The organism is Thiomonas sp., from assembly GCF_054608695.1.
The window spans coordinates 1-41,616 of record NZ_JBTRXV010000033.1 but is presented as its reverse complement, the minus strand read 5'-3'; the positions used below and the strand labels follow the sequence as shown (position 1 = coordinate 41,616).

43 protein-coding genes and 1 tRNA gene are annotated in these 41,616 nt (G+C 65.6%); 23 read left to right on the top strand and 21 right to left on the bottom strand.

The genetic code is table 11. The features are described from left to right. The 8 genes from nuoB to rpsO form a co-directional block, all read right to left on the bottom strand. The coding region (gene nuoB, locus ACYCUK_RS12270) for an NADH-quinone oxidoreductase subunit NuoB (protein WP_461595032.1) at positions 1-293 on the bottom strand (293 nt) is incomplete at its 3' end. A gap of 27 nt (positions 294-320) precedes the next feature. After that, on the bottom strand, positions 321-680 hold the full coding sequence (locus tag ACYCUK_RS12265; protein WP_112486118.1) for an NADH-quinone oxidoreductase subunit A: 360 nt from the start codon (positions 678-680) through the stop codon (positions 321-323). A 145-nt stretch (positions 681-825) separates the two neighbouring features. Next, a tRNA-Leu gene (locus ACYCUK_RS12260) sits at positions 826-910 on the bottom strand. A 181-nt stretch (positions 911-1,091) separates the two neighbouring features. Beyond that, complete coding sequence (secG, locus tag ACYCUK_RS12255; protein ID WP_461595031.1) at positions 1,092-1,535, bottom strand: preprotein translocase subunit SecG; 444 nt, start codon at positions 1,533-1,535, stop codon at positions 1,092-1,094. 30 nt (positions 1,536-1,565) lie between these two features. Continuing rightward, positions 1,566-2,315, bottom strand: coding sequence for a triose-phosphate isomerase (tpiA, locus tag ACYCUK_RS12250; protein ID WP_461595030.1), 750 nt, complete (start codon positions 2,313-2,315; stop codon positions 1,566-1,568). A gap of 32 nt (positions 2,316-2,347) precedes the next feature. Then, positions 2,348-3,328 (bottom strand): NAD(P)H-quinone oxidoreductase, encoded by a 981-nt coding sequence (locus tag ACYCUK_RS12245; protein ID WP_461595038.1) that lies wholly within the window; start codon positions 3,326-3,328, stop codon positions 2,348-2,350. Positions 3,329-3,380: 52 nt separating this feature from the next. After that, positions 3,381-5,516, bottom strand: a complete 2,136-nt coding sequence (pnp, locus tag ACYCUK_RS12240) for a polyribonucleotide nucleotidyltransferase (protein ID WP_461595029.1) — start codon at positions 5,514-5,516, stop codon at positions 3,381-3,383. A 251-nt stretch (positions 5,517-5,767) separates the two neighbouring features. After that, positions 5,768-6,037 carry a 30S ribosomal protein S15 gene (rpsO, locus tag ACYCUK_RS12235; protein WP_112486114.1) on the bottom strand — a complete coding sequence of 90 codons (270 nt, stop codon included), beginning with the start codon at positions 6,035-6,037 and terminating at the stop codon, positions 5,768-5,770. A gap of 325 nt (positions 6,038-6,362) precedes the next feature. On the opposite strand from rpsO, the gene ACYCUK_RS12230 reads away from it, so the two are divergent. Continuing rightward, positions 6,363-7,130 carry a metallophosphoesterase gene (locus tag ACYCUK_RS12230; protein ID WP_461595028.1) on the top strand — a complete coding sequence of 256 codons (768 nt, stop codon included), beginning with the start codon at positions 6,363-6,365 and terminating at the stop codon, positions 7,128-7,130. A gap of 64 nt (positions 7,131-7,194) precedes the next feature. Here ACYCUK_RS12230 and tsaD read toward each other — a convergent pair whose 3' ends face one another. Then, positions 7,195-8,241 carry a tRNA (adenosine(37)-N6)-threonylcarbamoyltransferase complex transferase subunit TsaD gene (gene tsaD, locus ACYCUK_RS12225; RefSeq protein WP_461595037.1) on the bottom strand — a complete coding sequence of 349 codons (1,047 nt, stop codon included), beginning with the start codon at positions 8,239-8,241 and terminating at the stop codon, positions 7,195-7,197. 255 nt (positions 8,242-8,496) lie between these two features. Between tsaD and rpsU the strand changes: the two genes are divergently transcribed. Then, a complete protein-coding gene (gene rpsU / locus ACYCUK_RS12220; RefSeq protein WP_018913976.1) occupies positions 8,497-8,709 on the top strand; it encodes a 30S ribosomal protein S21 in 213 nt (70 codons plus the stop codon). Positions 8,710-8,839: 130 nt separating this feature from the next. Next, the gene (locus ACYCUK_RS12215) at positions 8,840-9,289 is read left to right on the top strand and encodes a GatB/YqeY domain-containing protein (RefSeq protein WP_461595036.1); all 450 of its coding nucleotides are present in this window, start codon (positions 8,840-8,842) and stop codon (positions 9,287-9,289) included. 130 nt (positions 9,290-9,419) lie between these two features. On the opposite strand, the gene folE2 is transcribed toward ACYCUK_RS12215, so the two are convergent. From folE2 to ACYCUK_RS12195, 4 genes are all read right to left on the bottom strand, one after another. Beyond that, the gene (gene folE2, locus ACYCUK_RS12210) at positions 9,420-10,208 is read right to left on the bottom strand and encodes a GTP cyclohydrolase FolE2 (RefSeq protein WP_461595027.1); all 789 of its coding nucleotides are present in this window, start codon (positions 10,206-10,208) and stop codon (positions 9,420-9,422) included. Positions 10,209-10,383: 175 nt separating this feature from the next. Further along, positions 10,384-12,303, bottom strand: coding sequence for a 1-deoxy-D-xylulose-5-phosphate synthase (gene dxs / locus ACYCUK_RS12205; RefSeq protein ID WP_461595026.1), 1,920 nt, complete (start codon positions 12,301-12,303; stop codon positions 10,384-10,386). Next, positions 12,300-13,241, bottom strand: a complete 942-nt coding sequence (locus ACYCUK_RS12200) for a polyprenyl synthetase family protein (RefSeq protein ID WP_461595035.1) — start codon at positions 13,239-13,241, stop codon at positions 12,300-12,302. The genes dxs and ACYCUK_RS12200 overlap by 4 nt, the downstream gene beginning before the upstream one ends. A 76-nt stretch (positions 13,242-13,317) precedes the next feature. Beyond that, positions 13,318-13,578 carry an exodeoxyribonuclease VII small subunit gene (locus ACYCUK_RS12195; RefSeq protein WP_112486109.1) on the bottom strand — a complete coding sequence of 87 codons (261 nt, stop codon included), beginning with the start codon at positions 13,576-13,578 and terminating at the stop codon, positions 13,318-13,320. Positions 13,579-13,782: 204 nt separating this feature from the next. Between ACYCUK_RS12195 and ACYCUK_RS12190 the strand changes: the two genes are divergently transcribed. From ACYCUK_RS12190 to ACYCUK_RS12175, 4 genes are all read left to right on the top strand, one after another. Continuing rightward, positions 13,783-14,907 carry an aromatic ring-hydroxylating oxygenase subunit alpha gene (locus ACYCUK_RS12190; protein ID WP_461595025.1) on the top strand — a complete coding sequence of 375 codons (1,125 nt, stop codon included), beginning with the start codon at positions 13,783-13,785 and terminating at the stop codon, positions 14,905-14,907. Positions 14,908-14,975: 68 nt separating this feature from the next. Further along, complete coding sequence (locus tag ACYCUK_RS12185) at positions 14,976-15,860, top strand: sulfurtransferase (RefSeq protein WP_461595024.1); 885 nt, start codon at positions 14,976-14,978, stop codon at positions 15,858-15,860. A 142-nt stretch (positions 15,861-16,002) separates the two neighbouring features. Continuing rightward, positions 16,003-16,437 carry a universal stress protein gene (locus ACYCUK_RS12180; RefSeq protein ID WP_461595023.1) on the top strand — a complete coding sequence of 145 codons (435 nt, stop codon included), beginning with the start codon at positions 16,003-16,005 and terminating at the stop codon, positions 16,435-16,437. A gap of 56 nt (positions 16,438-16,493) precedes the next feature. After that, entirely contained in the window at positions 16,494-16,928 is a 435-nt protein-coding gene (locus tag ACYCUK_RS12175) for a universal stress protein (protein ID WP_461595022.1), read from the top strand. A gap of 24 nt (positions 16,929-16,952) precedes the next feature. Here the strand turns inward: ACYCUK_RS12175 and ACYCUK_RS12170 are convergent, their stop codons facing one another. After that, a complete protein-coding gene (locus tag ACYCUK_RS12170; RefSeq protein WP_461595021.1) occupies positions 16,953-17,939 on the bottom strand; it encodes a dienelactone hydrolase family protein in 987 nt (328 codons plus the stop codon). Between the two features lie 76 nt (positions 17,940-18,015). Further along, positions 18,016-20,811: a DNA polymerase I gene (gene polA / locus ACYCUK_RS12165; RefSeq protein ID WP_461595020.1), complete on the bottom strand. Its 2,796-nt coding sequence runs from the start codon at positions 20,809-20,811 to the stop codon at positions 18,016-18,018. A gap of 110 nt (positions 20,812-20,921) precedes the next feature. On the opposite strand from polA, the gene ACYCUK_RS12160 reads away from it, so the two are divergent. The 7 genes from ACYCUK_RS12160 to ACYCUK_RS12130 all read left to right on the top strand — a co-directional run bounded on the left by ACYCUK_RS12160 (position 20,922) and on the right by ACYCUK_RS12130 (position 26,831). Beyond that, on the top strand, positions 20,922-21,314 hold the full coding sequence (locus tag ACYCUK_RS12160) for a hypothetical protein (RefSeq protein WP_461595019.1): 393 nt from the start codon (positions 20,922-20,924) through the stop codon (positions 21,312-21,314). Between the two features lie 120 nt (positions 21,315-21,434). Beyond that, positions 21,435-22,400, top strand: a complete 966-nt coding sequence (locus tag ACYCUK_RS12155; protein WP_461595018.1) for a homoserine kinase — start codon at positions 21,435-21,437, stop codon at positions 22,398-22,400. 22 nt (positions 22,401-22,422) lie between these two features. Then, positions 22,423-23,712, top strand: coding sequence for a cytochrome P450 (locus ACYCUK_RS12150; RefSeq protein WP_461595017.1), 1,290 nt, complete (start codon positions 22,423-22,425; stop codon positions 23,710-23,712). Positions 23,713-23,874: 162 nt separating this feature from the next. Continuing rightward, positions 23,875-24,690 carry a BPSS1780 family membrane protein gene (locus ACYCUK_RS12145; protein ID WP_461595016.1) on the top strand — a complete coding sequence of 272 codons (816 nt, stop codon included), beginning with the start codon at positions 23,875-23,877 and terminating at the stop codon, positions 24,688-24,690. Between the two features lie 47 nt (positions 24,691-24,737). Further along, a complete protein-coding gene (locus ACYCUK_RS12140) occupies positions 24,738-25,382 on the top strand; it encodes a LemA family protein (protein WP_461595015.1) in 645 nt (214 codons plus the stop codon). Between the two features lie 19 nt (positions 25,383-25,401). After that, complete coding sequence (locus tag ACYCUK_RS12135; protein WP_461595034.1) at positions 25,402-26,325, top strand: TPM domain-containing protein; 924 nt, start codon at positions 25,402-25,404, stop codon at positions 26,323-26,325. A 2-nt stretch (positions 26,326-26,327) separates the two neighbouring features. Continuing rightward, entirely contained in the window at positions 26,328-26,831 is a 504-nt protein-coding gene (locus tag ACYCUK_RS12130) for a TPM domain-containing protein (RefSeq protein ID WP_461595014.1), read from the top strand. Positions 26,832-26,895: 64 nt separating this feature from the next. Here ACYCUK_RS12130 and rfbD read toward each other — a convergent pair whose 3' ends face one another. Next, positions 26,896-27,843, bottom strand: coding sequence for a dTDP-4-dehydrorhamnose reductase (gene rfbD, locus ACYCUK_RS12125; protein WP_461595013.1), 948 nt, complete (start codon positions 27,841-27,843; stop codon positions 26,896-26,898). Further along, the gene (rfbB, locus tag ACYCUK_RS12120; protein ID WP_461595012.1) at positions 27,840-28,925 is read right to left on the bottom strand and encodes a dTDP-glucose 4,6-dehydratase; all 1,086 of its coding nucleotides are present in this window, start codon (positions 28,923-28,925) and stop codon (positions 27,840-27,842) included. The genes rfbD and rfbB overlap by 4 nt, the downstream gene beginning before the upstream one ends. Positions 28,926-29,088: 163 nt before the next feature. Between rfbB and ACYCUK_RS12115 the strand changes: the two genes are divergently transcribed. Beyond that, a complete protein-coding gene (locus ACYCUK_RS12115; RefSeq protein WP_461595011.1) occupies positions 29,089-30,342 on the top strand; it encodes a DUF4010 domain-containing protein in 1,254 nt (417 codons plus the stop codon). Here ACYCUK_RS12115 and ACYCUK_RS12110 read toward each other — a convergent pair. Further along, positions 30,339-30,557 carry a hypothetical protein gene (locus ACYCUK_RS12110; RefSeq protein WP_461595039.1) on the bottom strand — a complete coding sequence of 73 codons (219 nt, stop codon included), beginning with the start codon at positions 30,555-30,557 and terminating at the stop codon, positions 30,339-30,341. The genes ACYCUK_RS12115 and ACYCUK_RS12110 overlap by 4 nt on opposite strands. Here ACYCUK_RS12110 and ACYCUK_RS12105 point away from each other — a divergent pair. Continuing rightward, on the top strand, positions 30,456-30,764 hold the full coding sequence (locus ACYCUK_RS12105; protein WP_461595033.1) for a transposase family protein: 309 nt from the start codon (positions 30,456-30,458) through the stop codon (positions 30,762-30,764). The two genes, ACYCUK_RS12110 and ACYCUK_RS12105, sit on opposite strands and share 102 nt — an antisense overlap. On the opposite strand, the gene ACYCUK_RS12100 is transcribed toward ACYCUK_RS12105, so the two are convergent. Continuing rightward, entirely contained in the window at positions 30,721-30,909 is a 189-nt protein-coding gene (locus ACYCUK_RS12100) for a type II toxin-antitoxin system RelB/DinJ family antitoxin (RefSeq protein ID WP_461595010.1), read from the bottom strand. The two genes, ACYCUK_RS12105 and ACYCUK_RS12100, sit on opposite strands and share 44 nt — an antisense overlap. Before the next feature lie 519 nt (positions 30,910-31,428). Between ACYCUK_RS12100 and ACYCUK_RS12095 the strand changes: the two genes are divergently transcribed. Genes ACYCUK_RS12095 through ACYCUK_RS12085 form a run of 3 tightly spaced genes read left to right on the top strand, consistent with a single transcriptional unit; the run spans position 31,429 to position 35,259 of the window. Beyond that, complete coding sequence (locus ACYCUK_RS12095) at positions 31,429-32,940, top strand: phosphoheptose isomerase (RefSeq protein ID WP_461595009.1); 1,512 nt, start codon at positions 31,429-31,431, stop codon at positions 32,938-32,940. Next, entirely contained in the window at positions 32,937-34,457 is a 1,521-nt protein-coding gene (gene lysS / locus ACYCUK_RS12090; protein ID WP_461595008.1) for a lysine--tRNA ligase, read from the top strand. The genes ACYCUK_RS12095 and lysS overlap by 4 nt, the downstream gene beginning before the upstream one ends. Positions 34,458-34,479: 22 nt before the next feature. Next, positions 34,480-35,259, top strand: coding sequence for a spermine/spermidine synthase domain-containing protein (locus ACYCUK_RS12085; RefSeq protein WP_461595007.1), 780 nt, complete (start codon positions 34,480-34,482; stop codon positions 35,257-35,259). A 30-nt stretch (positions 35,260-35,289) separates the two neighbouring features. On the opposite strand, the gene ACYCUK_RS12080 is transcribed toward ACYCUK_RS12085, so the two are convergent. Beyond that, positions 35,290-35,529, bottom strand: a complete 240-nt coding sequence (locus tag ACYCUK_RS12080; RefSeq protein ID WP_461595006.1) for a YdcH family protein — start codon at positions 35,527-35,529, stop codon at positions 35,290-35,292. A gap of 220 nt (positions 35,530-35,749) precedes the next feature. Between ACYCUK_RS12080 and ACYCUK_RS12075 the strand changes: the two genes are divergently transcribed. The 3 genes from ACYCUK_RS12075 to ACYCUK_RS12065 all read left to right on the top strand — a co-directional run bounded on the left by ACYCUK_RS12075 (position 35,750) and on the right by ACYCUK_RS12065 (position 38,397). Then, complete coding sequence (locus ACYCUK_RS12075; protein WP_461595005.1) at positions 35,750-36,250, top strand: SixA phosphatase family protein; 501 nt, start codon at positions 35,750-35,752, stop codon at positions 36,248-36,250. A gap of 434 nt (positions 36,251-36,684) precedes the next feature. Next, positions 36,685-37,494, top strand: a complete 810-nt coding sequence (locus ACYCUK_RS12070) for a hypothetical protein (protein ID WP_461595004.1) — start codon at positions 36,685-36,687, stop codon at positions 37,492-37,494. A gap of 57 nt (positions 37,495-37,551) precedes the next feature. Next, positions 37,552-38,397, top strand: coding sequence for a GNAT family N-acetyltransferase (locus ACYCUK_RS12065; protein ID WP_461595003.1), 846 nt, complete (start codon positions 37,552-37,554; stop codon positions 38,395-38,397). 26 nt (positions 38,398-38,423) lie between these two features. Here ACYCUK_RS12065 and ppx read toward each other — a convergent pair whose 3' ends face one another. Then, positions 38,424-39,950 carry an exopolyphosphatase gene (gene ppx, locus ACYCUK_RS12060; protein WP_461595002.1) on the bottom strand — a complete coding sequence of 509 codons (1,527 nt, stop codon included), beginning with the start codon at positions 39,948-39,950 and terminating at the stop codon, positions 38,424-38,426. A 145-nt stretch (positions 39,951-40,095) separates the two neighbouring features. On the opposite strand from ppx, the gene ppk1 reads away from it, so the two are divergent. Beyond that, positions 40,096-41,616 (top strand): polyphosphate kinase 1 (gene ppk1, locus ACYCUK_RS12055; RefSeq protein WP_461595001.1); only part of this gene is annotated, 1,521 nt, incomplete at its 3' end.

The window sequence follows — 41,616 nt, the reverse complement described above, 5'->3', positions numbered from 1 at the left end:
GACAGCACCCAGCGCGGCTCGGCCATCTGGTCGTAAACCTTGCGCAGCGCCGGCGCCATTTTGTTGCACAGCGTTCCGGCGACGATCATCAAGTCGGACTGGCGCGGACTGGGCCGAAAGACGATGCCGAAGCGGTCGAGGTCATAGCGCGCAGCGCCAGCATGCATCATTTCGACCGCGCAGCAGGCCAGACCGAAAGTCATGGGCCAGAGTGAACCGGTGCGGGTCCAGTTGATCAGCTTGTCGGCCGATGTGGTGATGAAGCCTTCGTTCAGAACGCCTTCGATGCTCATGCTTGTTCCTCAAGGTGCAAACCGAGATTACTCCCAGTCCAGCGCCCCCTTTTTCCATTCGTAGATAAAGCCCACCACAAGAATGGACAGGAAAATCATCATGGCCCAGAACCCCGTTGCCCCAACCTGCTTGAGCACCACGGCCCAGGGAAAAAGGAAGGCGATTTCCAGGTCGAACAGGATGAACAGGATGGCAACGAGGTAATAGCGCACATCGAATTTCATGCGTGCGTCCTCGAAGGCCTCGAAGCCGCATTCATAGGGTGCATTCTTGGCGCTGTCGGGACGGCTGGGGCCGAGAAGGCGACCCAAAGCCAATGGCGCGATACCGACGCCGGTGCCGACCAGAATGAAGAGCAAAACAGGCAAATATTGCTCAAGAAACATCAGGCCTCCTCCTTGTGACTTCGTCGATGCAAACCGGAACTTTGCCAGCCAACACGCTGCTTGAGGCAGGCCGACCCGCAGCCCGCCACAGCCGCTAGAGCGTATGTGAAAGCTGCCGTTTATTGTTTGATGTACTGCAACATTTTGGTGCCGACGGCGAGACTCGAACTCGCACAGCTTTCGCCACTACCCCCTCAAGATAGCGTGTCTACCAATTTCACCACGTCGGCAAAACCTCATTCAATGCGCTGTGTTGCAAACCTTGAGGAATGCAACCAAACCGTGCATTTTAGCCACCTCGCGAGCTTCCAAGCAACGCATAACCATGCCTGTTTGCGCAACGACAAGTTTCAAGAGCGGAGCACATTGACAAGCCGCAGGAAATGATGTTGTGCGCTGCAGCAGCCAAGCTTACTTTGCGCCGCTTGTCTTCGGAGCGGGCACTGCCGCAGGCTTGGCCGCAGAAGCAGCCTGCGCCCCAGGACCCGCGCCCGGAATCTGCGCGATGCCAGCGGGCACCGCCGATGCCGCTGGCTTGGCTGCAGCGCTGGCTGCCTGTGCCGCCACAGGTTTCTCGGCGCCTGCAAGCTTGCTCATCAAGCCACCACCCTCACCCGGCTGATTGCCGAAATAGGCCAGTGCCAGGGTGCAGATAAAAAAAAGTGTGGCGGCAACCGCCGTACTGCGACTGAGAAAATTGGCGGAGCCGGTGGCGCCGAACAGGCTGCCGGATGAACCGGAACCGAACGATGCCCCCATGTCGGCGCCTTTGCCGTGCTGCATGAGGATCAGGCCGACCATGGTGAGCGCGGACAGGATTTGAATGACGAGGATGAGGGTCAGGGCGATATGCATGATGAAATCGGGTGAGGTCGGGTTGCGGCTTCAGGCGGAAAACCTGGCTGCGTCAACGATGGCGAGGAAATCGGCAGCCTTGAGCGAAGCCCCGCCGATCAGCCCGCCGTCGATATCCGGCTGGGCAAAGAGTTCGACGGCGTTGTCGGGCTTGACACTGCCGCCGTAAAGCAGGCGGGTGGCAGCGGCACCCGCCTGATGGCGAACGGCGCGCTGGCGTATGAAAGCATGGACCTCCTGCGCTTGCGCCGGGCTTGCGGTGCGTCCGGTGCCGATGGCCCAGACCGGTTCATAGGCCAGGACGATCTGGTGGATGCGTGGGCCCAGCAGTTGCAACACCGCGTCGAGTTGTGCCCCGACGACGGCCTCGGTTTCTCCACGCTCGCGCTGCTCCAGGGTTTCGCCAACGCACACAATGGGTGTCATGCCTGCATCGAGTGCGCGCTGGGCCTTGATGGCCACCGTGCTGTCAGCCTCGGCGTGGTAGGCCCGGCGCTCGGAATGCCCGACGATGACATGGCCGCAGGCGAAATCGCGCAGCATGCCCACCGACACTTCGCCGGTGTATGGGCCTTGTTCATGCGCGGAACAGTCTTGCGCACCCAGCTTGATGGGCGTTCTGGCCAGCAGACCCTGCGCCTGCGCCAGGTAAGGGCTGGGGACGCACACGACCACATCGCAAGCCGGCGCGGGCGCGGCAACCAAAGCGTCCAGCAGGGCCTTGTTGGCGGCCAGCGAGCCGTGCATCTTCCAGTTGCCTGCAACCATCTTGCGACGCATCTTGTGTTGTCTCCTCTTGGAATTTTCCGGAATCAGGGCCAGGTCAGCACGATCTTGCCGATGTGCTGACCACCTTCCATCAGCGCGTGCGCCTGGGCCACCTGCGCGGCTGGCAACACCGCATGCACATGGGGCCGAACCCGGCCGGCTTCAATCAGCGGCCAGACCTTGTCACGCAAGGCCAGCGCCACGCCAGACTTGAAGGCCACGCTGCGGGCCCGCAAGGTGGAGCCCGTGATGGTCAGGCGGCGGCGCATCAGCAGCGAGGCATCGAAGCCGGCCGCAGTACCGCCTTGCACCGCGATGATGACCAGGCGGCCATCTTCCGCCATGCAGCCGAGTTCGCGCGCCACGTAGTCGCCGGCCACCATGTCGAGCAGAACATCGACGCCTCGCCCCTTGGTGTGCTCACGCACCTGCTCGGCAAAGTCCTGCGTGCGGTAGTTGATGGCGCGCTCCGCGCCGAGATCCAGACAAGCCTGACATTTCACGTCCGACCCGGCAGTCGCCCAGACGGTGGCGCCGAACGCATGCGCCAGTTGAATTGCCGTGGTGCCAATGCCGCTCGTGCCACCCTGCACCAGCAGCAACTCGCCGGCCTTGAGTGCGCCGCGTTCGAACACGTTGTGCCAGACCGTGAAAAAAGTCTCGGGTAGCGCGGCGGCCTCGGCATCGCTCAGGATTTCCGGCACGGGAAGGCACTGGCCCACGGGGGCAACGCAGTACTCGGCATAGCCGCCGCCCGTGAGTAAGGCACAAACCCGCTGGCCGATGCGCAGGGTGGACCCCCGCAGATCGCCGCTCAGCACTTCGCCGCAAACTTCCAGCCCGGGAATGTCGGAGGCACCCGGCGGCGGCGGGTACAAGCCCTTGCGTTGCAGCACGTCGGGCCGGTTGATGCCGAAGGCACGAACCCGCAGCAGCACTTCCCCAGGCCCAGGTTCAGGTCGATCGCGACCCACCCAGCGAAGAACCTCCGGTGGGCCGGGTTGACTGATCTCGGCAACGAGCATGGACGTCATGGCAGTTCAGTAGGCAGGAGTGGAAACGCTAGGGAAGGCTGGATCAGGACTGCTGCGGCTCGACCGGCGACGTCTGCTGGGCAACGGCTTCTTCCGCGCCGAGCAGAGCCTTGATCGACAGACGGAAGCGGCCCTTGTCGTCGGTTTCGATGACCTTCACACGCACCTTCTGGCCTTCCTGCATATGGTCGGAAACCTTGTTGATGCGCTCGTTGGCGATTTGCGAAATGTGCAGCAGGCCATCCTTGCCCGGCAGCACGTTGACCAGTGCACCGAAGTCCAGCAGCTTGACCACCGTGCCGTCGTAGATCTGACCGATCTCGACCTCGGCGGTGAGCTCGCCAATGCGGCGCATGGCGTCCTTGGCGCGATCGGCGTCGGTTGCGGCCACCGTGATGGTGCCGTCCTCGGCGATATTGATCTGCGTGCCGGTCTCTTCGGTCAAGGCGCGGATGATGGCACCGCCCTTGCCGATGACGTCGCGAATGCGCTCGGGGTTGATCTTCATGGTGTAGAGGCGCGGTGCGAACTGCGACACCTCGGTGCGCGCCCCACCCACGGCTTGCTGCATCAGCCCCAGAATGTGCATGCGGCCTTCGCGCGCCTGCGCCAGCGCCACCTGCATGATCTCGCGGGTGATGCCCTGGATCTTGATGTCCATCTGCAGCGCCGTGATTCCCGTGGCGGAACCGGCAACCTTGAAGTCCATATCGCCCAGATGGTCCTCATCGCCGAGGATATCGGTCAGCACGGCAAAACGGTTGCCGTCCTTGATCAGGCCCATGGCGATGCCGGCAACATGCGCCTTCAGCGGCACACCGGCGTCCAGCAGGCTCAAGCAACCGCCGCAAACCGAAGCCATGGACGATGAACCGTTGGACTCGGTGACTTCCGACACCAGGCGCGTGGTGTAAGCGAAATCTTCCTTCTTCGGCAGCACGGCCAGCAGCGCGCGCTTGGCCAGGCGGCCATGGCCGATTTCGCGGCGCTTGGGCGAACCCATGCGGCCGGTTTCGCCGGTGGCGAACGGCGGCATGTTGTAGTGCAGCAGGAAACGGTCGCGATACTCGCCGCCCAGGGCGTCGATGATTTGCGAATCCTGATCGGTGCCGAGCGTGGCCACCACCAGCGCCTGGGTTTCGCCACGCGTGAACAAGGCGCTGCCATGGGTGCGCGGCAGCACGCCGGTCCGGATCTCGATGGGGCGCACGGTACGGGTATCGCGACCATCGATGCGCGGATCCCCGCTCAGAATCTGGCCGCGCACGATGCGCGCTTCCATGTCGAACATGATGGACTCGACCTTGGTGCTGTCGACCGCCGCGCCGTCTTGGCTCAGGGCTGCGTGCACTTGGGCGTAGACCTGGCGCAGCGCATCGGTACGCGCCTGCTTCTGGGTGATTTTGTAAGCGGTGCGGAAACCTTCGCCGGCAACCATCTCGATGCGGCTGATGAGGGCCTCGTCGCGCGCTTCCGGCTTCCAGTCCCAGGCCGGCTTGCCGCCTTCGCGCACCAGCTCATGGATGGCGTCGATCGCCGTCTGCATCTGCTTGTGGCCATACATCACGGCCTCGAGCATGACGTCTTCGGACAACTGGTCGGCTTCGGATTCCACCATCAGCACGGCCGACTCGGTGCCGGCGACCACCAAGTCCAGCCGGGAATCGGCCAACTGGGCCTTGCTCGGGTTCAGCATGTACTCGCCGTTGACATAACCTACGCGGGCCGCGCCCACCGGGCCGTCGAACGGAATGCCCGAGATCGACAGCGCTGCACTGGCGGCGATCATGGCTGGAATGTCGGCATCGACTTCCGGGTTCAGCGACATCACATGGATGACGACCTGCACCTCGTTGTAGAACCCTTCCGGAAACAGCGGGCGAATCGGTCGGTCGATCAGGCGCGAGGTCAGGGTCTCGCCTTCACTCAGGCGGCCTTCACGCTTGAAAAAGCCGCCAGGAATCTTGCCTGCGGCATAGGTCTTCTCGATGTAATCGACGGTGAGCGGGAAGAAATCCTGACCCGGCTTGGCCTGCTTGGCCGCCACCACCGTGGCGAGCACCACGGTATCGTCCATATTCAGCAACACGGCCCCGGCGGCTTGGCGTGCGATTTCGCCGGTCTCCATCGTGACGGTGTGTTGGCCCCATTGGAAAGTCTTGGTGATTTTGTTGAACATCGTGAACTCCGGTTCATGGGCGCGGGACAACCCCGGCGCCCCCAATCAGTTGCCAGGCCACGGACCGCGGCCCAACTCGGCGGGAAGCACAATGCCATTCCAGCGCAACTCTGGAAACTGGAAAGTCGCATTGGAATGACACAGCAGCACTTCCCTCATCAACGGACCGCATGCACTCCGCGACCCGCACAACAAAACAAAGCGCCTGCGTCGAAGCTTCAACACAGGCGCCTTGATCGTTCCACAACCTCTTACTTGCGCAGGCTCAGCTTGCTGATCAGCGACTTGTAACGCTCGGCATCCTTGGACTTGAGATAGTCCAGCAGCTTGCGCCGACGGCTCACCATGCGCAGCAAACCGCGGCGACCGTGGTGGTCTTTGGCATGGATCTTGAAATGCCCGGTCAGTTCGTTGATACGGGCGGTCAGCAGTGCAACCTGGACTTCGGGGGACCCGGTATCCTGGGCTGCGCGCGCATTGTCGGCAACGATTTGTGCCGTATTGCTCTTGTCGAGACTCATCTTGAAAGTTTCCTGGAGAGAACTGGCGAACGCAGAAGAAACCGTTCCGCGCCGTGAAAAGACAAAGAGTTTACCTGATCGCATGGCTTGAGCGCCGCATGCCGGCCGCGCCGGGCGCCCGAACATGGGAGACTCGGGTCGAGGCTGGATCCAGCCAACTTGGCTGCGGCGCCATGAAAAATCGAACGTGGCAGCGGAGATCCGTCCGTTTTCGTGAATAACTTCACACGCAGTGGGCATTTCACGCGTTGCCTGCCAAGACATCGCCCGCGACCGTGCCATTGCAGTTACATTGCGCCGATTTGTATTGCATCGAGTGCCCGGCATGCGCCTTCAACTGCTATCCGACCTCCACCTGGAAACTGAAACCTTCGCCCCGCAGCCGGCCCCCGGTGCCGACATTCTGGTGCTGGCTGGCGACATTGACGCTGGGCACGAGGGGCTGGATCTTTTTGCCCGTTGGCCTGTGCCCGTGGTGTTCATCGCCGGCAATCACGAATTCGATCACAAAGATTTCGACGCCACCCTGCAGTCCTTGCGCACCCGCTGTGGGCGCCTGGGCATCACCATGCTGGAGCGTGAAAGCGTCATCCTGCAGTTCGGTGAGCAGCGCGTGCGCTTTCTGGGAACAACGCTCTGGAACGACTTTGACCTGTTCGGCGCGTCAGAGCGTGCCCGCTGCATGCGCGCCGCGCGCTATTTCATCGAGGAAGTGCAGCACTCCACCCGCCACGGCCTGCCGATGGATGCCGAATCCTTGCGCCAGGAAGGCCTGCGCAACAAGGCGTGGCTGAGCGATCAACTCCAAGCCGCCCCCAGCGTCCCGGGGCAATACGACAAGACCGTGGTCATCACCCACTTTGCGCCCAGTTTGCGAAGCACCGACCTGCGTTACCCGGTGAATGGTGCGACGGCAAGTTTCTGCAATGCCTACGACGACCTGATCGAGCGCAGCCACTTCTGGATCCACGGCCACCTGCACTGTCGCCACGACTATGCCGTGGGCATGTCTCGCGTGGTTTGCAATTCACGCGGGCACGCCAGCAGCGGCGAAGACTACGACTTCCAACCCCAGGGTGTCTGGGAAGTTTGAGTCTGCGTGAACGTTGGGGATGCGCGAAAGCCAATGCCGCGTTCAGCCATGTGACGTAGTGCAATCAAGCCATGTCCTGCGCTGTGGCTTCAGCGAGTTCAGCCAGATCCCAACGCGGACGGATGTCGAAGGCGTAGCTGTGACTGGCTTTGGCAAGCCCGGCCTGCAAACGCCGACAAGCGGCATAGGCAATCATCGGTCCGTTGTCCGTGCACCACTGCAGATCGGGATAGCAAACGCGCGCACCGACTTGCCGGCATGCGGCATCGAGCTTCTCGCGCAACCGGCTGTTCGCCCCCACCCCGCCCGCCACGACCAGGGTTCCACGCCCGGTCTGACGCAAGGCCTGCATGGACTTCCTGCACAGCACGTCGGTGATGGCCTCCTGCGTGGATGCGGCCAAGTCGGCGCGGCTTTGCTCGCAGATATTCGTCCCCAGTTGGTTCACCCGGGTCAGGACTGCAGTCTTCAGGCCCGCAAACGAAAAATCGAGGTTCCCGCTGTGCAACTTGGGCCTGGGCAAGGCGAACGCCTCGGGGTTGCCGAATGCGGCAAGCCGCGCCAGCGCAGGCCCACCCGGATACCCCAGGCCCAGCAGTTTCGCCGCCTTGTCGAAAGCCTCGCCGGCGGCGTCATCCACCGTCTCACCCAGCAGCCGGTAGCGGCCTAGATCGGCCACGTCCAGCAACATCGTGTGCCCCCCCGAGACCAGCAAGGCTACGAAAGGAAAAGTCAACGTCGGGTCGGAAAGCAGGGGCGACAGCAAATGACCTTCCAGGTGATGCACGCCAAGGAGCGGCTTGTCCGCGGCCATCGCCAGTGCCGTCGCCAGGCCCGCCCCGACCAGCAGGGCACCGGCCAAGCCGGGGCCGCGCGTGTAGGCGATCGCGTCCATATCGCCCAGGGAACAACCCGCGTCGTGCAAGGTCTGCTGCACCAGGGGCAGTGTTCGCGCAATATGGTCGCGGGAAGCCAGCTCGGGCACCACGCCGCCGTAGGCCTGGTGCATGACCACTTGTGAATGCAAGGCATGCGCCAGCAGGCCATCCCGACTGTCATACACGGCAATGCCGGTTTCATCGCACGAAGTCTCCAGGCCGAGAACGCGGATGGGCTCGGTGGCGAGTTTGGTCACGGCTTCGGGTACTGGTGGATGCATTGATTCACCCATGTGAATGGCATGGGCCAAGGTGGTGTGGTGTTGCGGGCACATTTTCGGCCGATTTTCAACCCCAAGCGCTGGGCGCTGCTCGCATCCAGGAGACTTGTGCCCAACAAATCAGACAGAGCCGTTATACTTTACAAGTTTATTTCGTCCAATCCAGCCGGGCTTAGCTCGGGCTTTGCTGAAAGGTAGTTGTTTGCAATGACCACGATTCGCATCAAAGAAAATGAACCCTTCGATGTTGCACTGCGCCGATTCAAGCGCACGATTGAAAAACTCGGCCTGCTGACGGATCTGCGGGCCCGCCAGTTCTACGAGAAGCCGACCGCCGAGCGCAAGCGCAAGAAGGCTGCTGCCGTGAAGCGCCACTACAAGCGCATTCGCAGCCACATGCTGCCCAAACGTCTGTACTGAACCCTGGGCCGCCTTACTGGCAGCCAGGCTTGCCGGGCTCAGGCATAGGTTCTGGGTTTCGGTTTTTCAGGTGGTAGATGGATTCTGAATTCTGCCCGCCAGACCTCAAGTCTGCGGGCTTTTTGCCATGATGAACCTTAAAACACGCATTCAAGACGACATGAAGGCCGCCATGCGCGCCAAGGAAGCCGATCGCCTCGGCACCATTCGCATGCTGCTGGCTGCGGTCAAGCAAAAAGAAGTGGACGAGCGTGTGGAACTCGACGATGCCGCTGTTGTTGCCATCCTCGACAAGATGATCAAGCAACGCCGCGATTCCATCAGCCAGTTCGAGGCCGGTGGCCGCGAAGACCTGGCGGCGAAGGAACGCCTGGAAATCACCGTCCTCCAACCCTACTTGCCGGCGCGCCTGAGCGGCGACGCACTCGATCAGGAAATCCGTGCCGTGATGACTGAGGTCGGCGCCAGTGCGCCGCAAGACCTGGGCAAGGTGATGGGGCCGCTCAAGGCGCGCCTGGCGGGCCGTGCCGACATGGCCGTCGCCTCCGCACGCGTCAAAGCCTTGCTGAACCCGGCCTGAGTTTGCGCGACGAACCTGCCGCGCTCGGACGAGCGCGGTGCCTGCCACCTCTCTCAAGGAAACGAAGGGCCGCTCCCGAGTTCTCTTGACCCCCTCGGGGGGGAGTCCGCTGGCGGACTGCTGGGGGCGCTCAGACGCGTTCGATCCGGGCGTAAGCCGAGTGGTTGTGGATGGATTCGAAATTCTCGGCCTCCACCACATAGCTGCCGATGCGTGCGTCGCTCTGCACGCGCGCGGCCACATCGCGCACCAGGTCTTCGACGAATTTCGGGTTTTCGTAGGCATGCTCGGTGACGAATTTCTCGTCGGGCCGCTTCAGCAGGCCCCAGATTTCACAAGACGCTTCTTCCTCTGCCATGCGGATGAGCTGTTCGAAGGCGACCGGCGCCTTGAGTTGGGCCGTGATGGTGATGTGCGAGCGCTGGTTGTGCGCGCCGTAATCGGATATTTCCTTGGAGCAAGGGCACAGCGCCTTGACCGGCACCTGCACTCGCGCCGTGACCTGCGTGTGCCCCCCCCGCACCTGCACGATCCACGCGGCCTCGTAGTCCATCAGGCTTTGCACGCCGCTGACGGGAGCCGTCTTGCGCACGAACAAGGGGAAGCGGAATTCGAGCCGACCCGCATCGGCCTGGAGGCGCAGCCGCATGGTCTGGGTCAGTGCGATGAGCCCGGCATAGTCCAGCGGTGCGTCGATGGCTTCGAGGATTTCAACGAAGCGCGACATGTGCGTGCCCTTCTTCTCGGCGGACAGTGCAACATCGGCGTCGACCATGGCCACGGTGGACTGGTTGCTGCCATCGGCCATGCACACGTTCAAGGGATAGCGCAGGCTCTTGATGCCGACGCGCTGGATCGGAATACGGCGGGTATCGGTCGTGCTTTGAATGTCTGGGATGGCTTCGAATGGTTTGTTCATGGTCGGGGCTGGTCTTTTGGGGTCAGGCCTGGACGTGAGATTTGTTGACTTATTCATTCAGAATTATCGTGGCTTCGGCATATCCTTTGCCTGAGCAGGAATCACGGCTGGACATGCCTGCCACACGGCATTCGATGCTGATCGGCCGGCAAACACAGGCCGCGACGGCACCGTGTCAATCGTTGGCTGCGCGTCGCCGCGGCTCCGGCTCCTCGCCACCAGCCTCCGGAAAGCGTGCGCGGATGCTGCGCAACAAGCCGGTTGCGTCCAGGCCGCAGGCGGCCATGATCTGCGCCGGGTCGCCATGCTCCAGCCACGCGTCCGGCAAGCCGAGGTTGAGCACGGGGATCTGCAGCCCCAAGCCCTGCAAGGCTTCCAGACAAGCGGCGCCGGCCCCACCCTGCACCACGCCCTCCTCCACCGTCACCAGGGCATCGTGACCCAATGCCATGCGGCGCAGCATGTCCACGTCCAGCGGCTTGATGAAGCGCATATTGATGACGCTCGCATCCAACGCCTCCGCCGCCTGCAAGGCCGCATGCAACACCGGGCCAAACGTCAGAATGGCGATGCGGTGGCCTGCTCTGGCCTGCGATTCGCGCCGCAGCTGGGCACGCCCCAGAGGCAGGGCATTGAGCGTGGAACGGTCGACATGCGCCCCAGTCCCGGCTCCGCGCGGGTAGCGCACGGCAGCGGGTCCGTCCAGTGCGAAACCGGTGGACAACATTTGCCGGCACTCCAACTCATCGGCAGGCGCCATCACGGTGAACCCGGGCAGGCAGCGCAGGGCAGGAATATCGAAAGCGCCGGTATGCGTCGCGCCATCGGCGCCGACCACGCCGGCACGGTCGATGGCGAACAGCACGGGCAGATGCTGAATCGCCACGTCGTGAATGACCTGGTCGTAAGCCCGCTGCAGGAAAGTGGAATAGATGGCGACCACGGGCTTCAAACCTTCACACGCCAGGCCGGCGGCGAAGGTCACGGCGTGCTGCTCGGCGATACCCACGTCGTGATAGCGCTCGGGGAACTGCTTGGTGAATTCCACCAGGCCCGAGCCCTCGCACATGGCCGGGGTGATGGCCACGAGGCGCTCGTCACGCCTTGCCATATCGCACAGCCACTGGCCGAAGACTTGAGCGTAGGTCGGCTTGGGTGCAACAGCCGGCGGCTTGATGCCTTCGGCGGGGTTGAAGCGGCCTGGGCCGTGGTAGGTGATCGGGTCGGCCTCGGCCAGCTTGTAGCCGTAGCCTTTTTTCGTGACCACGTGCAGCAGTCGCGGCCCGGTGCGTTCGCGCAGATTTTCCAGCGTCGGAATCAGGGCGTGCAGGTCGTGACCGTCGATCGGGCCGACATAGTCGAAACCGAATTCCTCGAACAAGGTGCCAGGTGCGACCAGGCCCTTGGCATGTTCTTCCAGCCGCCGTGCGAGTTCGAACAAAGGTGGCGGTGCGACCTTCAACACCTGCTTGGCGGCGTCGCGCGCATTGGCGTAGAAGCGGCCGGACAGCAGACGTGCCAGATAGCGATTGAGCGCACCGACGGGGGCGGATATCGACATGTCGTTGTCGTTGAGCACGACCAAGAGGTCGGCCTCGGGATGCACGCCGGCGTTGTTCAGCGCCTCGAAGGCCATGCCGCCGGTCATGGCGCCGTCGCCGATCACGGCCACCACCTTGCGTCGCTCGCCTTTGTGCTGTGCGGCCAGAGCCATGCCCAGCGCGGCCGAAATGGACGTGGAGGAATGCGCGGTGCCGAAACTGTCGTACGGAGATTCCTCGCGGCGCGGAAAACCGGACAAGCCGTTGAGTTGGCGCAATGTGCCCATCTGCTCGCGCCGCCCGGTGAGAATCTTGTGGGCGTAGGTCTGGTGGCCCACGTCCCACACCAGGCGGTCGTGCGGGGTGTCGAAAACGTAGTGCAAGGCCACGGTGAGTTCGACCGTGCCGAGGTTGGACGAGAGATGCCCGCCGGTGCGCGACACCGTGTCCAGGATGAACTGGCGCAGTTGCTGCGCGAGTTGCGGCAATTGCTCGGGTTGGAGCCGGCGCAGGTCGTGCGGATCTTGAATGCGTTCGAGCAGGTTCATGCTCAATGGCTCCGGATGACGATGCGCCGCGCCAGTTCGGCCAGCGGCTCGGCGCGCAGCCGACGTGCGGGCGGCAAGGCGTCGAGCGCCTGCAGCGCCTGGCCCAGCAGTTGCCGCGCCAGATCTTGCGCCGCTTGCAGCCCGAGCAAGGTGACGAAGGTGGCCTTGTGCTGCGCCGCATCCTTGCCAGCGGTCTTGCCCAACGTGGCGGAGTCGGCGCTGGCGTCGAGCACATCGTCCACCACCTGGAAGGCCAGGCCAATGGCGTCGGCATAGTGGCCGAGCATTGTCGCCGCACGGCTGTGCTCGTCGATCTGCAAATGGCCGGGCTCGACGCAGGCCAGGCCCATCAGCAGGCTGGCCTTGAGCAAGGCTCCGGTCTTGCGACGGTGCATATCGCTCAGGGCTTCCACATCCAGATGCCGGCCCGTTGCCGCGAGGTCGAGCGCCTGCCCGCCCGCCATGCCACTGACGCCTGCGGCGGTGGCAAGCAGGGCGCACAGCCTGGCCTGGATGCTGGTGGGAATCTGCGGGTTGGAGGTCAACACCTCGAATGCCCGCGCCTGCAGGGCGTCACCGGCCAGCAGAGCCGCGGCTTCGCCGAACTTTATATGCGCCGTGGGTTGCCCGCGCCGCAACACATCGTTGTCCATGCAGGGCAGATCGTCATGCACCAGGGAATAGGCATGCACCAGTTCCACGGCGCAAGCGGCTGCGTCCATGGCTTGGGTGTCGGCATCGAAACATTCGCCAGCAGCCCAGACCAGCATGGGCCTGATGCGCTTGCCGCCCAAGGCGGCGGCGTAGTGCATCGCCTCGGCCAGAGCCGGGCTGGCGGCAGCTTGCAGTGGAAGATGGGCATCGATCAGGACCTGGATCCGGCGCATGCGCAAGTCGGCCCAGGCCTGAAACGCGCTGTCAGAGCTCATGACCTCGCGTGGCATGGCCGAGCGCGCGGCCGCGCCCTGCCCTCGCATGAGCGTGTCCGCAGCCTGCATGGTGGATGATCCGAGCATGCCATCAATTCCCGGCCGAGCGGTCGCTTGCATAGGGCTTGAGTTCGGCCCCGTCCAGAATCTGGATCTGCTGCTCGACCGACTCCAGTTTCTCGCGGCAGTAACGCAGCAGGGTCGATCCGCGCTGATAGGACTTGAGCATGTCGTCCAGGCTCATCTGTCCGGATTCGAGCTGTTGCACGAGCCGCTCCAGTTCCACCACGGCCTGCTCATAGCTTTCAGGGGGACTGTCGGCTTGGGTTGATTTGCGCGGGCTGGCATTCATGCGTGTGGGAGCTTCGCCGCAGGCCTGGCTCCGGGCCTGGCGGCTCGGCAAAAGGCCGCGGGTCGTGATGAGGTTTCAGGGGTATCCATTTTATGGGCAGCGGCGAAACACATGGCCCGCAGGCTCCTCAACCCCCTCTGCGGGTCCGGTCTAGAATCGCCCGGCTGTTATTTGTTTGACTTTTCAGGAGATGACAAGCCCATCATGTCGGATTTGAGTGCGCATCTGGCCCCGAGCAAAACCCAACTGCCGGTCACGGCATATTTTGACGTCGAGCTGTATGCGAAGGAGAAACAACTCATCTTCGATGCCGGACCACGCTATCTCGGGCACGAACTGGCCTTGCCCAACGCGGGCGACTATTTCGCCCTGCTCCAGGAAGGTGAAGGCCGCGCCTTGGTGCGCAATGCCCAGGGCGATGTGGACTTGCTCTCCAACGTCTGCCGCCACCGCCAGGCCGTGATGCTCAAGGGCCGCGGCCAGACAGGGCGCAACATCGTCTGTGCGCTGCACCGCTGGACCTACAAGCTTGACGGCGAGTTGATCGGCGCGCCGCACTTCGACCAGGATCCTTGCCTGCATCTGCAACGCTACGAGCGACCGCAGCGCTGGAACGGCCTGCTGTTCGAGCGCAACGGCTTCGACGTCTCCCGCGCACTCCAGGGGCTGGACAAGCCGCAGGCTTTCGATTTCAGCGGCTATGTGCTCGACCACATCGAGCAACATGTGTGCGACTACAACTGGAAGACCTTCATCGAGGTGTATCTGGAGGACTACCACGTCGGCCCCTTCCACCCCGGCCTCGGCCAGTTCGTGACTTGCGACAACCTGGCCTGGCAGTTCGGCGCCGAGTTCAGCGTGCAGACGGTTGGCATCAACAACGCGCTGCGCAAGGCTGGCAGCGCGGCGTATGCCAAGTGGCACGAGGCGGTGCTGAATTTCCGCGAAGGCGTGCCGCCCGAGCATGGCGCCATCTGGCTCACGCTCTACCCCAACATCATGGTGGAGTGGTATCCCCATGTCCTGGTGGTGTCGGCGCTGTATCCACTGGGGCCGCAGAAAACCATGAACATGGTGGAGTTCTACTACCCCGAGGAAATTGCCGCGTTCGAGCGTGATTTCATCGAGGCCGAACGCGCCGCCTACATGGAAACCTGCGTCGAAGACGACGAAATCGCCCTGCGCATGGATGCCGGGCGCCGCGCGCTGATGGAACGCGGCGACGACCAGGCCGGGCCTTACCAGTCGCCGATGGAAGACGGCATGCGCCATTTCCACGAGTGGTACCGGAGCAAGCTGGGTCTGCCATTGGGCCTGAACAAGCCCTGAGGATGCTTGATGCTTCAGGCTGCGTTCGGGGGGCATAATCCAAGACCCCGACGCAGCCTGAGCGCATCATGACCGCATCTCGCGAGACGAATCACCAAGCCGCCCGCCACACCACGCTGATCTCCGCCGCGCAACTGCAGCAGGCTTTAGCCGGCGTTTTCGTGGCCGATTGCAGCCACGAACTCTCCGATCCTGGCGCCGGCGAACGCGACTACGCCAGCGGCCATATCCCCGGCGCCATCCACGTCCACCTCGACCGCGATCTGGCCTCGCTGCCAAACGGCAGCAACGGCCGCCACCCCCTGCCGGACCGCGCCGCGCTGGCCGATCTGCTGGCCCGACATGGCCTGCGCAGCGGCCAGCAAGTGGTGGCTTACGACCGCGCCCAAGGCCCTTATGCGGCGCGGCTGTGGTGGCTGTTGCGCTGGCTGGGCCACGACCAGGTGGCGGTGCTGGATGGCGGCTGGCAGTCCTGGGGGGCAGCGGGAGGAGCGGTGCAGACCACAAGCCCCGCGCCGCTGCCGCGCGGCGATTTCAGCCCCCGCCCGAGCCTGGCCCAGTTTGTGCGGGTCGATGACATCGTCGCCAATCTGCAGCATCGCCAGCGCCTGCTGGTCGACGCGCGCTCGCTGCAGCGCTACGGCGGCGATGGCGAGACTCTGGACCCGAAGGCCGGCCATATTCCCGGCGCCGTTTGCCGTTTTTTCCGCGACAACCTGGGTGACGATGGCCGCTTCAAACCGGCGCAGGATCTGCGCACCGAATGGCTGGCGCTGCTGGGCAAACGCAAGCCGCATGAGATCGTGAACCAGTGCGGTTCGGGCGTCTCCGCCTGCCACAACATCCTGGCGCTGGAGCATGCCGGGCTCGGCGGCTCGGCCTTGTACCCGGGTTCGTGGAGTGAATGGTGCGCGGACCCGGATCGCCCCATGGTTCGCGGCACGGAACCGTAGGTATCGACCCCCTGCCTCGCGCGGCTGAATCAACCAGCCCAAGTCCCGCGCTGGCAATGTTTGCACCAGATCAAATCGTCCGTCGACTTGGGGGAGCAAGATATCGTCATATTCCGATCTTTAACCTAGCGAGGAGAACGCGATGTACACGATGATTCTGGTTCCCACCGACGGCTCTGAAACCAGCGCCAAGGCCATCGCTCCGGCCGTGCAACTGGCCAAACTGTGCGGTGCGTCGATCGTCGGCGTGACGGTGACCGATCCCTACCCCTACTCCGGCCTGGCCGAATCGGTGCCCATCACGGCCGACGCCTATCGTGCCAGCGTCAACAAGGCGGCCGAAGCCGCGCTCCAACCCCTGGGAGATGCCTGCAAGGCGGCCGGCTTGACATGTGACTGCGTCGTGGCCGAAGATGTCCACCCCTGGAAGGCCATCCTCGATGTGGCCAAGGAAAAACATTGCGACCTGGTGGTGATGGCTTCCCACGGCAGACGCGGCATGCAGTCCCTGCTGCTGGGCAGCGAAACACAGAAGATCCTGACGCACTCGCATCTGCATGTTCTCGTGGTGCGCTGAGCCGAGCATTCAAGGCCTTGCAGCGACCCGACTCAACCAACCTCCAGGAGATCACCATGTTCAAACACGTCCTCATCACCACCGACGGTTCCGAGCTTTCCGAACGCGCCATTCCCTTGGCCGTCGAGCAGGCCAAGCTGAACGGGGCGCGCATCACGGCGGTGTCCGTGGTCGATCTCTACCCCTATATCGGCGCGATCGAGGTCATGCCCACCGGCATCGAAGGCTGGCAGGAAGCCATTCGCGCCCAGGCCGATGCCGCGGTGCAAAAAGTGGCGGACGCCGCCAAGGCCGCCGGCATCCCCTGCAACACCGCGGTGCAGGAAGACACCCAGGCCTGGCGCGGGCTGCTGGCCGTGGCCGAACGCGAACACTGCGATCTGGTGGTGATGTCGTCCCACGGCCGCGGCGGTCTGACATCCGCACTGCTGGGCAGCCAGACCGCGCGCGTGCTGTCGCACAGCAAGGTGCCGGTCCTGGTGGTGCGCTGACCTCGGCCCCTTGCCAAGGGACGATCAGCCTTCGCTCGGCGCCGGGCCGAGCAGGCCCGGCAAGCTGGCGCAGGCCCCGTCCTGCGGCGGGAATTGCGCCTCCAGCGCCACGACCTCGTTCTTTTCCAACCAGGCCAGCGCCCGCTTCCAACCGTCTTTCGCCGCCTCGGCGTTGTAGCTCGAGCGATAGTCGGCATGAAAACCGTGGCCAGCGTCGGGGTAGATCACGATCTCCGAAGCCTTCGCCGCTCTGTCGCCCTCGGCCAGGGCCTTGCGCATCTCGGCGACGGACTCCTGCGAAATGCCCGGATCCTTGCCGCCGTACAGCCCCAGAACCGGCGCCTTCAGGCTCTTCGCGATGTCGATGGGGTTGCGCGGCGTGAGCGGCCCGGTGCTGCCCACCAGCCGCCCATACCATGCCACCCCGGCCTGCACCGGCGCATGCGCGCAGTAGAGCCAGACGATGCGCCCGCCCCAGCAAAAACCGGTGATGCCCACATGCCCGGCCTTGCCGCCGTTGGCTGCGGCCCAGGCGCGGCAGGCGTCGAGGTCTTGCAGCACCTGGGCGTCGGGCACCTTGGCGATGATGTTGCTCATCACGTCGGCAATCGTGCCGTAGGCCATGGGGTCGCCCTGGCGCACGAACAGGTCGGGTGCCAGGGCCAGATAACCCTGGTGCGCAAAGCGCCGCGCGACGTCGGCAATGTATTCGTGCACGCCGAAAATCTCGGACACCACCAACACCACCGGCAGCTCGGTCTTGCCTTTGGGCTGAGCACGGTAGACCGGAATCTTCTGCCCGCCGGACTCGATCATCACATCCCCCACCAGCAGGCCGTCACTGTCGGTGTGAATCGCCGTCTGCGCCATCACAGGTCCTGCGGCAGCAGCGAAGCCCACCCCCAGCGCGGTGCGCACGAAGTCGCGTCGCGACACGCCGTCATCGCTGCGACCGTTGGAGCCTGCGTTCAGCAGGCTGTTCCAGTCGGTTTGTAAATCTGCATTCCACATGCTCGTCTCCCGGGTTGAAGTCTTCCCAGTGTCGGCAAATGTTGCGGGATGTGTCAAGGCTAGGGATATAAGCGTATCAATGCGCCAGCTCCCAATTCACGCCCATGCCCAGTTCGGCCACCAGAGGCACGGACAACTGGGCCACGCTGGCCATCAAGCGCGGAATGTGCTCGCGCACCCAGGGCGCTTCGTCCTGCGGCACTTCGAGCACCAGCTCGTCATGCACCTGCATCACCACGCGGCTGCGCCGGCCCTGCTGCGTCAGCGCCCGATCGACCGCGATCATCGCCATCTTGATGAGATCGGCGGCCGTGCCCTGCATCGGCGCATTGATCGCCGCGCGCTCCGCACCAGCGCGGCGCGGGCCGTTGGGCGAGTTGATCTCGGCCAGCCACAGCCGCCTGCCGAACACGGTTTCCACATAGCCCTGGGCCTTGGCCTGGGCGCGGGTGCGATCCATGTATTGGGCCACGCCGGGATAGCGGGCGAAATAGCGGTCGATGTAGAGCTGCGCCGCGCTGCGCTCGAGGCCGAGATTGCGCGCCAGGCCGAAGGCGCTCATGCCATAGATCAAACCGAAATTGATGACCTTGGCCATGCGCCGCTGGTCGTTGCTGACCTCGATGGGGGTGACGCCGAAGATTTCCGCCGCGGTGGCGCGGTGAATGTCCTCCCCCTGCGCAAATGCCTCGAGCAGGCCCGCATCCTGCGACAGATGCGCCATGATGCGCAGTTCGATTTGCGAATAGTCGCTGGAGGCGATGAGCCAGCCTTCGGGCGCGATGAAAGCCTCGCGGATGCGCCGTCCTTGCGCGGTGCGTACCGGAATGTTCTGCAGGTTTGGATCGTTCGACGCCAGCCGCCCGGTCACGGCCACGGCCTGGGCATAGTTCGTATGCACCCTGCCCGTGGCCGGGTTGATCATCAGCGGCAGCTTTTCGGTGTAGGTGCTCTTGAGCTTGGCCAGGCTGCGGTGCTCGAGAATGACCTTGGGCAGCGGATAGTCTTCGGCCAGTTTCTCCAGCACTTCCTCGTCGGTCGAGGGCGCGCCGCCGGCGGTTTTTTTCTGCACCGGCAGATGCAGGCGGTCGAACAGGATTTCACCAATCTGCTTGGGGCTGCCCAGATTGAACGGCCCGCCCGCCAGTTCATAGGCCTGGGCTTCGAGCCGTTGAATCTCCCGCCCGAGTTCGGTGCTCTGCGCCCGCAGCACTTCACCGTCCACCAGCACGCCGGTGCGCTCCACCCGCTGCAGCACCTCGCTCACCTGCATTTCGAGGGCGTAAATGCGTCTGAGCCCGGCGTCGGCTTCGATGCGCGGCCACAGCAGTTGGTGCACCTGCAGGCAGAGGTCGGAGTCCTCGCCGCTGTAGCGCGTGGCAATGTCCAGATCGACCTGATCGAAGGTGATGGCCTTGGCGCCTTTGCCGCACACCTGCTCATAGCTCAAGGTGTCGTCGCGGCCCAGGTGGCGGGCCACCAGGCTGTCGAGGCTGTGTGGCTTGTGCGCCTCCAGCACATAACTCTGCAGCAAGGTGTCGTGGGCATAGCCACGCACGGCGATGCCGGCATTGGCCAGCACATGCCGGTCGTACTTGCTGTTTTGGCCAAGCTTGGGTTTGTCAACGTTTTCCAGCCAGGGCTTGAGCCGCGCCAGCGCCTCGGCCAGCGGCAGTTGCGGCGGAGCATCCGCGTAGCGATGCGCGAGCGCAATGTAAGCGGCTTCGCCGGGCCGTACGCACAGCGAAATGCCCACCAGGCGCGCGCGCATCGGGTCGAGCGAATCGGTCTCGGTGTCGATGGCCGTGAGCGCGGCGGCGTCGATGCGCGCCAGCCAGTCGTCGAACTGGGCCCATGTCAGCACGCAGGTGTAATGGCCGGGCAGGCGCGGTGACGTTGAAGCTGCGGGGCCAGCTGCGACGTCGGCCGACGCTGGCGCGGAGGCTTCATCCGACAGCAGCGAAGCCTGCGCGGACGGCCGCGCGGCTTGCAACTCGTGGGTGAACTTTTTCAGGCCGTAGCGCGTGAAAAAAGGCAGCAGCCCGGCGGCGTTTTCCGGCGCGAGCTGCAGGTCGGCCTCAATGTCGCGGGCGTAGCCGTCCAGATCGCAATCGGTGGCGATGGTCACCAGCTTGCGCGCCGTGGGCAGCCAGTCCAGGGCGTCGCGCAGGCTCTGGCCGACGGCACCGGGAATCGCGTCGGCGTGGGCAATGATGCCGTCGAGCGAGCCGTATCGGGTCAGCCATTTCACCGCCGTTTTCGGCCCGACCTTGCTCACGCCCGGGACGTTGTCGACCGCGTCGCCCACCAGGGTGAGGTAATCGACGATGCGCTCGGGCGGCACACCAAACTTGGCCAGCACACCGGCAACGTCCTGCACCTCGTTGCTCATGGTGTTGACCAGGGTGATGTGGTCGTTCACCAGTTGCGCCAGGTCTTTGTCGCCGGTGGACACCAGGGTGCGCAGCCCCAGGGCGTGCGCGCGCACGGCAAGGGTGCCGATGACGTCGTCGGCCTCGACTCCCGGTACCTCCAGAAGCGGCCAGCCCATCAGCCGAACCGCCTCGTGGATGACGCCGATCTGCTGCGCCAACTCGGGCGGCATGGGTGCGCGCTGCGCCTTGTAGTTGGCGTACATGGCGTCGCGGAAGGTGGGGCCTTTGGCGTCGAACACGCAAGCCGCAAAACGGTAGCCTTTGGCCGGCGGGTACTGCTCGCGCAGGCGCCGCAGCATGGCCACCATGCCGTAGAGCGCGCCGGTGGGTTCGCCCTGCGGGCTGCGCAAATCGGGCATGGCGTGGAAGGCGCGGTAGAGGTAGCTGGAGCCATCCACCAGCAGCAGGGTCGTGGCGTTGTCGGGTCGGGTCGTCATGGGCGGGATTATCGGCTGCGGCCGCACCAGACAACGCCACCCACGACAGGCCCGGGCCTGCCATGCTGCTGCGCCGGCGGCGAGATGTGCCGGCCGTTAAAATCAGCGGCATGAAACTCCCCCGCATGACCGTACGAATCGCCGCTCAGCTCGCCACATGCTCAGCCTTGCTCGCAGTGCTTGGCTGGAGCGGCGCGCAAGCCTGGGCGCTGCCCCCCTCGCCGGCCAGTTCCTCGCCGCGCAGCGGTCTGTCCCCGGCGGCGCGTCTGGCCGACACCCAGCCCGCGCCCAAATTCCCGGAGCCGGTGGTGCGCAACCATGTGACGCAGGACCGCTCGGTGCGCATTCAGGAGCAACAGGTGCGCGGGGCCACCACCCAAATTCACGTGCAACCGCTGCACGGCGGCCCGGCCTACAACATCGTGCCGCCCGATGTGTCGTCCAGCACCGACCCGGCCAATATGCAAGGCCGCATGCAGTGGACCATCGGCACCTTCAAATGACCGTGGGCCGGTTCCACGGCCAGCGCCCGCAGCAAGCTCCTTTGCCCTCCCTGCCACCCCGCCCCGTCGTTGTGCAATGTGGCCGCGTTGGCAGCATGAATCACCGGCACTGATCTCCCCATGGCCGTCTTCACCCCGCTCGACGCAGCCGAAGTCCAAGCCTTCCTGAACGGTTTCGATCTCGGCCCGCTGACCGAGTTGCAAGGGATTGCCAGCGGCATCGAGAACACCAACTATTTCGTCACCACCACGCGCGGGCGCTTCGTGCTGACGCTGTTCGAGCGCCTGAACGCCGAGCAGCTTCCGTTTTATCTGCAACTCATGCATCACCTCGCAGCGCACGCCATTCCCGTGCCCGACCCGATGGCCGACCGCGACGGTCGCATCCTGCATCAGCTCAAGGGCAAACCGGCAGCGCTGGTCACGCGCCTGCCCGGCCATAGCGAGCTGCAGCCCAGGACCACGCATTGCGCGCAAATCGGCACCTGCCTGGCCCGCATGCATCTGGCGGCGAGGGGCTTTCCGCTGCAGCAAGCCAATCTCCGCGGCCTGGCCTGGCAGCAGCAGACCATTCCGCTGGTGCTGCCGCACCTCGGCATGGAGCAGCGCACCTTGCTGCAAGACGAACTCGCCCACCAAACCGCATTGGCCGCCAGCCCCGCGTTCGCGCAGTTGCCGCGCAGCGCCGTGCATGCCGATCTGTTCCGCGACAACGCCTTGTTCGAAGACGGCCGGCTCTCGGGCGTGTTCGACTGGTATTTCGCCGGCAGCGACACCTGGGTGTTCGATCTGGCCGTGGCTCTGAACGACTGGTGCATCGACCTGCCCAGCGGCGCGCTGGACGCGGCGCGCAGCAAGGCCCTGCTCGATGCCTACCAACACGTGCGTCCCTTGCAGGCCACGGAATCGGCCTTGCTGCCCGACGCCTTGCGCGCCGCGGCGCTGCGCTTCTGGACCTCGCGCCTGGCCGACTTTCACTTGCCGCGCGACGCCCATCTGCTGAAAGCTCACGACCCCGCGCATTTCGAGCGCGTGCTGCGCCAGCGCGTCCGGGCCGTGAACCACGGGGCATCGCTGATTGCCTGAAGCATGACAGGAAGGACGCGGCATGCAGCGCCATCTGGACACAGGACATACCCCGGCCCCGGAACAGCAGCGCCATTTGTCCGATCTTCCCGGGCCGCGAGGGCTACCTTGGCTGGGTCAGGCGTTGCGGCTTCGCCCTGCCAGGCTGCATCTCCAGCTTGAAGCCTGGGGCCGGCAATACGGGCCTTGCTACCAGTGCCGCTTCGGCCAGCGCGCGATTCTGGTCGTGGCCGACCATGCCACCATTCAGACGCTGTTGCGCAAACGGCCCGAGCGCTTTCGCCGGCCCCTGCTGGGTGGGCGCATCGCGCGTGAAATGGGCTTCGACGAAGGCCTTTTCTTCGCCAACGACGAGGTCTGGCAGCGCCAGCGCCGCATGGTCATGGCCGGTCTCGACCCCGGCCATGTCAAGGCCTATTTCCCCACCCTGCTGAACGTGACCTTGCGCCGGCGTTCACGCTGGCGGGCTGCTGCGCAGAACGGGGCTCGGATCGACTTGCAGGCCGACCTCATGCGCTTCACCGTGGATGCCAGCGCCGGCCTGGCCTTCGGTGTGGACGTCAACACCCTCGACTCCGACGACGACGTCATTCAGCAGCATCTGAACCGCATCTTCCCGAAGCTGCACAAGCGTGGTTTGGCGCTGCTGCCCTACTGGCGCTATGTCCGCCTGCCCTCGGACCGCGCGCTGGACCGCAGCGTCGCCGCCGTGCAGGAGGCGATTCGGGGTTTCATCGCCGGCGCCCGCCACCGCATGCAACTCGACCCCAGCCTGCGCGAGCAGCCGCGCAATCTGCTCGAAGCCATGATCTGCGCTGCGGACCGGGCGGACAGCGACGTCAACGATCACGACGTGGCTGGCAACGTCATCGTGCTGCTGCTGGCTGGAGAAGACACCACGGCCAACACCCTGGCGTGGATGATCGAACTGCTGCATCGCCACCCGGAGGCGCTGGAGCGTGCCCGCGCCGAAGTGCGCAGCCTGGCGCCCGACCCTGCAGGCTTCACCCCCGAGCAAATGGCCGCGCTGGACTACCTCGACGCCTGCGCCCAAGAGACCATGCGCCTCAAGCGCGTCAGCATGCCTTTCGGTGCCGGGCCGCGCATCTGTCCCGGGCGCTACCTGGCCTTGCTGGAGATGAACATGGCCATGGCCATGTTGCTCAGCAGCTTCGGGATCGAAACCGTCGCCCCGGCCGAGGGCGGCACCACGCGCGAACACCTGTCCTTCAGCATGGGGCCGGTTGGTTTGCGCATGCGTTTGCGCCCATTGCACGGAGAGTTTCAACGGCTGTCCGCCAACGGCGCGTGACGGTCGCGTGGCCCCATCCGTTGTCAGGCGCGCTTCTACAATCCCGATGCGTTCTGCCTCGCCTTGTCTCTGCGCACGCAGTCCTCGCGCAACTTCCCCGCTTCAGCTTCATTGCCGCCTCCCATTCCAAGTTGTACTTCTGCCCGTCCAGGGCTCATCGCCATGCAACTGCGCACCGTCCCCGCCCGCGAGGGCCTGAGCTGGGTCAAGCTGGGTTTTGTCTGGCTGTTTCGCCAGCCCTGGAGCGCCATGATGATGATGGGCAGCTACATCCTCGTCGTCGGGCTGTTTTCCATGCTGCCGGTGCTGGGCGGCCTGGTGCCATTGCTGGTGGTGCAAATCGCCACCGTGGGTTTCTTGCTGGCGTCACGAAAAATCGCGCGTGGCGAAGCTGTGTGGCCCACCGTGCTGCTGACCGGGCTGCGTGAAAGCCGCTCGCGTGTGCGCGCGCTGCTGGCTTTGGGCGTGCTCTATGCCGCCGCCGTGGTGGGCGTGCTCGCCGTGGCTTCGCTGATGGACGGCGGAGCGTTGCTGCGCCTGCTGCTGTTCGGCGCCATGCCGGCGCAGGCCCTGGTGAAAAGCGGCGTGCTGCGTGATGCCGCGCTGCTGGCCACACTCAGCTACATCCCGGTGTCCATGGCCTTTTGGTTCGCGCCGCCGCTGGTGAGCTGGCATGGCATGGGGCCTTGGCAAGCCCTGTTCACCAGCTTCGTCATTTGCCTGCGCAATGTGCGCGCCTTCATGCTCTACAGCATGCAGTGGTTCGTGTTGTTTGCCACCATTCCGCTGTTGGTGGTGACACTGGCCCAGGTGGTGGGGGCCAGCGCCGAAGTGGCCACTTTACTGAGCTTTCCCGTGGCCTTGATGCTGTTCCTGGCCTTCATCCTGTCGTTCTACGGCAGCGTGCAAAGCCTGCTGCCGGATTCGGAACCCAGTCCTGTGGCGTTGCGTGGCAGGCCGCCGCAAGCGCCGAACTGAGGTCGAGATATGCCGATACCGTATGCTTCGGTTTGTCACATCTTGACATGCCGAACGACGAGGTCACCATGCGCCGACTGCTGCTTGCCGCCCTGCTGTTGCTCACCGCCGCCTTGAGCGGCTGCGGCTACAACGCACTGCAACGCCAGGATGAACAGGTCAAAGCCTCCTGGGCCGAAGTTCTCAACCAGTACCAGCGCCGCGCCGATCTGGTGCCGAACCTGGTGGCCACGGTGAAAGGCTACGCCAGCCATGAAAAAGACGTGCTGACGGAAGTGACTGCGGCGCGCGCCTCGGTGGGCTCCATCCAGGCCACGCCGGAATTGGTGAACGACCCCGCAGCCTTCGCCAAATTCCAGGCTGCCCAGCAGCGAATGACCAGCGCGCTGTCGCGTCTGCTCGTGGTGTCGGAGAACTATCCGCAGCTCAAGGCCGACGCCTCGTTCCGCGACCTGCAGGCCCAGCTCGAGGGCACGGAAAACCGCATCACCGTGGCGCGCATGCGCTACATCGAGGCGGTGCAGGCCTACAACAACACGGTGCGCCAGTTCCCCGGCAACCTCACCGCCATGGCGTTCGGCTACAAGACCAAGGCCAGCTTCACGGTGGACAACGAAAAAGCCATCGCCACGCCGCCCACGGTCGACTTTGGCTCCACCTCCCCGAAGCCGAAGCCAGCGGCCTCGCCGTGAGCGCGCAAGCATGAACGCCATGGAGTCTGCCGCCATGCGGCATAGCGGCAGGCGAGTTGCTGCCGCTATCAGCTTCAAGGGCTGGCTGCGTCGCAGGTCTGGTGGGTGTCATGGCTTGCTGCTCGGCCTGCTGCTGTCGGCAGGCACGGCCCTGCTGCCCGCCTGGGCTCTGGTGGCCGTGCCACCGCTCACCGCGCCCGTCACCGACCTTACCGGCACCCTGAGCGCCGCCCAGGTGCAGGCGTTGGACCAGCAACTGCAGGCCTTCGCCACGCGCAAGGGCAGCCAGATCGCGGTGCTGATCGTGCCCACCACGCAGCCCGAGGCGATCGAGCAATATTCCATACGCGTCACCGACGCCTGGAAGCTGGGGCGCAAAGGCGTTGACGACGGCGTGCTGCTGCTCGTGGCCAAGGACGACCGCGCGGTGCGCATCGAGGTGGGTTACGGGCTGGAAGGCACCATCCCCGACGCCATCGCCAAGCGCATCGTGGCCGAGACCATCACGCCGGACTTCAAAGCGGGAAACTTCGATGCCGGCATCCAGGCCGGAGTGAGCCAGCTCATGCGCCTGATCGACGGCGAGCCCTTACCGCCGCCTCGACCGGCTGCTGCACACAACCAGGGGCCGCCACTGCAGATGGCCTTGTTCGTGGTGTTCGGCGCCGTGGTGCTGGGCCAGGCGCTGCGCGCCGTTCTCGGCCGCGTGCTCGGCGCCGGTGCTTCGGCCGTCGCCGCCGGCATCGGCGGCTGGCTGCTGATCGGCTCCGGATTGCTGGCTGGAGGGGCGGCGCTGCTGGCCTTTTTCGCCGTGTTGAGTGGCATGCGCTTTGGCGGGCCGGGCGGTTTCGGCGGGGGTGGCCTCGGCGGCGGCAATGGTGGTGGCGGATTCTCCGGCGGCGGCGGCGGCTTCGGCGGCGGCGGCGCCTCGGGGCGGTGGTAGACATGAAGACCAAGCACTGGCTGCGCCATGCCTTCTACCCCACGGCGCGGGTTCACACGGTGTTTCCGCGATCCGCCATGAAGGCCATTGCCCAGGCGATTCATGCCGCCGAAAGCCGGCATGACGGCGAGATCCGGGTGGCCCTGGAAGGTGCCCTTGACTGGCCAGAACTCTGGCGCGGCATCACGCCGCGAGCGCGCGCCATCGAGCTGTTTGCACGGCTTCACGTCTGGGACACCGCCGACAACAACGGCGTGCTGATTTACCTGCTGCTGGCCGAGCGCGCCGTGGAAATCGTTGCCGATCGCGGCATCGCATCCCGGGTTGAGCCCGCGCAGTGGCAGGCCCTGTGCCGCAGCATGGAGCAAGGCTTGCGCGAAGGCCGGCATCTCGACGCGGTGCTTGCCGGTGTGGCCGGCGTCAGCGCCTTGCTGGCCGAGCATTCCACGGCGCCAACCCAGCGTCGCAACGAACTCAGCGACTGGCCGGTGGTCGTCAAGCGTTGACGCCCCTTCGTGCGTCAAGGCCAGGCTGGATCAGCCCTGGCCTTCACCACTTCAGCCCCGAGCCTCAGCCCTGCAAGGCCACCTCGGCCAGCATGCGCTGGACCTGAAGCTGCCACTGCGGCAGCGCAATGCCCAACGTGGCCTGCAGCCGATCGCAGTCCAGCCTGGAATTGGCCGGGCGTGGCGCGGGCAGCGGGTAATCGACCGTGGCGATGGGCTCCACCGCTTCGGCCGCGCAGCGCAACGCCACGCCTTGGGCCGCGGCCTGCTGCAGCACGAACTGGGCATAGCCGTGCCAGGAGGTGCTGCCGCTGGCGGTGAGGTGGTAGAGGCCGGGCTGGGTCCATACGGCAGTGGCGAACGTTGCATCGGTCCGCACCCGGTGCAAGGCCAGCGCAGTGACGTCGGCAATGAGTTCGGCGCTGGTTGGGGCGCCGAACTGGTCGGCGACCACGCGCAGATGTTCTCGCTCGCGCGCCAGCTTGAGCATGGTCTTGGCGAAGTTGCCGCCACGCGCGGCGTAGACCCACGAAGTGCGGAACATGAAGTGGCGGCAACCGCTGGCGGCGATGGCTTGTTCGCCCGCCAGCTTGCTGCGGCCATAGACGCTTCGCGGCTTGGGGGCATCAAGCTCGGTGTAGGGCGCCGGCTTGGTGCCGTCGAACACGTAGTCGGTGGAGTAATGCACCAGCCAGGCTTGATGGGCCGCCGCGTAATCGGCCAGAAGTTTGGGGGCTTCGGCGTTGATGCGGGCGGCAAGCCCGGGCTCGCTCTCGGCCTTGTCCACCGCGGTATAGGCCGCGGCATTGACGATGATGTCGGGCTGCTCGCGCTCGAGCGTGGCGCGCAGCGCGGGCAAGTCGCCCAGATCGGCCTGGGTGCGGTTCATCGCCAGCACCGAGCCCAAAGGGAGCAAGGCCCGGCGCAACTCCCAGCCGAGCTGGCCATCGGCACCCAGCAGCAGGATGCATGGCGGATGGCTGGTGTGGGCAGGCAGAACGTCGACGCTCATGCTGCGGCGCCTGAGGCGTGCACAACGCTGCCATACTGTTTGCCGACCCACTGCCGATACGCCCCGCTGGTGACATGCGCCACCCAGTCGGCATGGTCCAGATACCACTGCACCGTGCGCTTCAGGCCCGTGGCGAAGGTTTCCTGCGGCCTCCAGCCGAGTTCGGCTTCGATCTTGCGGGCGTCGATGGCGTAGCGGCGGTCGTGGCCGGGACGGTCGGCGACGAAGGCGATCTGGGTCGCGTAGCTGCGGCCATCGGCTCTGGGGCGCAACTGGTCGAGCAGATGGCACAAGGTGTGCACCACGTCGAGGTTGCGCACTTCGTTGCAGCCGCCCACGTTGTAGGTCTCGCCGAGCTTGCCGGCCTGGAGCACGCGGCCAATCGCACGGCAGTGGTCTTCGACATACAGCCAGTCGCGCACGTTCTGGCCGTCGCCATACACCGGCAGGGCTTTGCCGGCCAGGGCGTTGTGGATCATCAGCGGGATGAGCTTTTCGGGAAACTGGTAGGGGCCGTAGTTGTTGGAGCAGTTGGTGGTGAGCACGGGCAGGCCGTAGGTGTGGCGCCAGGCGCGCACGAGGTGGTCTGCTCCGGCCTTGCTGGCGGCGTAGGGGCTGTTGGGGGCGTAGGGGGTGGTCTCGCTGAAGGCGGGGTCGGTGGGTGAGAGTGACCCATAGACCTCGTCGGTGGAGACGTGGAGGAAGCGAAACCCAGCCTTCTCGCCTTCGGGCAGCGCCGTCCAGTAGGCGCGGGTGGCTTCGAGCAGTTCGAAGGTGCCGTGGATGTTGGTGCGGATGAAGTCGCCGGGGCCGTGGATGGAGCGGTCGACATGGCTTTCCGCAGCGAAGTGCAGCACGGCGCGGGGACGGTGCGTGGCGAGCAGCGCGGCAATGGCCGGGCGGTCGGCGATGTCGACCTGGGCAAACCCGTAGCGCGCATCGGCCTGCACGCTGGCCAGGCTCTCCAGATTGCCGGCGTAGGTCAGGGCGTCGAGCACGAGCACGGCCTCGTCGCTGTGGCCCAGCCAGTGGTGCACGAAATTGGCGCCGATGAAGCCGGCTCCTCCGGTGATGATGATCATTGGAAACCTCGCTGATGGGAATATGGCGCGGGGCGGCTGCCGCCGTGGCCCTTGCCCAAGGCCTAGCCGGCCGATCGGGGGATTCTATGAAGGCACGCGCCTGGCTCCCGCCGCGCGGCTTCGACCGGCTTGAAACCATGGCCGCCTGGGGCACAATCCGCGCATGGACAGCAGCGCATGGCAACTCTCGGGCTGGGCCGCCGCCATCGGAGCCGGGCTGCTCATCGGCATCGAGCGCGAACGCAGCCAGAACGCGGCAGAGCAAAGCCCCGCGGGCATGCGCAGTTTCCTGCTCGCGGCGCTGGCGGGCGCCGTGGCCGGCACGCTGGGCCCCGTGGCCCTGGGCGTGACGCTGGTCGCCGTGGCGCTGCACAGCTACGCCGGCTACGTGCAAACGCGCGCCCAGGACCCGGGCCTGACCACCGAGCTGGCGCTGCTGCTGACCCTGCTGCTGGGCGCGCTGGCGATGCGGGCTCCCGCGCTTGCCGCCGGGCTCGCGGTGCTGGTGTCCCTGGTCCTGTGGGCCAAACCCCAACTGCATGGCTTCGTCCGCAGCGTGCTCACCGAGCCGGAAATCACGCATGGCCTGCTGCTGGCCGCGGCGGTGCTCGTGGTGCTGCCGCTGCTGCCGGATCGCCCGCTGCCCTGGCTGGCCGGGCTGAATCCGCATGCGCTTTGGCTGCTCGCGGTGCTGCTGATGCTGGTGCAGACCCTGGGGCATCTGGCCATGCGCAGGTTCGGCAGGTCGCGCGGGCTGGCCCTGGCGGGTCTGGCGGGAGGTTTCGTCTCCAGCACGGCGACCATCGCCGGCATGGCGCAGCGCGCCCGCGAACAGCCCGAGCTGCGCGCAGCCTGCCTTGGCGCCGCGCAGCTTTCCAATCTGGCCACGGTCATCGAGCTGGCCGTGATCGTCGGCGTCCTCGACGCCGGGCTGCTGCCCCTGTTCTGGCCGGCGCTGCTGGCTTATGGGGCGGGAGCCGCCGTCGCGGCGTTTTGGGCGCTGGGATGGAAAGTCCCCGAGGCCGGCGTCGGCGGGCAGGACGCATGGCTGTCGCAGCGCCCGTTCAATCCGCGCAGCGCCCTGCTGTTCGCGCTGTTGCTGTCCCTGCTCCTGCTGCTGGCCACGCAAGCCATCGCCGTGTTCGGAGCCCAGGGCGTGGTGCTCGCCCTGGGCCTGGCCGGCTTTGCCGACGCGCATGCGGCGTCGGCCTCCGCGGCCCAGCTCGCGGCGAGCGGACTGCTGTCCGACACGCTGGCCCTCACGGCCATGGCCGCCGCGGTCAGTTGCAACGCCGTCAGCAAGGTCTTCGCCGGATTTCTCGGCGGCGACGGCACATTCGGCTGGACCGTGGCGGTTTCGCAGGCCGGTCTGCTCGCCCTGCTCTGGCTGGGTGTGCTCGTGCATCTGCCGCTTTAAGAAATTGGCTCCTCGGCCATTCCATGGCTGGCAAGTTCACTTGCATCCACCCCGCGCGCAAGCGCTGGAAGTGCGTGGGCTGCGGCGGCACGTTCCTGCATCCTTTGGACTGGATCGGCGACGACCGCCGTGCGAGCAAGCGCTTTGTCGATCGCATCGCCACCCTCTCTCTGGAGCGCACGTTCTCGGACCTTGCGCGGGAGTATGGTGTTCATGAGAAAACCGTGCGCAACAAACATCTTCTACGGCCGCCATGCCGAGGCGATCAACATCCTTCGCTTCGAGTCGCCCGAGTACCCGGGCATCGACGGGATCAAGTTCGCGCGGTGCTGTCCCTTGGCCTCGCGCTTGGCGTCGCGCTTGAAAGCGGACAAGCGCTCAATCACCCGCATGCAAGTCCTGCATCAGGTCGTCCACGCTAGCGAACCGCCTGCCTCGACCCGATTCGAGCTCTGCCATGGCCTTGCGCGTGGTCGCGTTCGGAGCCTTGACCTCGAAAGGCAGGCGCCGCTCATCTGCGACGCACAGCAGCAGCAATCGAATCGCGTCCGCGATGGACAGACCCATTGCGCTCAGCGCATCGGCAGCACATGCCGGTTCATCGGCGAGGCGGGTGCCTGACGCCCGCAGGTTTGTCCGGCCTCTCCCACGCACGCATCCAAGCCATCCCACACCAGGGACATTTCAGCAGGCCCTATGGATGTTTGCCAAATCCGTGAGAGTCCGAACCCCTCCCCACCCCAACCCAACCCTCCCCATACATGGGGAGGGGGCCGCCTCCTCCTCCCCCACCTCGCGGGGGAGGCCGGGAGGGGGAGCTTTGTGCGCCGCCTTGAGTCTGCCGCCCATTCCGGAAATCTCAATCGGCACGGGCAGGGACGCATTCCCGCACTGCACTGTTCTCCGAAGAGCCAAGAGATTTCCAGGACGGTGGATCGATAGAATCGAGCGGCTGCAGCCTCATCCAGAAAGAACCCGCGCGGCCGGGCAAGGCGCCTGCGCCATCGCCATCCTGTCGCAACCCATCGATCCAGCCCATCGCCACGCGTGGGATAAGCACAGGCGTTCACGGACGCCCCTGACAACATGCCATTGCCCACCACCATCGACACCTCAGGGCTGCGCCTGGAATTCGCCCGTCACGGCGCCCAGGCGCTGGCCACGGCACGCACGACCTTGGCGGCCTTGCCCCACTGCCCGACCGACCTGGTGAGCAATATCGTGCTCAACGGCAGCGAGGGCCGGCCGGCCTGGCATCTGCTCTCGCGCCTGGGCGCCAAGGGTGGCGATGCCGCGGCACAAGCGGCGACCGACTTCCTGCATGCCGAACACGCGCGCATGGCCGACTGGGCCGAGCGCCTTGTGGGCGGTGGCGCAGGAAACGCGCCGCTGGACATCATCCACCTCGGCGCGGGCGGTTCCGAGACCCCCATGCTGGCGCTGTTCACCGCCCTGTCGGTGCAGCAGGCACCACGCTGCCGCGTCCATTGGGTGGCGAACCTGGACGGCGCGACGCTGGACGCGGCCCTGGACGCCGCCAATCCGGCCCGCACCTGGGTGCTGATCAACAGCAAGTCCTTCCGCACCCAGGAGGTGATGCGCAATGCCGCAGAAGTCATACGCTGGCTGGCGGGTCACCTGGGTCCCGAAGCCGCGCGCAGCCGCCTCGTCGCGCTGACCTCGAACGCAGACCTGGCCCAGGAGCGCTTCGGCATGCCCGCCGAGCAGGTGTTCCGCACCCTGCCCGAGATCGGCGGACGCTTCTCGGTGTGGAGCGCGCATGGACTGGTGCTGCTGCTGGCCTTCGGCCGCGCGACCGTGGAACGACTGCATGCCGGCGCCCGCGCGATGGACGAGCATTTCCTGACGACGCCGCTGGACCAGAGCGCGCCAGGGCTGCTCGCAGGGCTGTCGCACGCGTATCGCGTGCGCTTCGGCCTGCCCCTGCTGTCCATCGGACTGTACGGCGACGCCTTCTCCCACATGCCGCTGTACCTGCAGCAACTGCTCATGGAGTCGCTGGGCAAGTCCACCAGCGCCGACGGGCTGCTGCCGGTCCATGTCAGCGGGCCGGCGGTCATCAGCGGCGTGGGCACGCCGGTGCAGCACACCTACTTCCAGCTCCTGCACCAGGCCGCGGTGCCGGTGTTCCACGAAATCGTCGCCGTGGTGCGGCCCTGGCATGCGCGCCTGCCCGAGCATCTGGCCCTGCTGGCGAACGCCCTGGGCCAGGCCGACGCCCTGTGGCACGGCAAGGACGCATCGAGCTGGCAGACCGAGCTGATGGCCCAGGGCATGCCGCCCGAAGCTGCCGCGCGCGCCGCGCGCCACCGCGCCTGCCCGGGAGGCAGACCATCCACCTTCATCTGGATGGAGCAGCTTTCGGCCTATCACCTGGGCGCGCTGCTGGCGCTGTATGAACACCGCACCGTGGTGGAGGGCTGGCTGTACGGCATCAACCCCTTCGACCAGTGGGGCGTTGAACTCGGCAAGACCCTGGCGGCGCGCATCGAACATGCCCTGCTGGCGCAAGACGCCCAAGGACTGAGCGCGGAAACCGCGGCTTCGTTGCACTATCTACGAGAACAATACGCATGACTTCCAACAAGAACGACAGCCCGGCCGACGCGAGCCAGGCCGGACACGGCACACTCCTGGCCGAGCGGCGGCAGAAGCTCGCGGCGCTGCGCACCCAGGAACCCGCCTACCCGAACGACTTCAAGCCCGGCGCACAGGCCGCCGACCTGCATGCCGAATACGGCGCGATGGACGCCGAAACCCTGCAGGCCCAGGCCGTGCGGGTCAAGATTGCCGGGCGCCTGATGCTCAAGCGCGTGATGGGCAAGGCCAGCTTCGGCACCCTGCAGGACGGCAGCGGCCGCATGCAGATCTACGTCACCAACGACCACGCCGGGGAGGCCGGCCACGCGGCGTTCAAGCATTTCGACCTGGGCGACATCCTCGGCTGCGAGGGGCTGCTGTTCAAGACCCGCACCGGCGAACTCACCGTGCAGGCCGGCAGCGTGCGCCTGCTGGCGAAAAATCTGCAGCCCCTGCCGGACAAGTTCCACGGCCTGGAAGACGTGGAAACCCGCTACCGCCAGCGTTATGTGGACCTCGTGGTGACCCCCGAGTCGCGCCAGCGCTTCGTGCGGCGCGGCCAGATCGTCTCGGCGCTGCGCCACGAAATGGAAGAGGCCGGTTTCGTCGAGGTGGAAACGCCCATGCTGCACCCGATTCCGGGCGGCGCCAACGCCAAGCCCTTCGCCACCCACCACAACGCGCTGGACCAGCAGATGTTCCTGCGCATCGCGCCCGAGCTCTACCTCAAGCGCCTGCTGGTCGGCGGCTTCGAGCGCGTGTTCGAGATCAACCGCAACTTCCGCAACGAAGGCATCTCGGTGCGCCACAACCCCGAGTTCACCATGATGGAGTTCTATTGCGCCTACTGGAACCACCGCGACGTGATGGACTACACCGAAGCGCTCATCCGCCAGGCCGCCATTCGCGCCTGCGGCACCGCGCGCCTGCCCTACCAGGGCCGCGAGGTCGATCTCGAATCGCCCTTCGCCCGGCTGAGCGTGCGCGATTCGCTGGTGCAAGTCGCCGGGCTCAGCCTGGCCGGAGCCGCTGATCCCGCCGTGCTGCGCGAGCGCATCCAGGCCGCCGGCGAAAAGGCCCCGGCGCACTGGAGCCTGGCCGAGCTGCAATTCGGCCTGTTCGAGGCGGTGGTGGAAGCACAGCTCTGGCAGCCCACCTTCATCGTCGACTATCCGGTGGAAGTCTCGCCGCTGGCGCGCGCCAGCGATGCCGACCCCGGCATCGCCGAGCGCTTCGAGCTGTTCGCCACCGGGCGCGAGATCGCCAACGGCTTTTCCGAACTCAACGACCCCGAGGACCAGGCCGCGCGCTTCGCCGCCCAGGTGGCGAACAAGGACGCCGGCGACGAGGAAGCGATGTATTACGACGCCGACTACATCCGCGCGCTCGAAGTGGGCATGCCGCCCGCGGGCGGCTGCGGCATCGGCATCGACCGGCTGGTGATGCTGCTGACCGACGCCCCGAGCATTCGCGACGTCATCCTGTTCCCAGCCTTGCGCCGCCAGGCCGGCTGAACGCGAAGTTGCAGCCGCCGCCATGAAACGTTTGCGCCAGAGGCCCGCCGGCCAGCCCTTCATCTGCCAGGAGCGCGGCGAAGTTTCGCTGCATTTCGGCATGGCCACGGTGCAAAGCCGCATGCGTGTGGCCACACCCGACAAACTGGTGCTGGACTACACCCGCGGCATGATGGCCTTCCTGCTGCTGGCGCCCGAACCCAGGCATATCGTCATGCTGGGTCTGGGTGGCGGCTCGCTGGCGAAATACTGCCACGCCCATCTGCGCCACACCCGATTCACGGCGCTGGAAATCAGCCCCGAGGTCATCGCCATGCGCGACTTGTTCGCCATCCCGCCCGACGACGACCGGCTGCAGGTGCTGTGCATCGACGGCGCCGCCTGGCTGTATGACAACCCGGCTTGCTGCGACGTCCTCATGCTCGACGGCTTCGACGCCGACGGACTGCCGCCCGCGTTGTGCAGCCAAGCCTTCTTCGACGACTGTGCCGCCGCGCTGCAGCCCGGCGGTGTGCTGGTGTCGAACATCTGGGCCAAGGACAGCCTGCGTGCCGTTCTGGTGGAACGGCTGCGCCAGAGCTTCGGCGACCATGTCGCCACCATCCTGGCGGAGGACGGCGAAAACACCATTGCTCTGGCCAGCAAGCAGGCCGCCATGCCATGCGCAGCCGAGTTGCATGAGCGCGCCCGCCAACTCTCGGCCAAGCATGCGGTGGACCTGAGCAGTAGCGCCGCCAAATTGGCGCAGGCCCTGGCCACGGCACCCAAGGCGAGCGCGTTGCGCGAACCCGCCACGCTTTGACCGGGCGATCGTCTTTGCGCGACCGCGGCTTCAGCTCTGGCGCAGCAGGGCCACGATCTCATCCTTGAGCTTGAGCCGATCCAGCCGCAGCGTGTGAAGCTGCGCATCGCTGGCCGATTCCTTGCCGCGCTCGATGCGCACGATTTCCGCGCTCACCGCATCGAAGCGCGCACACAGCGCGTCGAAATGGCCATTGCGTTCCCGCAGGGCGACGATGGCTTTCGCCTCCTCGGGAAATTCGCGCAGCAAATCATGGTGATCCATCCACATGGCGGGCTCCAGGTTGTCCGTCTGCCGATCTTAGGGCCTGTCCACCCCGGCCCGACCGCAGCATTGCATGCTCGGCCTTGAACGCGGCCGAGTGCAAGCCGTGGCGCACATCAGCATACTTCTGCCAGCTTGTCGCGCTGTCACAAACCTTGGGTAAAGTCAGAGCATCGCCGAGCACCGGCGAGACCTGCCGTACACACGACCGAGCGAGGCCGAGCTGATGAGTCCACCCCTGCATGTGATTTTCTGGCGCCATGCCGAAGCCGAAGACATCGACGCTGACGCTGATGTCAAAGCCGCCAGCCAGGCTGATCTGCGCCGCGCCCTCACCCGCCAGGGCCGACGCGACGCCAGCCGTGTGGCCGCATGGATCAAGGCCCATGTACCCAAACCCTGGGTGGTGTGCGCCAGCCCCGCACTGCGCGCACGACAGACGGCGATGGCGCTGGTGGACTACCCGGTGGACGAACCGCGCCTGGCGCCCGACTGTGGTGTGGACGATCTGTTGGCCGTGATCGCCGATCACGACGACGCCCACAGCGCCCTGGTGCTGTGCGGCCACCAGCCCACCATGGGCAGCGCCGCGTTGCGCTGGCTCAGCGGTTGCGAACAAGCCTTCAGCCTGCGCAAGAGCGGGCTCGTCTGGGTGGCCGAGCGCCAGCGCGAAAGCGCCTCCGCCCGCATGCTGCGCGCCTGCATCAGCGCCGATCTGCTGGATTGAGGCGAGCGACCCTCGGCACTTCGCGCAGGGCGATGACCACGACCCAATGCGAAATCTGCAACCAAAAATTTCTGCGGCTTGAGCCGCCAGCCCTTCAGCGGCTATCGTCACTGCGATGAGGGTGGTGCTGCCCCATGCTGGCGCACGCAAGTTCGCCTCCTGCGGCACGTGAACCGCGCTCCGCCCCGCAGTGCGCACTTGGGCACCACGGCGCAGGCTTCGTGACGACGAAAGGTCAGCCATGGCTTCCCTCCCCATGCAGCGCGCAGGCGCCATGCCTGAATTGCGTGGCTTGGCGCCGAGCGCAGCCCGGCCGCTCCCAGAGCCCTGGACGTGGTGCGCGCCAGCGACTTGCCCTATGCCGATTTTCTCCGGCATTACCTGCGCGCCAACCGGCCCGTGGTCATCGACAACGCCGTGACGCCTGGCCCGCGTTGCAAAAATGGACGCCGCACTATTTCAAGCAGCACTTCGGCCAGCATCAGGTCCAGGTGTCGTACACCAAGCGCATGGCCTTCGCCAATTTTGCCGGCGCCGTGCCGGCCTCCAGCGAGCAGCACCCTGGCCCCTATTTGTACCGGCTGTTCTTCCACGAGCACTTGCCCGAGTTGCTGCCCGACCTCATCCCGCAGAACGTCTACGGCTTTCCGCTGCGCCATGTCAGCCCCTTGATGCCTGAGCGCTGGAGGCGCTCCGACGGTTTTCTCAAACTGCTGATGGGCGGGCCCGGCAGCAAGTTTCCGGTGACGCACTACGACCTGGAACACGCCCATGCGCAGATCACCGGGCAGATGATTTTCATCCCCATGGGCTGGTGGCGCGCGGCGCGGCCGCTTTCCGTCTCCATTTCGGTTTGCACCGCCATCATGGACCGCTCGAATTGGCCCGGTTTCGTGCGCGACGTCTGCGCCACCCCGGAAGGTCGACCATTCAAGCGCCTGCTCAAACGCGGCCATCTGATCTGGACTGGAGAGCGCCGGCGCCGTGATGCGCGCGATGGGGAGCCTGCAAACGACAGCTCCAGGCCTGGCCCGCGCCCTTGTCTTTCCGGCCAAGCTCGCACCCATCTCCGCCGAAGTCAGCCCCGAGCCTTCGGCACGGCCGTTGAACATCCGCATTCCCACGGCCTGAGGCCGCAAGAGGCTGCATCCCGGCCTCTCGCACGACGCTGTGCGCCGGCTCCGACAGGCTGGGGCAGCCTGGTGAGCGACGCGTCTGAAACGTGTCATCACAATGTCATGTGACCATCATCGAACCGTCACATCCTGTTCGTATCGTATCGATAGGAACAGGAGCCATCGATGCACAAACACCAAGAAATCGGGCCGAGCGCACTGGCCTTTCACGAACCCGCATTGGCCCATGGGAGAAGCCAGGGCCATGCCGCGCGCAGAACTGCTGCGGGCGCCGAGCACGCTGCCGGCTGCGCAGGCCTGACCATGGCCTGGGCGCGCCAGCCGCACGAGGTGCGCGAAGCCCAGCGGCTGCGCTGGAAAGTGTTCGCTGAAGAACTTGGGGCGCGCATCGCCACGCCTTCGCCAGGTTTCGACATCGACATCTTCGACCCTTATTGCGACCACCTGCTGGTGCGCAGCGCCGAGGGCTTGCTGGTGGGCACTTACCGCGTGCTGCCGCCGCACCAGGCCCAACGCGTGGGCGGACTGTATTCAGAGACCGAGTTCGACATCACCCGTCTGGTCCACCTGCGCCCGCGCCTGCTGGAACTGGGACGCTCCTGCGTGCACCAGGGCTACCGCAGCGGCGCCGTCATCATGGCGTTGTGGGCCGGGCTGGCGCATTACATGCAAAGCAACGGGCTGGACGCGATGATCGGCTGTGCCAGTGTGTCCATGCGCGACGGCGGGCATTACGCCGCCAGCCTCTGGGCGCGGCTGCGCAAGACCCATCTGGCAGCGGTGGAGGATCACATGCAACCGCGCCTGCCGCTGCCGGTGGGTAGCCTGCGGCAGGATTTGCCGGCCGAAGCCCCGCCGCTGCTCAAAGGCTATTTGCGGGTGGGAGCAAGGATCTGCGGCGCGCCCGCCTGGGACCCGGACTTCAACACCGCCGACTTCCCTTTGCTGATGCGCCTGGCCGATGTGAACCCACGCTATGCGCGCCATTTCCTGAGTGCCGCAGAAGCCTGAGCGGGCGTGGCCGCCGCGCGCTGGCATCAAGCCGTCGCAACGGTGTCGAGTTGCAGCTCGACGCCGGCGCGCTGCCATTCCGCAACTTCCTGCTCCAGGCTGTACTGCGTCAACGGCGAGGCTTTCAACCAACGTGCGCTGGCCTCGATGCGCGCGCCCAGCACACCGCTCTTGCCCGCGCCCGGCAGCAGCCGCAGACCACCGGGTTCGACATCGTGGCGATTGCGCGCCATGAGCACGGCCAGACGCAGCGCCAGCACGGCGCGCAGGTCCAGGTTGATGGTGTCCAGGCCGCCGAGCTTCTTCAGCTTGCCGCCGTGGCTCAGCACCATGTCGGCCATGGTCGCCTGCTCGCTGCGGGAAAAACCGGGCATGTCGGCATTGGCCACGATATAGGCCGAATGCTTGTGATACGCGCTGTGGGAAATGGACAGCCCCACCTCGTGCAATGCGGCCGCCCAGCGCAGCGTTTGCTGCTGGGTCGAGGTCGCTTCCGGGTTGATCTGCAGGAACAGCGCCAGCGCCTGCTCCTCCACACGCCCGGCCTGTTTCACGTCCACGGCGTATCGCTGCATGAACTGCTGCACGGTGAGTTCGCGCATGTCCTGCTGCTGCTCGCGGCCCAGCAGGTCGTACAGCACCCCCAGGCGCAAGCCGGCGTCCGTGGCTTCCATGTCCTTGATGCCGAGTTCCTCGAACACCCCGAGCATGATGGCCAGGCCGCCCGGCGCCACGGCAATGCGGTCGGACTTGAGACCGACCATCTTCAGGGTTTCAAGGTTGCCGGCACGCACATAGATTTTGCGCAACTCGCGCAGGCCGGCGCGGGTGATGCCGAGCGACTGTCCATGCGGATTGAGCTGGTTGCCGACCAGGATGTCGGCCAGCGCCCGCGCCGTGCCGCTGGAGCCAACGGCGTTGGTCCAGCCGGTTTTGCGGAAGGCGCTCGCGATGATTTGCACCTCGCGCCGGGCGGCCAGTTCGGCGGCCTTCATGCGCTGCTCATCCACCAGTCCGCCGGGGAAGAAATCGCGGCTCATGGAGACGCAGCCGATGTAGAGCGACTCCATCAACCGGGGCTCATGGCCCTGGCCGATGATGAATTCCGTGGAGCCGCCGCCAATGTCCACCACCAGCCGGTTGCCCGCCGCGGGCGCCACCGAATGCGCCGCGCCGATATAGACCAGCCGCGCCTCCTCGCGCCCGGCGATGACCTCGATGGGAAATCCCAGGGCCGCTTGCGCGCGCTCCAGAAACACATGGGCGTTCTTCGCCACCCGCACCGCGTTGGTGGCCACGGCGCGCACCCGCTCCGGCTGGAACTGGCGCAGGCGCTCGCCGAAGCGGCTGAGCGTGACCAGGGCGCGCTGTTGCGACTCTTCGGTGAGGTTCTTGTTCGCATCCAGCCCCGCGCCCAGGCGCACCGGTTCGCGCAACGAATCCAGCGGATAGATCTGTGCGCCGTGGCTGTTCTCGCTGGCCTTGCCCACCAGCATGCGAAAACTGTTGGAGCCGAGATCGACCGCTGCCAAGTGTTGAATGTTCAGGGACATGGGGGCGATTGCAATACTGGAAAATGACAGGCATTTGAAGCTGTCATGCTGATTTCATCAAAGAATGACATCCTAAGCGCTAGTCTTCTTGTTTTCGTCCTGTCCTGTCCGGCCCGGCAAACCCGCGCCTCGTCTTGCTCCGCACATGCCCGACCACCCCGATCCACGACTGCTCAACCGCGAACTCGGCATTCTCGCCTTCAACCGCAGGGTGCTGGCGCAGGCTCAGGATGCAGCCATTCCGCCGCTGGAACGCCTGCGCTATCTGTGCATCGTCTCGTCGAACATGGACGAATTCTTCGAGACCCGCGTGGCGCAACTGCAAGATCTGCTGGAGCACGACGCCAACAGCATGACGCCCGACGGGCTGCGCGTGATCGATGCGCTGCAACTCGTCGCGGAGGAGGCGCACGCCCTGGTCGCCGAGAAGTACCGTGTGCTGCAACAAGGCATCTATCCCCTGCTGCAATCGGTGGGCATACGCTTCGTCACCAGCGGCGAATGGACGCCGGCGCAACAGCATTGGGCGCGCAGCTATTTCGAGCGCGAGGTGATGCCCGTGCTCACCCCCATCGGCCTCGACCCGGCGCACCCCTTCCCCAAGGTGCTGAACAAAAGCCTGAACTTCGCCCTGCTGCTGGACGGCACCGATGCCTTCGGCCGCAATGTCGACCTCGGCATCATCCAGGCGCCGCGCGCCCTGCCCCGGGTGCTGGCGATGCCGCAGGAGGTGGGCCAGCACCGCTACAGCTTCGTGCTGCTGTCGTCGCTGATGCAGGCTTTCGCCGGTGATCTGTTCAGAGGCTTGAGCGTGCTTGGCGTGCACCAGTTCCGCGTCACGCGCAACAGCGAACTGTTCGTCGACGATGACGAAATCACCAATCTGCGCACCGCCCTGCAGGGCGAACTCCGGGCCCGCCATTACGGCGACGCCGTGCGCCTGGAGGTTGCCGCCGGCTGCCCGCAGCCCCTGGTGGAGCGGCTGATGCGCGAGAACGGGCTGAAGCCTGAGGACTGCTATCCGGTGGACGGGCCGGTGAATTTGATGCGCCTGCAAACCGTCATCGACATGGTGGCCGAGCCGACGCTGAAATACATCCCGCACACACCGGCCCCCATCCCGCATTGGCCGGGGGCCGGTGCCGAGGTCTTCGATCGCATTCGCGCCGCCGACGTGCTGCTGCACCATCCCTACGACGAGTTCGCCCCGGTGGTGGACCTGGTGCGCGCCGCCGCGCGCGACCCCGACGTGCTGGCCATCAAGCAGACCATTTACCGCGCCGGCCACAACTCGGCGCTGATGGAGGCCCTGATCGAAGGCGCCCGCAACGGCAAGGAAGTGACCGTGGTGCTGGAGCTGATGGCGCGGCTCGACGAGGAAACCAACATCAACTGGGCCGCGCGCCTGGAGGCCGAAGGCGCGCATGTGGTGTACGGCGTGGTGGGCTTCAAATGCCATGCCAAGATGCTGATGGTGGTGCGGCGCGAGAAGCGCGGCCGGCGCTCGCCGCAGTTGTGCCGCTACGTGCATGTGAGCACTGGCAATTACCACATTCGCACCGCCAGCCTCTACACCGATTTCGGCCTGATGACGGCCGACGAGGCCATTTGCGCCGACGTCAACCAGGTGTTCCTGGAAATCACCGGCTCATCGCAGTTCGAACCG

What these genes read in the sequence shown, in the direction of transcription:
- ACYCUK_RS12265 (WP_112486118.1), bottom strand. Translation starts at nt 680, where the DNA reads ATGTTTCTTGAGCAATATTTGCCTGTTTTGCTCTTCATTCTGGTCGGC.
- secG (WP_461595031.1), bottom strand. Translation starts at nt 1,535, where the DNA reads ATGCATATCGCCCTGACCCTCATCCTCGTCATTCAAATCCTGTCCGCG.
- tpiA (WP_461595030.1), bottom strand. Translation starts at nt 2,315, where the DNA reads ATGCGTCGCAAGATGGTTGCAGGCAACTGGAAGATGCACGGCTCGCTG.
- ACYCUK_RS12245 (WP_461595038.1), bottom strand. Translation starts at nt 3,328, where the DNA reads ATGCTCGTTGCCGAGATCAGTCAACCCGGCCCACCGGAGGTTCTTCGC.
- pnp (WP_461595029.1), bottom strand. Translation starts at nt 5,516, where the DNA reads ATGTTCAACAAAATCACCAAGACTTTCCAATGGGGCCAACACACCGTC.
- rpsO (WP_112486114.1), bottom strand. Translation starts at nt 6,037, where the DNA reads ATGAGTCTCGACAAGAGCAATACGGCACAAATCGTTGCCGACAATGCG.
- ACYCUK_RS12230 (WP_461595028.1), top strand. Translation starts at nt 6,363, where the DNA reads ATGCGCCTTCAACTGCTATCCGACCTCCACCTGGAAACTGAAACCTTC.
- rpsU (WP_018913976.1), top strand. Translation starts at nt 8,497, where the DNA reads ATGACCACGATTCGCATCAAAGAAAATGAACCCTTCGATGTTGCACTG.
- ACYCUK_RS12215 (WP_461595036.1), top strand. Translation starts at nt 8,840, where the DNA reads ATGAACCTTAAAACACGCATTCAAGACGACATGAAGGCCGCCATGCGC.
- folE2 (WP_461595027.1), bottom strand. Translation starts at nt 10,208, where the DNA reads ATGAACAAACCATTCGAAGCCATCCCAGACATTCAAAGCACGACCGAT.
- ACYCUK_RS12200 (WP_461595035.1), bottom strand. Translation starts at nt 13,241, where the DNA reads ATGCCACGCGAGGTCATGAGCTCTGACAGCGCGTTTCAGGCCTGGGCC.
- ACYCUK_RS12195 (WP_112486109.1), bottom strand. Translation starts at nt 13,578, where the DNA reads ATGAATGCCAGCCCGCGCAAATCAACCCAAGCCGACAGTCCCCCTGAA.
- ACYCUK_RS12190 (WP_461595025.1), top strand. Translation starts at nt 13,783, where the DNA reads ATGTCGGATTTGAGTGCGCATCTGGCCCCGAGCAAAACCCAACTGCCG.
- ACYCUK_RS12185 (WP_461595024.1), top strand. Translation starts at nt 14,976, where the DNA reads ATGACCGCATCTCGCGAGACGAATCACCAAGCCGCCCGCCACACCACG.
- ACYCUK_RS12180 (WP_461595023.1), top strand. Translation starts at nt 16,003, where the DNA reads ATGTACACGATGATTCTGGTTCCCACCGACGGCTCTGAAACCAGCGCC.
- ACYCUK_RS12175 (WP_461595022.1), top strand. Translation starts at nt 16,494, where the DNA reads ATGTTCAAACACGTCCTCATCACCACCGACGGTTCCGAGCTTTCCGAA.
- ACYCUK_RS12170 (WP_461595021.1), bottom strand. Translation starts at nt 17,939, where the DNA reads ATGTGGAATGCAGATTTACAAACCGACTGGAACAGCCTGCTGAACGCA.
- polA (WP_461595020.1), bottom strand. Translation starts at nt 20,811, where the DNA reads ATGACGACCCGACCCGACAACGCCACGACCCTGCTGCTGGTGGATGGC.
- ACYCUK_RS12160 (WP_461595019.1), top strand. Translation starts at nt 20,922, where the DNA reads ATGAAACTCCCCCGCATGACCGTACGAATCGCCGCTCAGCTCGCCACA.
- ACYCUK_RS12155 (WP_461595018.1), top strand. Translation starts at nt 21,435, where the DNA reads ATGGCCGTCTTCACCCCGCTCGACGCAGCCGAAGTCCAAGCCTTCCTG.
- ACYCUK_RS12150 (WP_461595017.1), top strand. Translation starts at nt 22,423, where the DNA reads ATGCAGCGCCATCTGGACACAGGACATACCCCGGCCCCGGAACAGCAG.
- ACYCUK_RS12145 (WP_461595016.1), top strand. Translation starts at nt 23,875, where the DNA reads ATGCAACTGCGCACCGTCCCCGCCCGCGAGGGCCTGAGCTGGGTCAAG.
- ACYCUK_RS12140 (WP_461595015.1), top strand. Translation starts at nt 24,738, where the DNA reads ATGCCGAACGACGAGGTCACCATGCGCCGACTGCTGCTTGCCGCCCTG.
- ACYCUK_RS12135 (WP_461595034.1), top strand. Translation starts at nt 25,402, where the DNA reads ATGGAGTCTGCCGCCATGCGGCATAGCGGCAGGCGAGTTGCTGCCGCT.
- ACYCUK_RS12130 (WP_461595014.1), top strand. Translation starts at nt 26,328, where the DNA reads ATGAAGACCAAGCACTGGCTGCGCCATGCCTTCTACCCCACGGCGCGG.
- rfbD (WP_461595013.1), bottom strand. Translation starts at nt 27,843, where the DNA reads ATGAGCGTCGACGTTCTGCCTGCCCACACCAGCCATCCGCCATGCATC.
- rfbB (WP_461595012.1), bottom strand. Translation starts at nt 28,925, where the DNA reads ATGATCATCATCACCGGAGGAGCCGGCTTCATCGGCGCCAATTTCGTG.
- ACYCUK_RS12115 (WP_461595011.1), top strand. Translation starts at nt 29,089, where the DNA reads ATGGACAGCAGCGCATGGCAACTCTCGGGCTGGGCCGCCGCCATCGGA.
- ACYCUK_RS12110 (WP_461595039.1), bottom strand. Translation starts at nt 30,557, where the DNA reads ATGAACACCATACTCCCGCGCAAGGTCCGAGAACGTGCGCTCCAGAGA.
- ACYCUK_RS12100 (WP_461595010.1), bottom strand. Translation starts at nt 30,909, where the DNA reads ATGGGTCTGTCCATCGCGGACGCGATTCGATTGCTGCTGCTGTGCGTC.
- ACYCUK_RS12095 (WP_461595009.1), top strand. Translation starts at nt 31,429, where the DNA reads ATGCCATTGCCCACCACCATCGACACCTCAGGGCTGCGCCTGGAATTC.
- lysS (WP_461595008.1), top strand. Translation starts at nt 32,937, where the DNA reads ATGACTTCCAACAAGAACGACAGCCCGGCCGACGCGAGCCAGGCCGGA.
- ACYCUK_RS12085 (WP_461595007.1), top strand. Translation starts at nt 34,480, where the DNA reads ATGAAACGTTTGCGCCAGAGGCCCGCCGGCCAGCCCTTCATCTGCCAG.
- ACYCUK_RS12080 (WP_461595006.1), bottom strand. Translation starts at nt 35,529, where the DNA reads ATGTGGATGGATCACCATGATTTGCTGCGCGAATTTCCCGAGGAGGCG.
- ACYCUK_RS12075 (WP_461595005.1), top strand. Translation starts at nt 35,750, where the DNA reads ATGAGTCCACCCCTGCATGTGATTTTCTGGCGCCATGCCGAAGCCGAA.
- ACYCUK_RS12065 (WP_461595003.1), top strand. Translation starts at nt 37,552, where the DNA reads ATGCACAAACACCAAGAAATCGGGCCGAGCGCACTGGCCTTTCACGAA.
- ppx (WP_461595002.1), bottom strand. Translation starts at nt 39,950, where the DNA reads ATGTCCCTGAACATTCAACACTTGGCAGCGGTCGATCTCGGCTCCAAC.